This is a genomic window from Vulcanococcus sp. CPBay_Sum15L08_68 (assembly GCF_017855895.1).
Lineage (GTDB): Bacteria > Cyanobacteriota > Cyanobacteriia > PCC-6307 > Cyanobiaceae > Vulcanococcus.
The window spans coordinates 1-43,847 of sequence record NZ_JAFMFX010000007.1 but is presented as its reverse complement, the minus strand read 5'-3'; the positions used below and the strand labels follow the sequence as shown (position 1 = coordinate 43,847).

The 43,847-nt window shown below is 66.0% G+C and carries 51 protein-coding genes, 1 tRNA gene and 1 pseudogene; 23 read left to right on the top strand and 30 right to left on the bottom strand.

Translation table 11 applies throughout. From position 1 onward, the window contains the following. Positions 1-149 (top strand): annotated as a pseudogene (locus tag QZ189_RS02490) (tyrosine--tRNA ligase); the annotation flags it as partial. Here the strand turns inward: QZ189_RS02490 and QZ189_RS02485 are convergent. Both QZ189_RS02485 and QZ189_RS02480 read right to left on the bottom strand, forming a co-directional pair. Then, on the bottom strand, positions 146-874 hold the full coding sequence (locus QZ189_RS02485) for a carbonic anhydrase (RefSeq protein ID WP_296420788.1): 729 nt from the start codon (positions 872-874) through the stop codon (positions 146-148). The pseudogene QZ189_RS02490 and the gene QZ189_RS02485 overlap by 4 nt on opposite strands. A gap of 72 nt (positions 875-946) precedes the next feature. Beyond that, positions 947-1,360: a cupin domain-containing protein gene (locus QZ189_RS02480; RefSeq protein WP_247477198.1), complete on the bottom strand. Its 414-nt coding sequence runs from the start codon at positions 1,358-1,360 to the stop codon at positions 947-949. Between the two features lie 95 nt (positions 1,361-1,455). Here QZ189_RS02480 and pyrF point away from each other — a divergent pair, with 95 nt between their 5' ends. Beyond that, positions 1,456-2,172 carry an orotidine-5'-phosphate decarboxylase gene (gene pyrF, locus QZ189_RS02475; RefSeq protein ID WP_296415759.1) on the top strand — a complete coding sequence of 239 codons (717 nt, stop codon included), beginning with the start codon at positions 1,456-1,458 and terminating at the stop codon, positions 2,170-2,172. On the opposite strand, the gene QZ189_RS02470 is transcribed toward pyrF, so the two are convergent. Genes QZ189_RS02470 through raiA form a run of 5 tightly spaced genes read right to left on the bottom strand, consistent with a single transcriptional unit; the run spans position 2,169 to position 6,768 of the window. Further along, on the bottom strand, positions 2,169-3,311 hold the full coding sequence (locus QZ189_RS02470; protein WP_247477200.1) for a glycosyltransferase family 4 protein: 1,143 nt from the start codon (positions 3,309-3,311) through the stop codon (positions 2,169-2,171). The genes pyrF and QZ189_RS02470 overlap by 4 nt on opposite strands. Positions 3,312-3,339: 28 nt before the next feature. Next, a complete protein-coding gene (locus QZ189_RS02465) occupies positions 3,340-4,689 on the bottom strand; it encodes an MFS transporter (RefSeq protein WP_247479886.1) in 1,350 nt (449 codons plus the stop codon). Positions 4,690-4,694: 5 nt separating this feature from the next. Next, positions 4,695-5,504, bottom strand: a complete 810-nt coding sequence (gene recO, locus QZ189_RS02460; protein WP_296415760.1) for a DNA repair protein RecO — start codon at positions 5,502-5,504, stop codon at positions 4,695-4,697. Beyond that, the gene (gene deoC, locus QZ189_RS02455) at positions 5,501-6,172 is read right to left on the bottom strand and encodes a deoxyribose-phosphate aldolase (RefSeq protein WP_296415762.1); all 672 of its coding nucleotides are present in this window, start codon (positions 6,170-6,172) and stop codon (positions 5,501-5,503) included. Before deoC ends, recO begins: the two co-directional genes overlap by 4 nt. Before the next feature lie 8 nt (positions 6,173-6,180). Then, positions 6,181-6,768, bottom strand: a complete 588-nt coding sequence (raiA, locus tag QZ189_RS02450; RefSeq protein WP_010315472.1) for a ribosome-associated translation inhibitor RaiA — start codon at positions 6,766-6,768, stop codon at positions 6,181-6,183. Between the two features lie 83 nt (positions 6,769-6,851). Here raiA and lipB point away from each other — a divergent pair, with 83 nt between their 5' ends. The 5 genes from lipB (at position 6,852) to queA (ending at position 12,462) form a co-directional block, all read left to right on the top strand. Then, complete coding sequence (lipB, locus tag QZ189_RS02445) at positions 6,852-7,511, top strand: lipoyl(octanoyl) transferase LipB (protein ID WP_247479888.1); 660 nt, start codon at positions 6,852-6,854, stop codon at positions 7,509-7,511. 28 nt (positions 7,512-7,539) lie between these two features. Beyond that, positions 7,540-9,456, top strand: a complete 1,917-nt coding sequence (locus QZ189_RS02440) for an AMP-binding protein (RefSeq protein ID WP_296415767.1) — start codon at positions 7,540-7,542, stop codon at positions 9,454-9,456. A 77-nt stretch (positions 9,457-9,533) separates the two neighbouring features. Further along, complete coding sequence (locus QZ189_RS02435; RefSeq protein ID WP_247477206.1) at positions 9,534-9,977, top strand: YlqD family protein; 444 nt, start codon at positions 9,534-9,536, stop codon at positions 9,975-9,977. A gap of 68 nt (positions 9,978-10,045) precedes the next feature. Beyond that, entirely contained in the window at positions 10,046-11,371 is a 1,326-nt protein-coding gene (locus QZ189_RS02430) for a dihydrolipoamide acetyltransferase family protein (protein ID WP_296415768.1), read from the top strand. Next, complete coding sequence (gene queA / locus QZ189_RS02425; protein WP_296418668.1) at positions 11,371-12,462, top strand: tRNA preQ1(34) S-adenosylmethionine ribosyltransferase-isomerase QueA; 1,092 nt, start codon at positions 11,371-11,373, stop codon at positions 12,460-12,462. The genes QZ189_RS02430 and queA overlap by 1 nt, the downstream gene beginning before the upstream one ends. A 44-nt stretch (positions 12,463-12,506) precedes the next feature. On the opposite strand, the gene QZ189_RS02420 is transcribed toward queA, so the two are convergent. The 3 genes from QZ189_RS02420 to QZ189_RS02410 all read right to left on the bottom strand — a co-directional run bounded on the left by QZ189_RS02420 (position 12,507) and on the right by QZ189_RS02410 (position 14,227). Beyond that, positions 12,507-13,106 (bottom strand): superoxide dismutase, encoded by a 600-nt coding sequence (locus tag QZ189_RS02420; RefSeq protein WP_010315495.1) that lies wholly within the window; start codon positions 13,104-13,106, stop codon positions 12,507-12,509. A gap of 123 nt (positions 13,107-13,229) precedes the next feature. Then, complete coding sequence (locus QZ189_RS02415; protein WP_010315497.1) at positions 13,230-13,838, bottom strand: FKBP-type peptidyl-prolyl cis-trans isomerase; 609 nt, start codon at positions 13,836-13,838, stop codon at positions 13,230-13,232. A 47-nt stretch (positions 13,839-13,885) separates the two neighbouring features. Next, a complete protein-coding gene (locus QZ189_RS02410; RefSeq protein ID WP_010315499.1) occupies positions 13,886-14,227 on the bottom strand; it encodes a hypothetical protein in 342 nt (113 codons plus the stop codon). 393 nt (positions 14,228-14,620) lie between these two features. On the opposite strand from QZ189_RS02410, the gene QZ189_RS02405 reads away from it, so the two are divergent. Then, the gene (locus tag QZ189_RS02405; protein WP_296415769.1) at positions 14,621-15,403 is read left to right on the top strand and encodes a sterol desaturase family protein; all 783 of its coding nucleotides are present in this window, start codon (positions 14,621-14,623) and stop codon (positions 15,401-15,403) included. 91 nt (positions 15,404-15,494) lie between these two features. Here the strand turns inward: QZ189_RS02405 and psbA are convergent, their stop codons facing one another. Next, positions 15,495-16,559, bottom strand: a complete 1,065-nt coding sequence (psbA, locus tag QZ189_RS02400; protein ID WP_296415770.1) for a photosystem II q(b) protein — start codon at positions 16,557-16,559, stop codon at positions 15,495-15,497. A gap of 311 nt (positions 16,560-16,870) precedes the next feature. Between psbA and QZ189_RS02395 the strand changes: the two genes are divergently transcribed. The 5 genes from QZ189_RS02395 to QZ189_RS02375 all read left to right on the top strand — a co-directional run bounded on the left by QZ189_RS02395 (position 16,871) and on the right by QZ189_RS02375 (position 20,488). Beyond that, entirely contained in the window at positions 16,871-17,149 is a 279-nt protein-coding gene (locus QZ189_RS02395; RefSeq protein WP_247477213.1) for a hypothetical protein, read from the top strand. Positions 17,150-17,314: 165 nt separating this feature from the next. Further along, the gene (locus QZ189_RS02390; protein ID WP_296420785.1) at positions 17,315-18,775 is read left to right on the top strand and encodes an apolipoprotein N-acyltransferase; all 1,461 of its coding nucleotides are present in this window, start codon (positions 17,315-17,317) and stop codon (positions 18,773-18,775) included. 97 nt (positions 18,776-18,872) lie between these two features. Then, the gene (locus QZ189_RS02385; protein ID WP_296415774.1) at positions 18,873-19,325 is read left to right on the top strand and encodes a hypothetical protein; all 453 of its coding nucleotides are present in this window, start codon (positions 18,873-18,875) and stop codon (positions 19,323-19,325) included. Positions 19,326-19,506: 181 nt separating this feature from the next. Beyond that, positions 19,507-19,680 (top strand): hypothetical protein, encoded by a 174-nt coding sequence (locus QZ189_RS02380; protein WP_156797832.1) that lies wholly within the window; start codon positions 19,507-19,509, stop codon positions 19,678-19,680. A gap of 310 nt (positions 19,681-19,990) precedes the next feature. Continuing rightward, positions 19,991-20,488 carry a hypothetical protein gene (locus QZ189_RS02375; RefSeq protein ID WP_296415776.1) on the top strand — a complete coding sequence of 166 codons (498 nt, stop codon included), beginning with the start codon at positions 19,991-19,993 and terminating at the stop codon, positions 20,486-20,488. Here QZ189_RS02375 and QZ189_RS02370 read toward each other — a convergent pair. The 5 genes from QZ189_RS02370 to ftsH form a co-directional block, all read right to left on the bottom strand. Then, on the bottom strand, positions 20,485-22,152 hold the full coding sequence (locus QZ189_RS02370) for a protein adenylyltransferase SelO family protein (RefSeq protein WP_296420783.1): 1,668 nt from the start codon (positions 22,150-22,152) through the stop codon (positions 20,485-20,487). The genes QZ189_RS02375 and QZ189_RS02370 overlap by 4 nt on opposite strands. A 48-nt stretch (positions 22,153-22,200) precedes the next feature. Beyond that, positions 22,201-22,273, bottom strand: a tRNA-Ala gene (locus QZ189_RS02365). A 90-nt stretch (positions 22,274-22,363) separates the two neighbouring features. Then, on the bottom strand, positions 22,364-22,990 hold the full coding sequence (lexA, locus tag QZ189_RS02360; RefSeq protein WP_010315515.1) for a transcriptional repressor LexA: 627 nt from the start codon (positions 22,988-22,990) through the stop codon (positions 22,364-22,366). Between the two features lie 56 nt (positions 22,991-23,046). Continuing rightward, positions 23,047-23,991, bottom strand: coding sequence for an ornithine carbamoyltransferase (gene argF, locus QZ189_RS02355; RefSeq protein WP_296415778.1), 945 nt, complete (start codon positions 23,989-23,991; stop codon positions 23,047-23,049). A gap of 61 nt (positions 23,992-24,052) precedes the next feature. After that, on the bottom strand, positions 24,053-25,933 hold the full coding sequence (ftsH, locus tag QZ189_RS02350; protein WP_029626161.1) for an ATP-dependent zinc metalloprotease FtsH: 1,881 nt from the start codon (positions 25,931-25,933) through the stop codon (positions 24,053-24,055). 83 nt (positions 25,934-26,016) lie between these two features. On the opposite strand from ftsH, the gene QZ189_RS02345 reads away from it, so the two are divergent. Both QZ189_RS02345 and QZ189_RS02340 read left to right on the top strand, forming a co-directional pair. After that, positions 26,017-26,664 carry an SOS response-associated peptidase gene (locus QZ189_RS02345; protein ID WP_296420781.1) on the top strand — a complete coding sequence of 216 codons (648 nt, stop codon included), beginning with the start codon at positions 26,017-26,019 and terminating at the stop codon, positions 26,662-26,664. A gap of 15 nt (positions 26,665-26,679) precedes the next feature. Continuing rightward, the gene (locus QZ189_RS02340; protein WP_296415783.1) at positions 26,680-27,426 is read left to right on the top strand and encodes a potassium channel family protein; all 747 of its coding nucleotides are present in this window, start codon (positions 26,680-26,682) and stop codon (positions 27,424-27,426) included. Here QZ189_RS02340 and ribD read toward each other — a convergent pair. From ribD to QZ189_RS02320, 4 genes are read right to left on the bottom strand one after another with little or no spacing between them, the layout of a single operon-like run. Continuing rightward, positions 27,423-28,505 carry a bifunctional diaminohydroxyphosphoribosylaminopyrimidine deaminase/5-amino-6-(5-phosphoribosylamino)uracil reductase RibD gene (gene ribD, locus QZ189_RS02335; RefSeq protein ID WP_296420779.1) on the bottom strand — a complete coding sequence of 361 codons (1,083 nt, stop codon included), beginning with the start codon at positions 28,503-28,505 and terminating at the stop codon, positions 27,423-27,425. The genes QZ189_RS02340 and ribD overlap by 4 nt on opposite strands. Next, positions 28,502-28,999 carry a DUF3122 domain-containing protein gene (locus QZ189_RS02330; protein WP_296420777.1) on the bottom strand — a complete coding sequence of 166 codons (498 nt, stop codon included), beginning with the start codon at positions 28,997-28,999 and terminating at the stop codon, positions 28,502-28,504. Before QZ189_RS02330 ends, ribD begins: the two co-directional genes overlap by 4 nt. Positions 29,000-29,047: 48 nt before the next feature. Continuing rightward, entirely contained in the window at positions 29,048-31,561 is a 2,514-nt protein-coding gene (locus tag QZ189_RS02325) for a GH116 family glycosyl hydrolase (protein WP_296420775.1), read from the bottom strand. A 27-nt stretch (positions 31,562-31,588) separates the two neighbouring features. Continuing rightward, positions 31,589-31,840: a hypothetical protein gene (locus QZ189_RS02320; RefSeq protein WP_247477238.1), complete on the bottom strand. Its 252-nt coding sequence runs from the start codon at positions 31,838-31,840 to the stop codon at positions 31,589-31,591. A gap of 22 nt (positions 31,841-31,862) precedes the next feature. On the opposite strand from QZ189_RS02320, the gene cbiE reads away from it, so the two are divergent. Continuing rightward, positions 31,863-33,101, top strand: coding sequence for a precorrin-6y C5,15-methyltransferase (decarboxylating) subunit CbiE (cbiE, locus tag QZ189_RS02315; RefSeq protein WP_296420773.1), 1,239 nt, complete (start codon positions 31,863-31,865; stop codon positions 33,099-33,101). On the opposite strand, the gene QZ189_RS02310 is transcribed toward cbiE, so the two are convergent. From QZ189_RS02310 to pheS, 4 genes are read right to left on the bottom strand one after another with little or no spacing between them, the layout of a single operon-like run. After that, a complete protein-coding gene (locus QZ189_RS02310; protein ID WP_296420770.1) occupies positions 33,058-33,495 on the bottom strand; it encodes a DUF192 domain-containing protein in 438 nt (145 codons plus the stop codon). The two genes, cbiE and QZ189_RS02310, sit on opposite strands and share 44 nt — an antisense overlap. 4 nt (positions 33,496-33,499) lie before the next feature. After that, positions 33,500-34,168 (bottom strand): response regulator transcription factor, encoded by a 669-nt coding sequence (locus tag QZ189_RS02305; RefSeq protein ID WP_296420769.1) that lies wholly within the window; start codon positions 34,166-34,168, stop codon positions 33,500-33,502. Then, entirely contained in the window at positions 34,168-35,073 is a 906-nt protein-coding gene (locus tag QZ189_RS02300) for an NAD(+) kinase (protein ID WP_010315538.1), read from the bottom strand. The genes QZ189_RS02305 and QZ189_RS02300 overlap by 1 nt, the downstream gene beginning before the upstream one ends. 36 nt (positions 35,074-35,109) lie before the next feature. After that, complete coding sequence (gene pheS / locus QZ189_RS02295; protein ID WP_247477244.1) at positions 35,110-36,117, bottom strand: phenylalanine--tRNA ligase subunit alpha; 1,008 nt, start codon at positions 36,115-36,117, stop codon at positions 35,110-35,112. 79 nt (positions 36,118-36,196) lie between these two features. On the opposite strand from pheS, the gene surE reads away from it, so the two are divergent. Further along, the gene (surE, locus tag QZ189_RS02290; RefSeq protein WP_296416632.1) at positions 36,197-36,985 is read left to right on the top strand and encodes a 5'/3'-nucleotidase SurE; all 789 of its coding nucleotides are present in this window, start codon (positions 36,197-36,199) and stop codon (positions 36,983-36,985) included. Here the strand turns inward: surE and QZ189_RS02285 are convergent. Next, entirely contained in the window at positions 36,970-37,545 is a 576-nt protein-coding gene (locus QZ189_RS02285) for a DUF3611 family protein (RefSeq protein WP_247477249.1), read from the bottom strand. The two genes, surE and QZ189_RS02285, sit on opposite strands and share 16 nt — an antisense overlap. A gap of 36 nt (positions 37,546-37,581) precedes the next feature. On the opposite strand from QZ189_RS02285, the gene QZ189_RS02280 reads away from it, so the two are divergent. From QZ189_RS02280 to QZ189_RS02255, 6 genes are all read left to right on the top strand, one after another. Next, the gene (locus QZ189_RS02280) at positions 37,582-38,553 is read left to right on the top strand and encodes a bifunctional riboflavin kinase/FAD synthetase (protein WP_296416631.1); all 972 of its coding nucleotides are present in this window, start codon (positions 37,582-37,584) and stop codon (positions 38,551-38,553) included. 150 nt (positions 38,554-38,703) lie between these two features. Then, positions 38,704-39,771, top strand: a complete 1,068-nt coding sequence (locus QZ189_RS02275) for a thiamine phosphate synthase (protein WP_296420766.1) — start codon at positions 38,704-38,706, stop codon at positions 39,769-39,771. Continuing rightward, positions 39,768-39,974: a sulfur carrier protein ThiS gene (gene thiS / locus QZ189_RS02270; RefSeq protein ID WP_247477254.1), complete on the top strand. Its 207-nt coding sequence runs from the start codon at positions 39,768-39,770 to the stop codon at positions 39,972-39,974. Before QZ189_RS02275 ends, thiS begins: the two co-directional genes overlap by 4 nt. A gap of 75 nt (positions 39,975-40,049) precedes the next feature. Beyond that, a complete protein-coding gene (locus QZ189_RS02265; RefSeq protein ID WP_296416637.1) occupies positions 40,050-40,949 on the top strand; it encodes a DUF1517 domain-containing protein in 900 nt (299 codons plus the stop codon). Positions 40,950-41,072: 123 nt separating this feature from the next. Next, a complete protein-coding gene (locus QZ189_RS02260; protein ID WP_010315575.1) occupies positions 41,073-41,237 on the top strand; it encodes a hypothetical protein in 165 nt (54 codons plus the stop codon). A gap of 115 nt (positions 41,238-41,352) precedes the next feature. Next, positions 41,353-41,511, top strand: coding sequence for a hypothetical protein (locus tag QZ189_RS02255; protein ID WP_198001908.1), 159 nt, complete (start codon positions 41,353-41,355; stop codon positions 41,509-41,511). On the opposite strand, the gene larB is transcribed toward QZ189_RS02255, so the two are convergent. From larB to QZ189_RS02230, 5 genes are read right to left on the bottom strand one after another with little or no spacing between them, the layout of a single operon-like run. After that, positions 41,483-42,163 carry a nickel pincer cofactor biosynthesis protein LarB gene (gene larB / locus QZ189_RS02250; protein ID WP_296420764.1) on the bottom strand — a complete coding sequence of 227 codons (681 nt, stop codon included), beginning with the start codon at positions 42,161-42,163 and terminating at the stop codon, positions 41,483-41,485. The genes QZ189_RS02255 and larB overlap by 29 nt on opposite strands. Then, complete coding sequence (locus tag QZ189_RS02245; RefSeq protein WP_296420762.1) at positions 42,160-42,591, bottom strand: TIGR03792 family protein; 432 nt, start codon at positions 42,589-42,591, stop codon at positions 42,160-42,162. Before QZ189_RS02245 ends, larB begins: the two co-directional genes overlap by 4 nt. Further along, the gene (gene ispF / locus QZ189_RS02240; RefSeq protein WP_296420761.1) at positions 42,588-43,073 is read right to left on the bottom strand and encodes a 2-C-methyl-D-erythritol 2,4-cyclodiphosphate synthase; all 486 of its coding nucleotides are present in this window, start codon (positions 43,071-43,073) and stop codon (positions 42,588-42,590) included. Before ispF ends, QZ189_RS02245 begins: the two co-directional genes overlap by 4 nt. 52 nt (positions 43,074-43,125) lie before the next feature. Then, a complete protein-coding gene (locus QZ189_RS02235) occupies positions 43,126-43,515 on the bottom strand; it encodes a type II toxin-antitoxin system VapC family toxin (protein WP_296416626.1) in 390 nt (129 codons plus the stop codon). Beyond that, positions 43,502-43,738: an AbrB/MazE/SpoVT family DNA-binding domain-containing protein gene (locus QZ189_RS02230; protein WP_296420759.1), complete on the bottom strand. Its 237-nt coding sequence runs from the start codon at positions 43,736-43,738 to the stop codon at positions 43,502-43,504. Before QZ189_RS02230 ends, QZ189_RS02235 begins: the two co-directional genes overlap by 14 nt. Positions 43,739-43,847 lie beyond the last annotated feature (109 nt).

Below are 43,847 nucleotides of genomic sequence, written 5' to 3'. Positions count from 1 at the left end.
AGGCACGCCGCCAAATCCAAGGCGGTGGGGTCAAGCTCGATGGCGAGAAGCTGGCAGATCCCAACCAGGAATTTGCAGGGCCCGATCAGTTGGCCGGCAAGGTGTTGCAGCTGGGCAAGAAGACCTTCCGGCGCCTGGTGGCGGGTTAAACCGCGCTGACCCGGCCCGATTGGATGTCAAAGAAGGCTGGCTGGATCTTGACCTTGCCGCTGGCCTGGGCGTCCGCCAGGACCTGGCTGCGCTTCACCAGCTGCCCGGCGGCGTAGCGGGCGTTGCCCTGAATCGCTTGGGTGAGGTCGTCGTTGGGTTGCAGTGAGGCGCGGATCGGCTGCACCAGGTCCTCCAGCAGCGGTGTGAGCGGTTCCGAGCCCATGGCGGCGGCGACGGCACCGCAGCCGCTGTGGCCCATGACGACGATCAAGGGCACCTCAAGGGCGGCCACGGCAAATTCCAGGCTGGCGATGCCGTCGTTGAAGGCGCTGTTGCCGGCCACCCGCACCTGGAAGAGCTCGCCTGAGCCGGCGCCAAACAACCACTCCGGTGCCACCCGTGCATCGGCGCAGCTCAGTAGCGCCGCCCAGGGCCGCTGGCCTTGGGCCAAGGCCTGGGGATTGATGTGGCAGCTGGCATCAAAGATGGCCTGCTTGATCTGAATCCGCTCCTGGGGATTGCTGGCTTGGATACTGCGTTGCCAGGCCTTGCTGAACACCTTGTTGCGCTCGAGCATCCAGGTGAAGGTGTCGCCACTGGGGCTGCAGACCTCGAGCTCCTGGCGCAGCTGCTGGGCTTCTTTGCTCCAGCCCTTACCGATGGCGGTGCTGCCGGCGGCGGCGAGACCCAGGGCCTGCAGGGCATGGCGACGGCTGAGGGGCATTCGAGCGCGGGCGTCTGCCCACAACCTGTGGAGCCCGGGCCCCCTTGGCTTGATTTGGTTGGCTTTTGTGACCTAGAGGCTGCGCAGCACAGCCAGATCTTCCGCATCCAACGGCGTCGGGATCCCGTGCTCCAGCAGGTCAGCGAAGCCACCATCGCGGCTGAGCACTGTGATCAGGTAAACCCTGCCTGGGCCTGGGTTCTCCAGGTCGTGGATCGCATCGCCGGGGACGCTGACAAAGTCCCCGCCACTGGCGGTGATGCTGGACTCACCGACGTGGAACACCACGTTCCCCCGCAGAACGAAGAACAGCTCGGCGGCCTGGTGATGGCTGTGGGCGGGGACCCGATCGCAGGGGTCATGCACCTCTAGGAACTGCGTGCAGCCGCCGGCTTCCGGCTTGCTGAGCAGGGCCAGCCGGCAGTGGTCATTGCTGCCCAGCCGAAACCCCTGGAGTTGCTCGGGATGCAGGATCCGCGGACCCATGGGCGAGGCAAGGTGCTGATCCCATGCTGGGTCGCTCCTGGAGAACGCGCCAGGACAATTCGTAGCCTGAGATCTTCATCGAGAGCTGCCTCCCCGTGACCAGGCCTGCCGCTGAGCGGATCATCGTTGCCCTCGATGGCATGGCCCCGGATCAGGCCCTGGCCTTCAGCCGCGGGGTCGAGGGCCTGCGCTGGGTCAAGGTCGGCCTGGAGCTCTTTGTTCAGGCGGGCCCTGAGGTGGTGGCCCAGTTGCGGGAGCAGGGCCTGCGGGTCTTCCTCGACCTGAAGTTCCACGACATCCCCGCCACCATGGCCGGTGCCTGCCGGCGGGCGGCTGGCCTGGGTGCGGAGCTGATCACGGTCCATGCCTGCGCCGGTAGTGAAGCCCTGCAGGCGGCCCAGGCCGCCGCTGCTGAGGGCGCCCAAGTCGCTGGACTGGCCGCTCCGACCCTGCTGGCGGTGACGGTGCTGACCAGTTGGGAGGAGCAGCGGCTGCAGCGGGAACTGGCCATCCGTCAGGACATCGCTGAACGGGTTCCGGCCTTGGCGGCCCTGGCCGCAGGGGCGGGAATTGGCGGTTGCGTCTGTTCTCCGCTGGAGGCCGCCAGCCTGCGGGCCCAGCACCCAGAACCCTTCGCGCTGGTGACCCCGGGGATTCGCCCGAAGGGCAGCGCCGCGGGCGATCAGGCCCGGGTGCTGGGTCCCGCTGAGGCCATCGCCGCTGGAGCCTCCCAGCTGGTGATCGGCCGCCCGATCACCAAGGCTGAGGACCCCACCCTGGCTTTTGCCGCCTGCTGCGCCGAGCTGGCCTAGGCCACTGCCTGCGCCGCCGGGCTGAGCTCGCCGTAGAGCCGCTCCAGCTGGTCGATGTTGCGGGTGAGGGTGTAGCGCTCCAGCGCCCGCTGGCGGGCACGCCGGCCCAGTTCTGCACTAAGGACGGGCTGGTCCCGCAGCACCGGCAGCAGGGTGCGCAGTTGGGTGGTGACCCCCTGGGTGCTGATGACGATGCCGGCCCCGCCCTCGAGCACCTCCCCATCGGCCCCGGCATCGGTGGCGACACAGGCGGTGCCACTGGCCATGGCCTCCAGCAGTGCCAGGGAGAGCCCCTCCACCAGGGAGGGAAGGAGAAAGACCTCCGCCAGCTGCAGGAGCGCCAGCCGCACGGCCTGCTCCGGTTCATGGCCCCACCAGAGGATGCCGGCGTCCTCGCCGTAGTTCTGCATCAGCGATTGGCGCATCGGACCATCGCCCACCACCACGAGCTTGCAGCCGCTGGGCTGGACCAACTTCCAGGCCCGCAGCAGCGCTTCGACGTTCTTCTCCGTGGCGATTCGCCCCATGTAGAGAAAGACCCGCTGGCCACTGAAGCGTTGGCGCAGCTCCTGCAGCCGTTCGGAGGGTGCGGTTGGGTTGCTGGGACTCCAGCGCTGGGGGTCGACCCCGTTGGGGATCACCGCCAGGCGATCCCTGGGGACCCCGAGTCGCATCAACACATCCGCCTGCAGCTCCGAGAAGACCACCACCCGGTCGTACTTGGCCAGGGATGGGGCGTAGAGCTGATAGGTCAGCTGCTGGGTGCCGGCGCTCAGGTTGCGCAGGCTGGCGTCAAAGGGGGGGTGGAAGGTCGCCACCAGCGGCAGGCCCAGCTGCTGGCAGAGATCCGGCAGCCGGAAATCCAGGGGGGAGAGGGTCAAGCTGGCGTGCACCAGATCCGGTTTCAGCCGCTCCAGCGACTCCCGCAGTTCCCGCTGAGCTCCTGGGGAGGGAATCGTGTAAACCTGCGACTTGACCAGATAGGGCAGGGCCACGTCCGGGCTCGCCGTTCCTGGGCTGTCGAAGTGGATAAAGCTGATCTCGTGGCCCCGATCCCGTAGGGCCTCGGTGGTGGTCAGGCCGTAGGTGACGTTGCCGCAGAAGGGTGACTTCTTGCCCAACCAGGCGATGTGGGCCACGCAGCGGCTACTCGACCAAGTGCCGAAACTAGCAGCGTTTCCACGGCTGCTCGAGCAGCGCAGCGGCCACCGCCAGCCCCGCCAAGACCCAGAGGACCGGCAGTAGCCCGTAGCGGCTGACGATTGCGCCGGCGAGCACCAGCGGCAGGCTCAAGGCGATGTTGATCAGGTTGTTCTGCAGGCCAAAGACCTTGCCCCGCATCGATTCCGGGGTGTCCTCTTGGATGGTGGTTTGGGCGGGGATGGCCAGCAGGGCGGCCCCCACACCGAGCACCGTGCAGAGGGCGAGGGTGAAGCCGAGGCTGCCGCGCAGTTGGCCGAGCAGCACCAGGCTCCAGGCGATCGTTCCCAGGCCCGCGGAGGCCAGACGGCGGCGGTTGAAGCGATGGCCGATCTGGGCGACAGCGACGGCGCCCAGGGCGAGGCCGATGCCACTCATGGCCAGCAGGGTTCCGAATTGGGTGGGTCCCAGCTGACGGATGGCGGAGGCCAGGCTGATCGCCAAGACATAGAGCGCCGCCAGAAGGCTGTAGAGCAGCACCAGCTGGAGCATCGCGCTGCGGACGGTTGGACGCTGCTTGAGCACCTCCAGGCCTTCGGAGATCTCGCGCCAGATGTTCTCGTCGTGGCTGCGCTGCGGCGTTTCCTCGACGCGAATCCAAGCGATCGAGAGGGCAGCCAGGCCGTAGCAAAGGGGCAATAGGGCGAATTCGCCGTTGGCGATGCCCAGGGCCCCCAGGCCATATTTCAGACCCCGCAGGATCGGATCACCCAGGGCAAAGCCCACGATGGTGGCGGCCATGCTCGTGGCCTGATACAGCGAGTTGGCCGCCAGCAGCTGGCGCGTGGGCACCAGCATCGGGATCGCAGCTTGCTCCGCCGGTGCAAAAAACTGGGTCAGCACCGATTCCAAAAAGGTGATGACCAGCAGGGCCCAGTAGCCCCAGCTCAGCCCCAGCCAATGGGGGCCATCCAGCAGGCAGAGGGGAGTGAGCAGGGCCAGGCCCGCACGGATGCCATTGCTGGCCACCATCACTTCGCGCTTGCGCCAGCGATCGGCCCAGACCCCAGCCACCAAACCCAGGACCATCGCTGGGATGGTGTTGGCCACATAGATCCCCGTGGCCAGCAGGGTGATCCACTGGGCCCGGCCCTCGATGCTGAGGTTGAACGCCCCGGCGGCCTCCACCAGCGCACCGCCCTCGGGTGGTGTTGCCCCCGCCCAGTACTGGGCGATGAGGAACACCATCAACACGATGTAGAACTTGTCCGCCAGCTGGCTGAAGATCTGCCCAAGCCAGAGCTTGCGGAATTCGGGCAGGGCCAAAACCCCCTGGAGCCCTGTGTTGTCACCTGGAGACCGCGGGTCTTCGCTCACGTTCTTCAGGACCTCCCGGCTACCGATGATGCCCCATCGTCGAAGCACTGCCTCAGCATTCGCCAGGACCGGGCGCTGCGGTTGAGGTGTTCTCGGCACCAGAGCTCCAGCAGTTGCAGCAACCGGAGCCAGACCGACTCCGGTCCCATCAGCGTTCCATCGCGCTTGCGCGGCAACGCCGGCCGCAGCAGCCGCTGCAACAGGGCCAGCTCGGAGGCGTTCAGCACCATCTGGGCGCCGGGCACGGCGCCGATCACGAAGCCCTCACTGGGCAGCAGGCTGCAGCGCCAGTCCCAATTCCCCAGGGGCGGATCCAGGGGCTCCCCGCTGCGGCAGCACTCCGCCAGGGGCAGGGCGTAGCCCCCCAGGGCCAACAGGTGGGTGAGGCCCTGAACACTGATGGCCAGGGCTTCCAGGCTGTCTTGCTTCTCCTTGACCACCAACTCCAGGCGGGCGAGCTGCACCAGCAGGTCCTCTAGTAGACCCTCGATCGCATCGCCACTGGGCACCAGCAGCAGAGCCACCTCGGCCAATCCCTGGGCGGCGGCCAGGGTCTCCAGCCGCTCCGCCAGGTGGGAGAAGTTGCGCAGCACCCGCAGTTGGCGCACACGCTTCAGGCCGCTTCGGCCCCCCACCTGCAGGCTGAGGACCGCCAGGGGCACAGCGGCGGCCAGGGAACTCTTGGGCTTGCGGGCGCCGGGGGCCGCCAGTCGGATCAGGCCCTCCTCATTGCTGAGGACCGTGATCAGACGGTCGCTTTCCCCCAGGGGACTGCTGCGCAGCACCAGCCCCTCAAGCCGTTGCTCTGGGCTCACGCTGCTTTGGCCCGCAGGGCCTCCATCAGGGCCACCCCCCGGCTGGTCCCCAGCCGGCTGGCCCCGGCTTCGACGAGGCCGTAGGCCTGCTCGAGTCCGCTGATGCCACCGGAGGCTTTGATCGCGGCCCGGCCACGGGCCAGTTGCCGCAGCTGTTTGACCTGCTCAAGGCTGGCCGCCGGGCCAAAGCCGCTGCCGGTCTTGAGCATGCTGGCGCCGACATCGATGCTGGCCTCGACGGCCCACTCCAGAACCTCGGGCGACAGCCGTCCCACCTCCAGGATCACCTTGAAGGGCAGCCCCAATTCGGCGATCGGGGCAAGGTCCTCGCAGAACTGACTGCTGTTGCCGTCGGCCAGGGCCCCGAAGTCCGGCACCACATCGAGTTCATCGGCACCGGCGGCCGCGGCCCATTCGGCCTCTTGGCGCTTGATCTCGGCGGGGATCGCGCCGAAGGGGAAGCCGATCACACTGATCAGCTTCGGGCCCCGCCCGCCGCTTGGACCGAGCCGCTCCCGGGCGAGATCCAGCCAGCGGGAGGCCAGGCAGACCCCAGCAAAGCCGAAGTGTTTGGCCTCATCGCAGCAGCGGAGGATGGCCTCCTGGCCCTGGTGGGGATCCAACAGGGCGTGATCGATCAGGGGAGCGAGATCGGGCAGGTCGCGCACAGTTGCGTTCAGTCCTTGGCCTGGATGACGCCAAATCCTCCATGGTTGCGGCGGTAGACCACCTGCAGCTCATCACTGCCGGCGTCGCGGAAGAGATAGAAGTCGTGGTCGATCAACTCCAGTTGATGCAGGGCCTCCTCGAGGCTCATCGCCGGCATCGAGAAGTACTTGCGGCGCACCCCGCGGCTGGGCAGACCGGCTTCCTTGCCGTCCAGCAGAGATCCGCTGACGCTGTCATCGCCGGCCATCTCCACCACGCTGGGGGTCTCGCTGGCGTGGTGGCCATGGCTGTGGTGGTGGTCGCCGTGGCGGTCCTTGTAGCGGCGCAGCTGCCGCGTCAATTTCCCGGCCACCAGATCGATGCTGGCGTAGAGGTTTTCGCTGCGTTCCTGGGCGCGGATGACGGTGCCGTTGGCGAAGACCGTCACCTCGGCGGTCTGTTGCGGAACCCGGGGATTGCGGGCCACCGAGAGATGCACGTCCGCCTCTTTCACCATCCCGTCGAAATGACTGGTCGCGCGCTTGAGCTTCTCTTCGGTGTACTCGCGGATGGCTGGAGTGACCTCCAGATTGCGGCCATGAATCACGAGCTTCATCCCTTGCCTCCTCGGCGGTGGACCCGCTTAAACGCTAGGAACGGTCAGTGAGTTCAACCACGGCCTCGCCCACCCGCGACGCAATCTGTTTCGAGCCCACCGGCTGCGTTCCCTTCGCGCTGGCCTGGGATTGGCAGCAGCAGTTGCAACGGCGTCTGCTGGAGGACCCCGATGGGCCGGAGGCAGTGCTGCTGCTGGAGCATGAGCCCTGTTACACCCTCGGTCGCGGGGCCGACCCGGGGTTTCTGGGCTTTGATCCAGCCGATCCCCCCGCGCCGCTGTTTCGGATCGACCGCGGCGGTGAGGTGACCCACCACTGCCCAGGGCAGTTGGTGCTGTATCCCGTGCTCAACCTGCAGCGCCATGGCGCTGATCTGCACCTCTATCTGCGGGAGTTGGAGGGGGTGGTGATCGATCTGTTGGCGGAGCTGGGCTTGGAGGCCGGCCGCCTGGAGGGGCTCACGGGGGTTTGGCTGGAGGGCCGCAAGCTGGCCGCCATTGGGGTCGGTGCCCGCCGCTGGATCAGCCAGCACGGCTTGGCCTTGAACGTGGAGGCGGACCTCGCCGGTTTTGCCGAAGTCGTGCCCTGCGGGATTGCGAACCGGGAGGTCGGGCGGCTGGTGGATTGGCGGCCGGAGCTCTCGGCGGCGGCGCTGCGGCCACGGCTGCTGGAGACCTTCGCGCGTCGCTTTGGTTTGCAGTTGCGAGCCCCAACCCTGCAGGAGCAGCTCCAGGGGTGGTAAGACCGGGGCCAACTGACTGATATCCCCCATGCCGCTCGCCGAGATCAGCTGGACTGGCAGCCGCCAAGATCAGCGCGCCTTGGCCGAGAGGCACGACTGGAGTGCACTCCGCGGCCTTGAGCAGCTCTGGGGGCAGCTGGCTGAACGCCACGGCGATGCGCCTGCCCTGGAGGCTCCCCATGCCAAGCCACCGGAGCAGCTGAGCTTCCGCGCCCTGCATCAACAGATCGAGCAGGCTGCGGCAGGGTTTGCGGCTCTCGGGGTCCGGCCGGGGGAGGTGGTGGGGTTGTTCTCGGAAAACTGCCCCCGCTGGCTGGTGGCGGACCAGGGTCTGATGCGTCTGGGGGCTGCGGATGCGGTTCGCGGCAGCGCGGCCCCCGTGGATGAGCTGCGCTACATCGCGGGCGACTGCGGCGCGGTGGCGCTGGTGCTGGAGTCCGCAGAGCTGCTGCAGCGTTTGAAGCTCAGCAGTGAGCTCCTCGGGCAGCTGCGCTTTGTGGTGCTGCTGCAGGGGGACCGCGGTTCGGTGGTGCCGGTGGTTCCCTGCTTCACCTGGGATGAGCTGATGGCCAAGGGGGCGAGCAGCCCCGCTCCTGCCTGGCCTGAAGGCGGAGAGGAGCGCCTGGCCACCGTGCTCTACACCTCGGGCACCACGGGCCGGCCGAAGGGCGTTCCCCTGAGCCACGCCAACTTGCTGCAGCAGTTGCGCAGCCTCGGTGTGGCGGTGGCGCCGCGCCCGGGCGATCGGGTCCTGAGCGTTCTGCCGATCTGGCACGCCTATGAGCGCAGCGCGGAGTACTTCCTGCTCTCCTGCGGCTGCCAGCAGACCTACACGACGCTCAAGCAACTGCGTCCGGATCTGCAGCGGGTTCGCCCCCACTATCTGATCAGTGTTCCCCGGCTCTGGGAAGCCCTGCTGAGCGGCTTTGAAGATGCCCTCAGCGCCATGCCGGCGAGCCGCGCCAAGCTGCTGCGCTCGGCCCTGAAGGTCAGCCGCTTCCACTGCCTCTCGAGGCGGGTGGCCGCGGATCGCACCTTGATCCCTGAGCGCAAGCGCCGCCGTCTGGCCGCCGCCGCCGGGGCGCTGCTGAGTTGGCCCCTGCATGGGGTGGCCGAGCAGTTGTTCTGGCCGAAGGTCCGCGCTCAGCTGATCGGAGGGCGCCTGCGCACGGCCATCAGCGGTGGCGGTGCCTTGGCGATCCACGTCGATGGTTTCTTTGAGGCCATCGGTATTGAGCTGCTGGTGGGCTACGGCCTGACCGAAACCAGTCCGGTCTTGACCTGCCGGCGCCGCTGGAACAACCGCCGCGGCAGCTCCGGCCAACCGCTTGCGGGCACCTCCATCAAGATCACCGATCCCGAGACCGGGGCGGTGCTGGCCATCGGCGAGCGGGGCAAGGTCTTGGCCAAGGGCGCCCAGGTGATGGGCGGCTACCTGGGCAAGCCAGAGGCCACCGCCAAGGTGCTCGATGCCGAGGGCTGGTTTGACACCGGGGACCTCGGCCACCTGCTTGCCGACGGCACCTTGGTGCTGACCGGCCGCGCCAAGGACACGATCGTCCTGAGCAGCGGCGAGAACATCGAGCCGGGCCCCCTGGAGGAGTGCCTGGTGGCCTGCTCCCTGGTGGAGCAGGTGATGCTGGTGGGGCAGGACCGCAAGGCCCTGGGCGCCTTGGTGGTGCCGAAGCTGGAGAACCTGGAGGCCTTCGCGGCCGAGCAGGGGATGTCGGCCGCCGATCCGGCGCTGCTCAAGGCCCTGACCAGCCGCCTGAATCGCCGCCTGCAGTCCCGGGTGGGCGCCCGCCCGGATGAACGGCTGGCGGGGGTGGCCCTGGTGGAGGCCTTCAGCATCGACAACGGCTTGCTGACCCAAACCCTCAAGCAAAAGCGCGATCGCATCGCCGATCGCGATGCCCAAGCGATTGAGGCGATCTACGGGCGCTAGGGCCGGGAACCCGCCCGAGCCGGGCGTTGTCGGCCTCGCTCGCCCCTGACAGGCTGGGCGCCGCGAAACCCCCTTCCATGGCCGACGGTTCCCTCTCCGTGAAGCGCTCCATCACCGTTCGCGCGGTGGTGACCCCCCGTTGGAAGGAGGACGCCGAGCGCGAGATCAGCGCGGCCATCGCCAATAGCGACGCCCAGCTGGGGCAGCTCGAGCAGGAAGGGCAGCAGCTGGTGGACGCGATCCGCAGCCAGAGCGCCAACCCCCTCGATCCCCGCGTCCAGGAGCAGGTGGGTTCTGTGCAGGAGCAGGTGGCGGCCAAGCGCGCCGAGCTTGAGGAGCAGAAGCGTCAGCTGCTCGAGCAGCAGCGCCAGGTCCGCGACCTGGAGATGGAGCAGATCGTTGAGCAGGGCCAGCTCGACAGCTTCACCGACGTCAAGGTGGGCGACAACCTCGTGGAGAAGCTCCAGGTGGCTGTGGTTGTGCGCGATGGGGTGATCGAGTCGATCGAGGGAGCCCTCTAAGTCGCCACTCCGGAGGTCCCTGCCGCTGAGCCGCGTAAAATCCGCCTCAATTGAGCGGCAGACCTCCGTTGGCCACCCACGAAATCTTCATGCCCGCCCTCTCCTCCACCATGACGGAGGGCAAGATCGTGGAATGGCTGAAGAAGCCAGGTGACAAGGTCGGCCGCGGTGAGTCCGTCCTGGTCGTCGAGTCGGACAAGGCCGACATGGACGTGGAGTCCTTCAACGAGGGCTACCTCGCAGCGGTGTTGATGCCCGCAGGCAGCACGGCCCCCGTTGGTGAAACCATCGGCCTCGTGGTGGAGACCGAGGCTGAGATCGCCGAGGCCCAGGCCAAGGCCCCCAGCGCACCAGCCGCCGCTGCCGCCCCCGCCCCGGCCGCTGCTCCGGCACCTACTCCTGCAGCGGCTCCTGCCCCCGCACCCGTTGCTGCAGCCCCGGCTCCCGTTGCCGCTGCCCCCGCTCCTGTGACCAATGGCCGCGTGGTGGCCAGCCCCCGGGCCAAGAAACTGGCCAGCCAGCACGGCGTCGCCCTGGAGACCCTGCGCGGCAGCGGCCCCCACGGCCGAATCCAGGCCGAGGACGTTGAGCGGGCCCTGGGTCTGACCGTGGCTGTTCCCCGCGTGGCCGAGGGCTCAGCTCCTGCTGCCAGCGGCAGCGGAAATGGTGCCGCTGCTCCTGCGGCTGCACCGGCGGGCAATGCCTTTGGTCGTCCCGGCGAGAGCGTGGCCTTCAACACCCTGCAGGGTGCGGTCAACCGCAACATGGTGGCGAGCCTGGCGGTGCCGACCTTCCGCGTCGGCTACACGATCACCACCACCAAGCTGGACGCCTTCTACAAGCAGGTGAAGAGCAAGGGCGTCACCATGACCGCCCTGCTGGCCAAGGCCGTGGGTGTGGTGCTGGCCCGTCACCCCCAGGTGAATGCCGCCACCAGCGCCGATGGCAGCGCCATGGTTTACCCCGCTGCGGTGAACGTGGCTGTGGCCGTCGCGATGGAAGACGGTGGCTTGATCACCCCCGTGCTGGCCAACGCCGACAAGACCGATATCCACTCCCTGGCCCGCAACTGGGCGGATCTGGTGAGCCGGGCCCGCAGCAAGCAGCTGCAGCCTGAGGAGTACAGCACCGGCACCTTCACCCTTTCCAACCTGGGGATGTTCGGTGTGGATCGCTTCGACGCGATCCTGCCCCCGGGCACCGGCGCGATCCTGGCGGTGGCCGCCTCCCGTCCCACCGTCGTGGGCGGCAAGGACGGCTCGATCCGCGTGGCGAACCAGATGCAGGTGAACCTGACCTGTGATCACCGCGTGATCTACGGCGCCGATGCGGCGGCCTTCCTGAAGGATCTGGCCCAGCTGATCGAGACCAACCCCGAGAGCCTGGCCTTCTGATCAGCGACGATCAGCTGCTTTCGAGCTACGTCTTCGATCTCCCGGAGACGTTCATCGCCCAGCGCCCCGTGGAGCCCCGCCACGCGGCTCGGTTGCTGGCGCTGGAAGGCCCTGAGGGCTGCAGCCACCAAACGGTCTGGGAGCTGCAGCAGCTGCTGAAACCGGGCGACTTGCTGGTGGTCAACAACACCCGGGTGCTGAAGGCGCGCCTTCAGGCCCGCCGGGCCAGCGGCGGCGCGGTGGAGCTCCTGGTGCTGGAGCCTGTGGAAGGCAGTGATTGGCTCTGTTTGGCCAAGCCAGCCAAGCGCCTGAAGCCGGGCGAGATCCTGCAGATGGAGCATCCCGGTCAACCCCCCCAGCCCCTGGAGATCGTGGCCATCGACGCCGAGACCGGCGGCCGGGTCGTGCGCTTTCCGGCGGAGTGCACCACCCCAGAAGCGATCGAGGCGCTGCTGGCGCGCTATGGCGAAATCCCCCTGCCGCCCTACATCCACCAGCACTCCAGCGAGGACGACAGCCGCTACCAGACCCGCTATGCCTCGCGGCCCGGGGCGGTGGCTGCTCCGACGGCGGGCCTGCACCTCAGTGATGCGCTGCTCGAAGCCCTGGAGGCGCGAGGTGTGCAGCGCACCACCGTGACCCTGCATGTGGGCCTGGGCACCTTTCGGCCGGTGGAGACCGAGGACCTGACCCAGCTGGAGCTCCACAGCGAGTGGGTTGAGGTGTCGGCGGCCGCTGTGGAGGCCGTGGCCCAGTGCCGCGCCCGTGGCGGCCGGGTGATTGCGGTTGGAACCACCTCCGTTCGCAGCCTGGAGGCTGTGGCCCAGCTCCATGGGGGCGAGCTCCAGCCCCATGCAGGGCCGGTGAATCTGGTGATTCAGCCCGGCTATCGCTTTGCGGTGGTGCAGGGACTGCTGACGAATTTCCACCTGCCCAAGAGCTCGCTGCTGCTGCTGGTCAGTGCCCTGGTCGGTCGCCGCCGCCTGCTGGATCTCTATGAGGAGGCCAAGGCCGAGGGCTATCGCTTCTTCTCCTATGGCGATGCGATGTGGATCGCACCGGAATCGGTTCTCGAGAGCGCCCGACCATAAAAAAAGCCCCCGCTTGTGCGGGGGCTTGGCTTGGATCGCTCGAATCAGGCGGCGGCCAGGTTGGCGGCCACGAAGTCCCAGTTGACCAGCTTGTCGAGGTAGGTGCTGATGTAGTCGGGGCGGCGGTTCTGGTAGTCCAGGTAGTAGGCGTGCTCCCAGACGTCCATGGTCAGCAGGGCCTTCTGGCCGTGGGCCAGGGGCAGATCGGCGTTGCCGGTCTTGGTGACCTTCAGGGTGCCGTTGTCGAGCACGAGCCAGGCCCAGCCGCTACCGAACTGGGTGGCGCCGGCTGCCTTGAAGGCCTCAACGAACTTCTCGAAGCTGCCGAAGTCAGCGTTGATCTTGTCGAGCAGCGCGCCGCTGGGGGTGCCGCCACCGTTGGGCTTGATGCACTGCCAGTAGAAGCTGTGGTTCCAGACCTGGGCGGCGTTGTTGAACACACCAGCCTTGCCGGCATCACCGGCCACGGCAACGATGGTGTCTTCGAGGCTCTTGCCTTCCAGATCGGTGCCAGCCACCAGGTTGTTGAGGTTGGTCACGTAAGCGTTGTGGTGCTTGCCGTGGTGGAACTCAAGGGTTTGGCGGGAGATATGGGGCTCGAGGGCGTCGAGGCCGTAGGGCAGCGCGGGCAGCGTATGAGCCATGAACGGAAGGATCGTGCTTTTCAATGCCCGGCCAAATGCCGGACGGCGGCGGCATCCTAACGATCGTTTGAAGTTTCGACAGTCGCGGGAACCGCACCGCTGGCGCGGCTCCCATGGAACGGATCAGCCCTTGATCTCGAGCAGTTCCACCTCAAAGATCAAGGTGGCGTTCGGGGGGATCACACCGCCGGCACCGCGCTCGCCGTAGGCCAGATCGGGGGGGATCACGAGCTTGCGCTTGCCGCCCACCTGCATGCCGGCGACGCCCTCATCCCAGCCCTTGATCACGCGACCGGCGCCGAGGGGGAAGCTGAAGGGACCGCGGCCGTAGCTGCTGTCGAACTCTTTGCCGTTCTCAAGGGTGCCGCGGTAGTTCACAACCACGAGCTGACCGGAGCTGGCCTCAGGGCCATCACCGATCACCAGGTCGGTGATGCGCAGACCGCTGGGGGTCATCCGTTCTTTGGCCGCAACCATTTCTCCTCCGAGGGCAGATGCCCCACTGTCGGCGATGACGTCGCTGGCCATGGTGAAGAGGCTGGGGTTGGGGTCCTCCGGATCGAGCTCGATCTGGCCGCTGAAGCTGGCCTGGACTGGGGCACTGGCCACGGCCTGTTGCACGGCCGGCTGGCTGGGGGCGGCGTTCACGGTGGAGGGCGCCACGATCTGGCTCACCAGTGCCAGCAAGAGGCAGCCGACGCAAACGGCGGAGCTGATCAGGATGTCCCGCATGGCTGGATCAAAGAGGCATCAAGGGCCGATTCTCGCCTAGTCGCCTCTCAGTCCGGGATCTCGAGTTGGGATTGCTTCTGCCGGAGCTGCTGCTCCAGGCGATCGATGCGGCCCCGCAGTTCATCCACCTCCCGCTGGCGGGCCAGGCCCAGGTCCTGCAGCAGGTGGTCCAGGTTGCGCTCGACCTGCCGTTCGGTCTGTTTCTCCAGCTCGGGGTTCTCGCCGCGAAGGCTGGCGAGAACGTCATCCACCAAGGCGCTGGCCTGGCTTGGATCCAGGCGCCCACTGCTGACCCAGGCCTGGGTCACGCTCCGCAGGCGATCGGCCACCAGTGAAGTGGTGCCAAGGCCGCGGAAGAGAAGTTGTTGCAGGGTCCGGCTGGGATCCATATCACTTCTTTGGTGGTAAGCGAGCTGAGCTGATCAGAGAGGGTTGGCGCCAGCTCTGCCTTTTGCTGGTCTAGCTGGCCCAGAGGTCAGGCGCCTATGAACAGTGCGCCTGACCCAAGCACACCAACAGTTTTGAGCATGGCCAGGCTTGTGGCCTATCTGATCGCGTGAGTCATGCTTTTTGCCTGCTGAGTTGATGCTCTGCTGGAGCACGGCGTGCTCTTTATGGACCCAGTTTCTTATGCATTGTTCGAATCATTAAGGATCAGGATTGAGAGGCTTCCTTGATTCTCGCGATTGGCAGTCAATGCAGAAGATCTGCTGCGTATTTGAGACTTGATCCCTTGGGCTGCTGAAGGTTAATAGCTTGGTCTAGATGGAGTTGGATTCACGGTGACGGTGCCAGGGCCTTTCGCTTCGGTCGTTGTCTTGCTTGATCGAGTAAGTCTCTTTTTGATGGGCTTTGTTGTGATTTTTCTGATCATCAGTGCTCGCTCTGTTCTGATCGCTCTTGTCTCGGGGCTCTTGCTTCGAGATGGTCCCAGCTGTTTTGGCCGAGCGAATGCCAACGATCTTCGACTCAGCTTTTCCTCTTCATTGGTCTTCGCTTGTGTTGGCTCAGTTTCGCTGATCCTGCATGGATCTGGGTACGTACAGCTTTACCATCACGAGTCTGAATGGCAGCTTCCTTTTCAGTTGACAGGATTTCTTGGTGTTTTGGCTGTACAGGATGCCGTCTTCTACTTTGTTCATCGCCTTCTGCATCATCCTGCCCTCTACAGGATTGCGCACCTAGGGCATCATCGGTCAAGGCATTATTCAGCCTGGACTTCATTTGCTTTTGACCCAATCGAGTCACTCTTCCACTCTGTTTTTATTGTGGTTGTTGCGATGACCGTTCCGCTTCACTTCGTCACACTGTTTGCCCTTCTTGTGACGATGTCTGTTTGGGCTGCTTTGAACCACATGCCGCCGGCTGGATTGCCGGAGGCATTTCCTCATCACTGGTTGGGGCGTTGGTTGATTGGCCCTGTTCATCATTCCATTCATCATCAAAAACAGGGCTCTAACTTTGGACTTTATTTCACGTTCTGGGATCTTCTATTCGGAACGCAGGATCAGGGCTACGCTCGAAGTGTCTCGCGCGTTGTTAGAAAAGATTCACTGTTGCGTTGAATGGCTCAAAAAAAGGACTGGTGAAATTCTCGCCAGTCCTCCTTCTCTTGATTGCCTCAGTCAGGGCTTTTGTCTGTTGGATCCGCCATTTTTACTTCATGGCTATTTGGAGTGTGCTTGAGACCGCAAGATCAAGTGGGAAATTGTGAGCATTTCTTTCGTGCATGGCTTCGATGCCAAGATCTGTCCGGTTTAGTACATCAGCCCAGCTGTGAACGACACGACCTTGAGGATCAAGGATCGATTGATTGAAATTTAGACCATTCAGTCCAAAGGAAAAGCTGGCGATTGCAAGGGACGAGAACCAAATCCCGAGTACTGGCCATGCAAAGAGAATGGCATGGATGCTTCGGCTGTTATTCAATGCTGCATAGGGGAAGACGAGCCGACCGAAGTAGGCGTGAGCTGAGACGATGTTGTAAGTCACCTCCTTCTGGCCAAAGCGATATCCACGATTAATCGACTCCTGTTCTGTGGTTTCTCGAACCAGGTTGCTTGAGACGAGTGATCCATGAACTGCCGCGAGGAGTGCCCCCCCAAATGTTCCGGCTACGGCAAGCATGTGAAATGGATGCATTAATACATTGTGTTCAGCTTGGAGGACAAGCATGAAGTTGAATGTGCCCGATATTCCAAGAGGCATTCCCTCTGAAAACGAGCCCTGGCCCATTGGGTAAACCAGAAGTACAGCCATTGCTGCTGACCAAGGTGCTGAAAAGGCAATGGCAATCCACGGCCGCATTCCTAGGCGATAGCTCAATTCCCACTGCCGCCCCATGTAGGCCGTGATGGCGATCAGAAAGTGAAAGACAATTAATTGGTACGGTCCGCCGTTGTAAAGCCACTCATCCAGACTTCCCGCTTCCCAGATCGGATAAAAATGGAGTCCGATGGCATTTGAGCTGGGCACGACTGCGGCGGTAATGATGTTGTTCCCACTGAGGAGTGATCCTGTGATGGGTTGCCTGACGCCGTCCAGGTCGACACCCGGAGCGCTGAGGAAGGCAATCACAAACGCCGCAGTGGCAGCGAGGGTCGTTGGAATCATCAAGACCCCAAACCAGCCGATGTAAAGCCTTTGGTTGGTCGAAGTGATCCAGTCTCCAAATGCAGACCAGGTCTGCAGTCCATTGCGGTTGGACAAGAATGTTGTCATGAAAAGTCCTTTGAGGTTCAGTCCCGCTGCCAGACTTGTGGCACTCAAATGGCCCGGCTATTTCGGGAGCTGGTGAACGAAGAAAGTGCATTTCAAGGGTCTTGATTCCTCAGTGATCTCTGCACCTTCTCCGATAGACCCTGATGCCTTCCCTCTGGGCCTTTGGGTTTCGCTGTATCTTTGCTTCACTTTGGCTTCAAGCCAATGTCGATCGATCTAAATCTTCTTTTTCTAGATGCAGAACGGCTGCATTTCCTCCTTGGATCTGCAGGTGTTGGCTTTTCCTTAGCCAGTTGATTCAAAATCCTGAGGTGGATTCACTTCGTCGCCGCAGCATCAGCGAGCTCAGTCTTCGTGACTATTGCCTTTATCGGGCTATTTGCTCAGAGCTCGAGGTTCTCGAGGACTCCATTCAGATTGATGGTCAATCAGGCGGTCATCTTCTAGAGCTGGCGGTGGCCATGCGTGATCGACGTCTTCTTGTCGAATGGTTGCGTGAATTGGGCTATCCCCCAAGCTCTGATCTCAGCTACAGCGGTATCACTCCAGAGTTGGAAGAGCAGCTGATCACCCATGGATCTGATTGGTAGCTCTTTCGTTTAATCCGCCGCAACTTCTCTGCGCCACTGAACACGTGTCCGTGTAATCACTGAGAGACTGCCCCAAAGCTGATGGCAGCTCTCTTTGCGCTGGGCTGTTGTCTTTCACTGCTTCCAGCCCTGCAGCAGCCAGGACCCTCTATAGGGTCAGTGGCCATGGCAGAGAACCGGCGACTGGTCTGGAGCGGAGCCCTGGCGGCTGGTCTGCTGGCCGGTGTGGCGCTGCCCCCCCTGGGATCCCCGCCCCTGCTCTGGCTGGCTCTGGTGCCGCTCTGGGCCTTTGGTCCTGGGCCGGCGGCCCTCTGGGCTGCTGCTGCGGTCTTGGTCAGCCATCGCTGGCTGCTTTGGTTGCACCCCCTCGATTGGATTGGGGTGCCCCTGCCCTTGAGCCTGCCGCTTTGTCTGCTGCTCTGGTTGGCCCTGGGACTACTGGGGGCGGGGTTGGTGGCGCTCTGGCGCGCCCTGGTGGGGCGGTTCGGCGCTGGCCGTTGGTCTGTGGCGCTTCTGGCCTCGGCCCTTTGGGGCTTGGGTGAGGTCTGGATGGCCAAGGGGCCTCTGTTTTGGCTGGGGCTGGGGGCGGCCGTTCTGCCGGGTGATCGCGCCCTGGCGGGGCTGGCCCAGTGGATTGGGGCCGGTGGCTTGGCGGCGCTGCAGTTACTGCTGGCCTGGGGGCTCTGGCGTTTGCTCCTCGGCTGGTGGGAGGGGCGACGCGGGCTTTGGCGTGGCTGGCTGTCCTGGTTGCTGGTGCTCGCCCTGCTCCATGGTCTGGGTTGGCAGCAGCTGCAGCGCAGCGCCCTAGAGGACCCGGGTGCTCCCTGGCTGTCGGTGCTGGTGCTGCAGCCCGATATCCCCACCCGCGAGAAGTTCAGCTGGGTTCAGCAGCGGTCTCTGGAGCGGCAGCTGCGCCAGGCCCAGGCCGATGCGGAGGCCCAGGGCGCTGACCTGTTGGTGCTGCCCGAGGGGGCCTTGGCTCTGGGGCAGGGGCTGCCCACTGCAGCGGGAGTGGAGGTTCTCAGCGGTGGCTTCCGTCAGGAGGAGACCCAGCTGCGCAGCAGTGTTCTGCGCTTTCCCCCTCAGGCACTGCAGGCGGAGGGGGGGATCGATAAGCACCGCTTGGTGCCGCTGGGGGAATGGGTCCCCGGTGGAGCTCTTCTGCGTTGGGCTGGGTTGTCTGCGGTCGGTGGGGTCGAGCCGGGAGCGGCCTCGCGTCTGCTGCAGCGCCCCCAGGGGGATCTCGCCGTGGCCATTTGCTACGAGATCGCCGATGGGGCCGGATTGATCGCTGCCTCCCAGGCGGGGGCTGGCTGGATCCTGGCCAGCGCCAACCTCGACCCCTATCCCCTGCAGTTGCAGCGGCAGTTCCAGGCCCTGTCCCAGTTGCGGGCGATTGAGGCCAGTCGCTGGCTGGTCAGTGCCGCCAATAGCGGCCCGAGTCTTGTGGTGCAGCCCGATGGGCGGCTGGGGGCCTCCTTGGCTCCGATGGAGCCAGGAACCCTGTTGGTGCGGCTGCAGGCTCGGGCGAATCAGACCGTCTACGGGCAACTGGGGGAATGGCCGCTGTTGCTGGCGGCAGGCGCCGGACTCGTCGCAAGTCGGTCTCGCATGAGACAATCTTGAGACTTGCTTAAGGCGCCTTTTGGTTTCCTTCCGCTCTGGTCTGTTGGGTCTGGGCTTGGCGGCCGCATCGGCGCTGCTGACTCTGCCTGCCAGGGCTATGGATCCGGCTGATGCGGCGCTGGAGGCGGCCTCTGCCCTGGGGGTCGTGGTGATCCAGGGGGCGGACTGCGGCGGGCCGCGTCAGCTCGCCACCTACAACATGGGCGCGAACGTCCTCTGCCTCTCCAAGGCCCTTGACCTTGATCCGCAGAAGCGGGCCAGGGTGATCCAGCACGAGTTGGTCCATGTGGTGCAGGACTGCCTTGATGGTTTGGGTACGCCCACCTCGCTGACCCTGGCGGAGGGATTGCGCTCCAGCGGTCAGCTCAGTGGAGAACAGGTCAACGGCTTTTTTCTGCAGCATCTGCGCAAGCAGGGCAATTTGAATCACGTCGTGGCTTCAACGGCGCAGTTGCCATTGGAAAGTCGTCAACGTGAGTTCGAGGCCTACGCCCTGCAGGCGGATCCGGCGATGGTGGCGCACCTATTGAAGTCCACCTGCACGCTCTAAATCGTCGGCTAATCGCGGATTGGAGTTGACTTTCAGGCCGCGCAGACAGCGCGGTTAATGGATGCGTCTGTCTAGGTATTCAGCACCAGGTTATTGTGCCTAAATCACCAAAAGTATGGCATTTATACCTGGAAGAAATGCCCTGACCAGGGTTAGGACATCAGGAGTTGCCGCCTTTGCTGTGACCGCTTATCCCTGCTGCGCTGCCTGTAAGAACTTCATCATCGCTGGCGGCATGGGGGTCTGCCGCTGTTGGCGGATGACGATGAGCTTGAAGGACGCTGAGGCTCAGGTGCGCTGCCCCTATTGGCTTCGCGCGGAGGCGGTTGAAGATCCCTTTGAGACCTTTGATTGAGTCAGAACTCGATTCAGTGAAGAGCACGTTGGTGTCCTGCGTCACCTTCTGAGGTCTTGGGTTTGCTCTTGATGGGGCGGCTGGCCGCCCAGAGTTAAGACGCTCTGGACGCAGCTGTGATGCCCGACGTGCTGTCCCTGACGGCGATCCTCCTGTATCTGACGGCTAAGGGGGTTCATGCCTTTTGGCTCGCTGACTCGCCGCCTGCGCCTGGCTCGGGTCGGGGTTGAAAACCGGAGAGATTCGGCGCGAACAACCTCCCACCTTCTCGAAGCGGGTCCACTGAGACCAGGGTTGAGAGGGATGGGGTTTGCGGTTCTCCAGGCCCATTCGCTTTGCGGTCCTCTTGGCCGCGCTGCTCGGGTTTGGATTGCAGGCCTCCCCGGCTCGAGCGGAGCGTCTCAAGTCCATCGCGTTGCTCGCCGGGCTGCTGCGCCGGGCCGGCACCGAGACCTTGGTGGCCCGGGATTGCCCCAAGCAGTTGATGGGTGCTTTTGTCTTCGCCCGCAATGCCGTGGTCTTGTGTGCCAACAACCTCAAGGACGATCCCGAGCGGGTCTGGGAGACCTTGGCCCATGAGTCAGCCCATGTGATGCAGCACTGCCGGCGTCAGCCGATCTTTGAGCGGGATCGTCTGGGCTTGGATTTCTTGCTGGCAAGCCATCAGTCACCGGAGCTGTTCAAGGCCGTTGGCCAGTACCACCCCAGTCAGCACCGCACGGAAATCGAGGCGCGGATTGTTCAGGGTTTGCCGGCTGAGGAGGTGATGAATCTCTTCCGCCGCTCCTGCGCGGATCGCCTGCTCTAGGACGAGCAGCTGTAGTGCGACAGCCCGCCGGCATTGAAGAACTCGCGGGGTTTGAGCCTGTCGTAGGTCGCCGCAAGCTCTGCTGGAGGGGTGGCGTAGGGATCGCGGAAGACCGTCTGGAGTTCTTGGATCAAGCTCAGATCGCCTTCAGCAGCACGCTCGTAGGCCGGGGCGATGAGCCACTCCCGCCAGGTGATCTGGGGATTGGCCTGGCGCATGGCGGCCCTGGCGGCCTCGGGGTCGCTCAGCTGTTCGCGCCAGCGCTGCAGCCAGGTCGTCCAGCGCTGCTCGAGTTCAGCGTCGATTGGCAGATAGAAGCTGGGTTTGAGCGCCTCCACCTGCTCCGGGAGTTCAGAGAGCTGGCGGAAAGCCAAGGTGTAATCGGCCCTGGAGCTGGCCAGCAGTTGCAGCAGATCCTTCAGGAGGTCGTCGTCGTAGCTGGCCAGTCCCAGCTTGCGGGTCCACATCGCCTCGAGTTCGCCGCGCATCGCTTCTGAGAAGCCCTCGCGCAGCCCATCGAGCTCAGCCAGCGCCCCTGCGTCGTCCTCCAGCAGTGGCCGCAGGGCAGACCAGAACATCTGGTAGTTGGCCTCTGCGGCTGCCGGTTGGTTGAAGAAACAGAAGTGCTCGCCGCCGCCGGTCCAGGGCTGGAAGCGGGGATCAAATAGTTCGCAGAAGCCGAAGGGCCCGTAGTCGAGGGTGTAACCGCCGGCGGCGCAGTTGTCGCTATTGAAGTTGCCCTGGCAGTAGCCCACGCGAATCCAGTTCGCCACCAGGGCCGTCAGCCGTCCGCGGAAGAGCCGGGCCAGCTCCAGCACCTGCTGAGGGAAGGGCAGAGCCGCGTTGATCTCGGTGCGGTAGTTGCGTTCGATCAGGTGGGCGGTGATCTGCTGCAGTTCCCGCCGGGCCCCGGGGTGGGCGTTGCTGCGGACCCGGCGGGCAAAGAGCTCGAGCTGGCCGACTCGCAGGAAGGACGGCGCCACCCGGGTCGTGATCGCGGCCGGGTTGTCGACCATCACGTCCGGCTCGAAGGAGCGCGATTGTGGGGAGTACCAGGGACGCCGCACGCCCTCGGCGCGGGACATGTAAAGGCTGAGGGAGCGGGTGGTGGGGACCCCCAGGGCATGCATGAACTCCTGGGCGAGGAACTCGCGAACGCTGGAGCGCAGGACGGCCCGGCCATCGGCGCCGCGGCAGTAGGGGGTGGGGCCCCCGCCCTTGAGCTGCATCTCCCAGCGCTGGCCCTGAAAGAGGCCTTCGAAGATTGAGATCGCCCGCCCGTCGCCGTAGCCATTGCCAGTGCCGAAGGGGCACTGCTGGATGTACTCCGTGCCGTAGATCGAGAGGGCATAGCCCGTGGCCCAGCCATAGGGCCGCATGGCTCCTCGCGCCACCCGGCTGTCACCGGAGAAGAGCCGGCGGAAGTCCTCGTCATGGGCCAGGCCTTCGCCTAGCCCCAGCTCCGCGAACAGGCTGGCGCTGTGGGCCACGTACTCCGGGGCCGGTAGTGGCTTGGGGGTGACGGGGACGTAGTGCCCTGAACGGACCTGCCGCGGCAGGTGATCATCCCCATCGCTGCTGGACTCCGGGTCGGCCTGGAGGGACTCCAGCAGGGAGTAGTCCACCTGCGCCGCAAAGGCCTCAAAGCTGTCGGTGGTGGTCATGGGTGTTGGGCACAAAAAAGCCCAGGACAGGCCTGGGCTTTTGGAAAGTGGAGCCAAGGAGACTCGAACTCCTGACCCCCTGCATGCCATGCAGGTGCTCTACCAGCTGAGCTATGGCCCCTTTTGATACCGATGAGCTCACCTGACGCTGGTCGTCAGGGATGGCCCGGAGGCCGTGCTTTCGATGCGAAGAGCTTACACCGCAGAGGGTCTAAACCTGGCGCCAGACAGCGACGAGCTTCCCTTGGATCGCCACCTGATCGGCATCGATCAGGATCGGTTCGTAGGCGGGATTGGCGGCCTCTAGGCGCACCTGGCGTCCATCGCGGTGGAAGTGCTTCAGGGTTGTGCCACTGCCGGGCACCAGGGCGCTGACGATCGTGCCTTCTCGCAGGCGGCTCGGTTCGCTGACGGGTTCCATCAGGACGACGTCACCGTCGGCGATGTGGGCGTCCACCATCGAGTCCCCGTTGACGGTCAGGGCGAAGAGCCCGCGGGTGGCCAGCACCGGCTCGAGCTCGAGTCGTTCCTCGACGTCGTCAAAGGTTTCGACCAGGCCGCCGGCGGCCACGGCCCCGAGCACTGGAATGCCGCCGCCGAGGGCGTCGCCCAGGAGCTGCAGGGTTCGGGCCTGGCCCTCTTTCCAGGTGATCCAGCCCTTCTGTTGCAGGTGGCGCAGGCGACTCTGAATGGGAGCCGGTGAGCGCAGCCCCATGGCCTCCATCATCTGGCGGATGGAGGGGCTATGGCGATGTTCGCCGATGTACTGGGAGAGCCAGTCGTAGAGCTCTTGCTGGGCAGTGGTCAGGGGCTCAGGCGATCCAGCGGGCACCGGCAATGCATTTGTTCGTCAATACATTTGTACCGCTGGTGCTTGGCTTTGGCAACCGGCTGTTACGAGAGCAGGGCTGCCAGCAGGGCCTGCTGCGCGTGCAGGCGGTTCTCCGCTTGATCGAAGATCCGGCTGCTGCTGCCCTCCATCGCACCGGCGCTGATCTCCAGGCCCCGGTAGGCCGGCAGGCAGTGCAGGACGATGGCCTTGGGGTCGGCCTCGGCCACGAGCTCCTCATTGAGGCACCAGCCGTTAAAGGCCTGTTCCCGTTCTCCCTTCTCCTCTTCCTGGCCCATGGAGGCCCAGACGTCGGTGTAGAGGGCATGGGCGCCGCGCACGGCGGCCACCGGTTCTTGAATGACCTCGATGCTGCAGCGACCGCCGGCCAGAGCCCGGGACTGCTCGAGGACCGCAGCGCTTGGCTCATAGCCCTTGGGGCAGCCCACGCGGATGTTCACCCCCAGCAGGGCGCCACAGAGCATCAGGGAGTGGGCGACGTTGTTGCCGTCCCCCACGTAGGAGAGGGTCAGCCCCTCGATTGAACCGAAGGCCTCCTGCAGGGTCAGGAAATCGGCCAGGGCCTGGCAGGGGTGCTCCAGGTCGGTCAGGGCATTGATCACCGGAACCGAGGCCCAGTGCGCATACTCCGCCAGCTCCTCCTGGGCGAAGGTGCGGATCGAGAGGGCGTCGACGTAGCGGCTCAGCACCCGGGCGGTGTCGGCCACGGGTTCACCGCGCCCCACCTGGGAGACCTGGGGGTTGAGGTCGATGGTCTGGCCGCCCAGGCGGGCCATGGCCACCGTGAAGCTCACCCGGGTGCGGGTGGAGGCCTTGCTGAAGATCAGTCCCAGCACCTTCCCGCCCAGATCGACGCGGGTGCGGCCGGCCTTGAGGTCCGCGGCCAGGTCAAGCAGGGCTCTGGTTTGTTCCGCGCTGATGTCAGCTGACGAGAGGAAGTCGCGTCCGCTGAGTTCGGAGAGGGAGGAATAGCCGCTCAGTGCAGCCATGGGCCCGTCTTCAAAGAACCCTTATCCGAGATGACGGGCCCCCGCGTCAACCCCTTGGAGCTCAAGCGATGGCTTGAGCGTCCTCGGGCATGACGCTGCTGGCGAGCAGATCCTTGAGGTCATCGCCTTCGATCACCTCTTTTTCGAGGATCTGCTGGGAGATGCTCTCCATCAGCTCACGGTTGTGGCGAAGGATCGAGAGCGCCCGGTCATGGGCGCGGTCCACCAGGGTGCGCACCTCCTTGTCGATCGCCTGGGCCGTGGCGTCACTGACGACCCGGCGAGGGTTGTTGGCGCCGCCGAGGAAGCGGCTGCCGCCCTGCTTGTCGTAGGCCAGGGGGCCAAGGATGTCGCTCATCCCATAGGTGCCGACCATCTGCTCTGCGATGTCGGTGGCCCGCTGCAGGTCGTTGGCCGCACCGGTCGTGACCTCACCAAAGACGATCTCTTCGGCGCTGCGGCCGCCGAGGAGGGTGGCGATCTGACCCTCGAGGTCTTCCTTGGAGTTCAGGAAGCGCTCTTCGGTGGGCAGCTGCAGGGTGTAGCCCAGGGCCGCCATGCCGCGGGGAACGATCGAGATCTTGGCGACCTTGCTGCCGCCGGGCATCAGGTGGCCGACGATGGCGTGGCCGACCTCGTGATACGCCACGACCTTTTTCTCGTCGGGCTGGAGGACGCGGCTCTTCTTCTCAAGGCCAGCGACCACGCGCTCGATCGCCTCGTTGAGGTCACCTTGTTCAACGGAGGTCCGCATGGCGCGGGCGGCCAGCAGGGCGCCTTCGTTCACCAGGTTGGCCAGGTCCGCACCGGCAAAGCCGCTGGTGGCCTGGGCGATCTTGTCGAGATCAACCCCTGGGGCGAGCTTCACCTTGCGGGCATAGATGTCGAGGATGGTCTTGCGGCCCGAGAGGTCCGGGCGATCCACCAGCACCTGCCGGTCGAAGCGGCCGGGGCGCAGCAGGGCGGCGTCCAGGGTTTCGGGTTGGTTGGTGGCGGCCAGGACGATGACGGGCTTGTCCTTGGCGGCGAAGCCATCCATCTCGGTGAGCAGCTGGTTGAGGGTCTGCTCGCGCTCGTCATTGCCTCCGACGACGCCCATCGAGCCTGCGCGGCTCTTGCCGATGGCGTCGAGTTCGTCGATAAAGATGATGCAGGGCGCTTTTTTCTTCGCCTCTTCAAAGAGGTCCCGCACGCGGGCGGCGCCGGCACCAACGAAGAGTTCGACGAACTCCGAGCCGCTGATGATGAAGAAGGGAACGCCCGCTTCACCGGCGACGGCCTTGGACAGCAGGGTCTTACCGGTTCCCGGGGGGCCCACCAGCAGGACGCCCTTGGGGATGCGTGCGCCGATCGCCGTGTAGCGCTCCGACGACTTCAGGAAGTCGACGATCTCGGTCAGCTCTTGCTTGGCCTCATCGACACCCGCCACATCGGCAAAGGTGACTCTGGATTCTTCATCCGGGACGTAGACCTTGGCTTTGCTCTTGGTGAAGCTCAGGGCACCCTGGGCGCCGCCCATGGAGCGGCGGGCGAAGAACTGCAGCACCAAGATGAAGATCAGGGGCGGCACGATCCAGCTCAGGGCCGTGGTGATGAAGCTGGGCTTCTGGGGCGGAGCGGCGGCGAACTCAACACCGTGCTCCTCCAGCCGCTTCGGCAGATCCATGTCGAAGATCGGCGTGGTGGCGAGCACCGAGGGGGCGTCCTCCTCCGGAGGGGCCTTGAGCTCGTAGCGGATCTGTTCTTGGGTGATGTAGGCGCGGCGGACGTTGCCGTCGTCCACCTGACTGACGAAGAGGGAGTAGGGAACCCGAGGCACCTGCTGCATGCCCTGGTTGGGCAGGAAGCTGCTCACCAGCAGCAGCACGCCAAAGCCAATCAGCAGCAGATTGACGATGCCGAAGCGCCGGTTCGGGGGCGTGTCGTCCTTGCGGATAGGCATGCGACGGGTGCGCGTTTGCCCCAAACTAGGGTTGCTGCAAGGCCCCAGTGGGGGGTGAGAACCGAACGGGGGCCGGTCAGACCATGTGCGGTCGTTACTCCCTGACCTCCCGTCTGGACCAGCTGCTGCCCAGGCTGGGAGGGGGCTTGCCGGACGGTTTGCTGGCGCACTACGCGCCGCGGCCCTTGATTCGCCCGGGGGAGCCGGTGTTGGCCCTACGCCAGGAGCACGGTCAGATCAGTCCGGCCTTAATGCTCTGGGGGCTGCTGCCGGAGTGGAGCAAGGACCCCTTGAACGGGCCCCGGCCCTTCAATGCTCGATCGGAGACCGTGGCGGAGAAGGCCAGCTTTCGCGGCGCCTGGCGCCATCGGCGCTGCCTGCTGCCGGCCGATGGGTTTTACGAGAAGGGGCATCGGCTGGCCCCAAGTGATGGCGGGATCTTTTGGTTGGCGGGTCTCTGGGATCGCTGGATCGGACCGGATGGCAGTGAGGTGGAGACCTGCTGCGTGCTGACCACCGCGCCCAATGCCTTGGTGGCTCCGCTGCATGACCGGATGCCGGTGATCGTTCCTGAGGGGTTGGAGGAGGCCTGGATGGAGCCCCTGGATGGGCCGGGCCTGCGGGCCCTGGAGCCCTTGATGCAGGGCTGGTCGCCGGAGGGTTGGGCGGCTGAGGGGCCGGTCAAACCCAAAGCCAAAGCCAGCTCGGACCAGTTGCCCCTGTTTGGTTGATCGCCAGACTGGGCCATGGCCCGCAAGAACCAACGCCACCTCGGCTATCGCCTGCTGCTGGCGAACTGTCTGACGGTGATCGCTTGCTTGATGCTTCCGCTGGGCATGCGGCAGCTGTCGGCCTTGGGTTATCTGTCTTTGCCGTGGGTGCTGAGCTTCAGCTTGGGGGCACCCCTGGAGTCAGGCCGATGGTCGCTGCAACGCTCCCGGGTCTATCGCCTGCTGGCGCTGCTGACCTTTGCGTCCTCGATGGGTTGGTACTTCACCGGTGCCAATGCCAACCAGGCGGGCTTCCCGCTGCTGTTTGTCTGGACGCTGCTGGTGGCCTGGAGCTGTGAGCGCCTGATTCGCAACCTCGCGCAGGAGCGACTGATTAGCCGGGATGTGTTGATGGGGGCCCTGGCGGGCTACCTGCTGGTGGGTCTGGCGGCGGGGCTGCTGTTTGCCGTACTGGAGTCGCTTGCTCCAGGGAGCTTCTTGAACTCCGTGGCCAAGGATGTCTCCCTGCTGCATGGTTCAGCGGGGCAGGCGGCCCGGATTTTCTCCCTGGATTTTGTCGAGCTCAACTACTACGCCTTCATCACCCTGACCACAACGGGGTACGGCGACATCAGTCCGGTGACGCCCCAAAGCCAGATGTTGAGCGTGATGGTGGCGGTCTCCGGGACGATTTACTTGGCCCTGGTGATGGGTCTGCTGATCAGCCGCTTCACCGTTCAGGACGTCGAGGAAGAGATCGCCGAAGAGCAAAGGAACGACTAGTGCTGCAGTTCCAATAGCCAGTCGTTGCCGAGGCGCCGGAGCCGTTGCTGCGGCCATAGCTCCGCCTGGTTGACATCGATCAGCCCCAGCTCGCCAAGGGGGGTGCGAGCGGCCAGGCCGCCCAGCAGTTTCGGGGCGATCACGCCTGCCAGTTGCTGCACGCAACCCTCGCGCAGCGCTGCGGCGGCCAGTTCCGCTCCGCATTCCCAGAGGACCTGATTGCAGCCCCGCTGGGCCAGGAGCTCCAGGGCTGCCCGGGGCTGGCACTCCGGCAGGGCCAGGTGCTCCACCCCGAGTCGATCGAGCTGCTGCTGTTGCTCGGCTGGGGCCTCATTGCCGTGGAGGACCAGGGTCTGGGCCAGGCTTTGATCCCAGAGCTGGGCGTCCTGCGGGAGATCCAGGCTGCGGCTGAGGACCACCCGCAGCGGCTCCGGGCTGCGCTGGCCGCGGCTGGTCAGCAGGGGGTTGTCGGCTCGGACGGTGCCGCCCCCGACGAGAACCGCGTCGCATTGGGCCCGTAGCTGATGCACCCAGGCGCGGGCTGGGGGACCGGAGATCCACTGGCTGGCGCCATTGGGCAGGGCGGTGCGCCCGTCGAGGCTCATGGCCCACTTGAGGATTCCCCAGGGGCGCCCGGTTTGCACCCGCTGGATGAAGCTGCGGTTGAGGGCCTGGGCTTCGGCTTCGCAGACCCCGCTGATGACCTCGATGCCGGCGGCCTGCAGTTGGGCGATGCCGCCGCCAGCCACGCGGGGATCGGGATCGCGCATGGCCACGACGACGCGGCGGACCCCAGCGGCGATCAGGGCTTCACTGCAGGGGGGCGTGCGGCCGTGGTGGCAGCAGGGCTCCAGGCTGACGACGGCGGTGCCGCCTTGGGCGCGCTCGCCGGCCTGGCGCAGGGCATGGACTTCGGCGTGGGGCGTGCCGGCTTGGCGGTGGAAGCCCTCACCCACCAGTGCCCCCTGGCGATCGAGGACGACGCAACCCACTAGAGGGTTGGGGCTGGTGCGTCCGGCGCCGAGGGCGGCCAGCTGCAGGGCCCGCTGCATCCAGGGCCGCCAGGCGCTGCTGCTCATCCGGCGTCGCGCCAGCTCGGCAGGCTGCGCCATTCACCGACCACAAAGGGAGGAACCGGCAGCTCCACAAACACCCCGGGCAGCTCCAGGCGTAGGGGGCGGTTCTGGTGCAGCTCGGCCAGCAGTGGATTGAGGTCAAATTCGGCCGCGGCATCCCGGCCATCGGCGGCCAGCTTGGGGTTGGCGGTGGTGATGTCCTCGAGCTCCCAACTGCCCCGGCCGGAGTGCACGATCAAGGAGGTGGGGTGATCCAGGCGGACGCGGCCGGGATAGCCGACGATCCGCAGGGTGACGGGCCCGCCCGGGGGACCGGTGCGGTAGGCCACGGCCTGCCAGCTCTGGTAGTCCAGATCCCGCAGGCTCTCGAGGCTGCGCACGATCTCTGTGCCGTTCTCATCGGGGTGCAGGTGCACCTGGGCGTTGGCGGGTTGGCCCAATCCCAAGGCGATTACCCCGCCGATCAGCAGGGAGAGGGCAACACGAAGTAGTGCCATAACACCATTGCTCTGAGGCCAGCGTATGGAACCGAGTTGTGGTTCCGCTTAGCCCCGCTCCGCCCCCGGGATCCGCTGCCAGTCGGTGTGGGTGGCCCAGACCCCCCAGATGGCCATGGCCCGCAGGTAGTGGCAGGCGCGGAAGGTGTTCACGGCCGTGATCGCCTCGGGGGTGCGGAACTGCAGGCCGCCGGAATACACCTGGTTGACCACCGCTGAGGTGATCGCCAGGGCGGTCTCGGTCTCGCCCATCAGCCGGAAGTAACTGGCGATGCCGAAGTTGATCCCGGTCCAGACCTCCAGCGGGTGGGTGCCGTTGGGATCCAGGGGGGTGCCATCGCGGCGTAGGCCATTGGCAACGCCCAGGCTGCCGCCCTCGAACTTCTCGAAGCAGGAGTCCTTGACGGCATTGAGGGTGCTGCGGCTGTTGGCCTCGCTCACCACCGGCTCCAGGCCCAGCAGGCGGGCATAGAAATCGCCGCAGAGCTGATCGGCCATCACCACCGGCGTGCCGCTCTCGGCATCGATGTCGTAGTACTCGCCGTTCCAGAGGAGCCTGTCGAAGTTCCCCCGCGCCTGCGCCAGCCAACCACTGAATTCCTGTTGCTCGGCCGAGGTGTCTAGGCCTGTGCTGAGTTGCAGCTGCTGGGCGATCGCCAGGGCGGCCTCGAGCGCCGCAATCCAGAGGGCGCCGCAGTAGGCACTGACGCCCTTGAGCGGCCAGTCATCAAAGGTCTGATCCGGAGCGCCGCCGTTGTCGGGTAGGCCGTCGTTGTTGATGTCGAAGGTCTTGAGATAACGCAGGGCTTCCACCGCGGCCGGCCAGCAGTCCGCCAGGAAGCGCAGGTCCTCGCCGTTGGGGGCGAGCTTGAAGGTGCGCCAGACCTGCAGCACGTAGTCGCTGGCGAGGTCCTTCCAGAGGTTGCAGTCCTGGTAGGCCGTGTAGTTCGTGGCATCCCAGGGCTTTTCGTTCGGCGCCCCCAGGTCATGGGGTGTGGCGCCTTTGACCTTGCGGGCGGCTTCCACGCGCCCCTTGCCCTGGGTGAAATACCAGCCGATCGGCCGTGGCGTGGCATCGGCCGCGGGGATGGCCCGGGCAAAGCTGCGCAGCACCGCCTTGTCGAGCTCCGGCCAGAGCTGCAGCAGCGCCAGGGAGCCATAGAGCCGCACGTCCAGGCTCTCGTACCAGGCGTAGTCCAGGCACTCCAGCACCCCGAATCGGCCGACGGGATCTTCGCGGCTGGCGGCACTCCAGAGGCTGCCGCCGCTGCAGAGGTCGTAGAGCTCGTTGAAGAGCGCCATCCGCAGCGGCTCGGGCAGATCACTGCGCTCCAGCACCGGTTGTTGCCAGGCCTCGATCTGTTGGCGCCAGCTGCGCCAGTCCCGCAGACCTTCGGCGGCGATGGCGGCGGCGTTCTTGCCGCTGGCGCCAAAGAAGTCGGTGTAGCGCCGCAGGGCACTGGTGCCGGTGGCGAAGGCCGTGACCGGCAGGTCCCAGCTGATCACCACCGGGATCTCGATGCTCTGGCCGGGCTCCAGGCGGCAGCGCACCGCCAGGGCCGCGCTGACGGGCTCGGCTGCTCCACTGCGGCGGTTGTTATTGCTCTCGGGGATCGAGCCATCGCGGCTGAAGCTGCCCCAGAGATCCGAGCCGTCGCCCTGGGGATTCCAGCGGCTGCAGCGTTGGATGCTCACGCCGGCTTGCTCCTGCGTCGCGATGCACCACTGCCCTTCCCCTTCGGCGACCGGAGAGGAGACATCACCCCCTAGGACGACTCCCTTGAGCGAGCCGTCGTCGATCCAATCGTTGCGATGGCCCTCGCTCTTGCCGATGGCCGGGGCGTAGTTGTGCTCGGGGCTGCCGTCATCGCGGAAGTGCACCTCTGCCGATGAATCGGTGTTGGTGAACCAGCCGCAGGTGTTGCGCCAGCTCAGCATCAGCGAGAGGTCCAGGGCCTGGCGCGTGGGGTTGCGCAGGGTCCAGACGAACGTCGCCAGCGGGTAGCTGGTCTGCTGATAGTTGCCGGGGAGGATCGGGCTGAAGGCCTCGCAGCTGACCTCGGCCTCGAAGACCCCTTGGTAGTGGCTCCAGCTCAGCGGATAGCGCGCGGCGTAGGTGCCGGTTTGGCGTTGCTCACTGCTGGCGGGATACCAGCTCCAGCTGGAGAGGGGGTCTGCGGCTTCGGGGCGTGAGTCATCCCGGTTGGGCTTCACCGCCAGGGCGTGGGCCCGTTGCTCTGTCCCGTTGCTTTCAAAGAGCGAGAACTGGCAGTCGGGCAGCACGCCGAACCAGTGCTCGCCGCCATCGAGGTGCCAGAGGTTGAAGGAGCCATCAGGGGCGCGGCCGATGCAGCCGGCGCCAAAGCCGCCGAGGGGCATCCCATGGTTCGGGCCGTCGTCCAGGTTGCTGGCGTAGCGAACGGTGTAGGGCGACGCCCAGCCCTGACCGAAGGCTCGGCTCCAGCTTGCGGCCGGGGGCTGCCAGGTGGAGGGGCGTGAGGCGCGACTGAGGCCGGTGCGGCGCAGCAGGGACTTCAGGGCGGAGAGGCCGAGGCGCGCCATGGGGCAGCTAATAGTGCCGCCAGCTTGTCAGAGTTGAGAGGGGTTGGCCCGTTCGTTGGCCTCCTGTTCCACCAGGGCATCCAGGGTGGCGGCGGAGCGCACCAAGGCCTGGTAACGCTGCACCACCCGGCGGTTGCGCTCCAGCCAGCCAGCGGGGTTGCCTTGGGCCACGGCCAGGCTGCCGCTGTTGTCGTCATCCAGCAGGTCCAGGTCGCCCTGTTGCGCGATCAGGGCGACGACCAAGTCATGCAGGCGTTGACGGCGATCGGAGGGGTTCATCGCTCAGCAGCAGAATGCACCCATGATTGAGGTGATTGGCACCGACGCGGGCGCTCCGGCATCGCTGCCCCTCGACAAGCAGCAGTTGTTGCGCCAGGCCCCCTTGGTGGCGGCGCCCCTGCGTCTGCATGACGCCCTGACGGCCTGGGACGGCTGGAGTGGTGCGCGGCTGATTGCCAGTGACCAGCCCAGCGCCCTACTCGATCAGCTTCAGGGGCAGGGGCAGGCCGTGGTGCTGGCCAGTGGAGACCCCCTCTGGTTTGGCATCGGCCGGCTGCTGATTCAGGGCCTTGGCGCCGAGCGCTTGCGGTTTCATCCGGCTCCCTGCTCCCTGCAGCTGGCCTTCTCGCGCCTGGCGCGCCCCTGGCAGAACGCCGCTTGGATCAGCCTGCACGGCCGTGATCCCGGCGCCTTGGCTGCGCGCCTGCAGCAGCGGCCAGAGGCCCTGGCGGTGCTGACCGACCCCAGCCGCGGTGGGGTCAAAGAAGTGCGTGAGCTGCTGCGCGCCTCGGGTCTGGAGCAGGCCTATGGCCTCTGGCTCTGTGAGCGGCTTGGGCATCCGGGGGAGCGGGTCCAGCGGCTGGCCCCCTCGGCTGCGCTGCCCGCTGATCTCGACCCGCTGCATCTGGTGGTGTTGCTGGCGGAGGTGCCGGCCCCTGCGCCGCCGGAATCCCTGCCCCTACTCGGCATTGCCGATGGCGCCTACCTGCAGCACCCCGATCGGCCGGGGCTGATGACCAAGCGGGAGGTGCGTGTTCAGCTCTTGGCCGAGTTGGAGCTGCCGGCCGCTGGCGTTCTTTGGGATCTCGGCGCTGGAGTGGGCTCCATTGGTCTGGAGGCCTTGCGGCTGCGGCCGGGCCTGCAGCTGTGGGCGCTGGAGCAGCGGGGCGGCTCGGCGGAGTTGATCCGCGCCAATGCCCAGCGACTGGGGGTGGTTCCCGCGGGTGTGATCGAAGGCCGGGCGCCCGAGGCCCTCTCCGAGTTACCGGACCCCGACCGCGTCTTGATCGGCGGCGGCGGCCGTGATCGGGCGGCGCTGCTGCGGGCCGTTCTGGATCGGCTGAAGCCCGCTGGCATCGTCGTGATCCCCCTGGCCACCGTTGAAGCCCTGGCGGAGTTGCGACCCGTTCTCGAGGGTGCTGGCCTCACGGTGAGCATCAGTCAGCACCAGGCCTGGCGCGGTGCGGCCCTGGCCGATGGCACGCGGCTGGCGCCCCTTAATCCGGTGTTGATCCTGCGGGGACAGAAGAAATCGGGGTAATCACCACGGGCATCCCCACCCGCAGGCCCAGGCGTTTGGCTTCTCCTGCCCCGAGTTCCACGACCCCATCCCCTGGCTCCACGGGGCCATAGCTGCGGCAGGGCAGGTGCGGGCAGGGAGTCGTCTCGGGCTCAATGGCGATCACCCGGTTGCCGTTGAGAAAGACCATGTCGAGGGAGGCCGGGGTCTTGTGCATCCAAAAGCGCAGGGGTTGCGGCTTGGGGAAGGGGAACCACATGCCCCGCAGCGGAGCCAAGGGCGGGCGGCCCTGAAGCCCTCGCCGCTGTTGCTCTTGGCTGCGGGCCACCTCGAGGGCAATGCAGGGCTGCTTCTCCTCAAGGCACCACTGGGCCTCGATCGGTAGTTGCTGGGGCGGCAGAGCGGGAGTTGGCATCGCCCTAGCCCAGTTGGGGAGGGCCGTCGCTGAGGCAGTAGCCCCGGCCGCGCACGGTGTGGATCAGGCGCTTGCCGCCGCCGGTCTCGAGTTTTTGCCGCAGGTAGCGCACGTAGACCTCGATCACGTTGCTGGCGGCGCCCTGCTGATCCCGCCAGACCGTCGCCAGGATCCGTTCGCGGCTGACCACCTCGCGGGCATGCCGCATCAGCAGCTCCAGCAGGGCGTACTCCCGCGCGGTTAGGGCGATGGTTTGGCCATTGCGGCGCACCTCATGGCGGCTGGGGACGATCGAGAGGTCCCCCAGTTGCAGCAGATCCCGCGGCGGCCGTTGCTTGTCCTGCAATTTCAGATGCACCCGCAGCCGGGTCAGCAGGTCACTGGCGCCCGCGGAGGACAGCCAGAAGTCATCGCCCCCCTCGATCAGCACCTGGGAGCGGGCGGGAACACTGTCCTCGACGATGTCCAGCAGCATCGGAAGCGCCCCGAGGTGGGAGCGCAACTCCTGAATCCGCGCTCCCCACTCGGCCGAGAGCACCACCAGCTCACACCCGCCCTGGCTGGCTTGTTGCAGGCCGCTTTCGCCGATCAGTGGGCTGTACCCCGAGGCGCTCAGACGCTCGGCGAGGGCCTCGGACGTTTCCCCCAGCAGCAGGACGCAGATGTCGCCCATCAAGCGCCGGGCTTGGCCACGTGCGGCAGGCCCCAGCCGAGCTTGTTGCGCAGCACCTGGAAAAACTCATGGTCCGCCAGGCGCACAAAGCGGACTGGGTGCTCACTGCGGCGGATCAGCACCCGATCCTCCGGCCAGACGTAGCAACCGGCGCTGCCGTCCACCACCATCATCAGCCGCTCCGGGGTGGCGGGGAAGACCGTCACCGGCTCCTGATCGCTGAAGACCAGTGCCCGTGACGCCAGGGAGTGGGGCGCAATCGGGGTGAGTTGCAGCACCGGGCAGTCGGGGCTGATCACCGGTCCGCCGGCGCTCAGCGCATAGGCGGTGGAGCCCGTCGGGGTGGAGAGGATCACGCCATCGGCGGCGATGTCCACCGGGGCATGGCGTCCCACGGCGATCTCGAAATGGCACATCGAGGTGATCGGCTCGCGGTGCAGGGCCATCTCGTTCAGGCAGAGCAGTTCCCAGCGGCGCTGGTCCCCGCGCATCACGGTCACCACCAAGGTGGTGCGTTCCTCCACCGTCCATTGACCGGCGATCACCTGCTCGAGGGCCTCCTCGAGCTTGGGCAGGTAGGTCTCAGCCAGGAAGCCCAGGTGGCCGGTGTTGATCGTCAGGATCGGCACGTCGATCGGTGCCGTCATTCGGGTGGCCGAGAGCACCGTGCCATCGCCCCCCAGCACCATGGCCATGTCCATCCCGGCTTCGAAGTGGGGCGGGACGCAGGCAACGTGGCCCTTGCTGCGCAGGTGTTGCTCAGGATTGGCGAAACCCACCATTCCGGCGGCACTGCTGGCGCGCAGCACGTCGTAGCCCGCCTGCTTCAGGCGGGCCTCAATCGTGTCGGCGGTGGACAGGGCCAGGTCCTTGCCGTCGTTAATGATCAGTCCGACGCAGGGCAAGGAGCAGCTCAGGTGGTCCCCCAGAGTTTATGGGGATCAGAACTGTTCGAGGAAGCGCAGATCGCTCGTAAACAAGCGGCGGATGTCATCAATGCCGTGGCGCACCATGCAGAAGCGCTCCACCCCCAGGCCGGCGGCGAAGCCGCTGTAGCGCTCGGGGTCGATGCCCATGCCCTGGAGCACGGCGGGGTCGACCATGCCGCAGCCCATCACCTCGAGCCAGCGGCCGCGCCACTGCACATCCACCTCGGCTGAGGGTTCGGTGAAGGGGAAGTAGCTGGCGCGGAAGCGCACCGGCAGATCGCCGAAGAACTGCTGCAGGAAGGACGTCACCGTGCCGCGCAGATGGCTGAAGTCCAGTCCCTCATCGATGGCCAGTACCTCCACCTGGTGGAAGACCGGCGAGTGGGTGGCATCTACGGCATCCCGGCGATAGACGCGCCCCGGGGCAATGATGCGGATCGGCGGGGCGTTGTTCTCCAGGTGGCGGATCTGCACCGGAGAGGTGTGGGTGCGCAGCAGCTGGTGATCGCCCAGATAAAAGGTGTCTTGCATGTCCCGGGCCGGGTGGTGCTCGGGGATGTTCAGGGCGGTGAAGTTGTAGAAGTCGCTCTCGATCTCAGGTCCTTCTTCCACCTGGTAGCCGAGGCCCGAGAAGATATCGACGATTTCTTCGATCGTGCTGATCAGGGGGTGGCGGTGCCCCACCGGCGTGAAGCTCGCCGGCATGGTCACGTCCAGGGTCTCGCTGGCGATGCGCTCGGCCATCGCGGCGCTCTTCACCGCCTGCAGGCGATCGCTCAGCAGGCTCTGCACCTGCTCCTTGAGCACGTTGGCCCGCTGACCGACCACCGGCCGCTCATCGCCGGGCAGCTTGCCCATCGCTCCGAGCACCCCGGAGAGCCGACCCTTCTTGCCCAGCAGGCCCACCCGCAGCTCCTCGAGGGCTGCGGCATCCGCGGCGGCGGCGATCTCTTGGGCAGCCTGGGCCTCCAGCTGATCGAGTTGATCGGTGAGCTGCTGCAGGCTGACGGTGGCGCTCAAGGATCGACTTCAACGAGCGCCGACTTTAGGTAGACGCCTGTTTCAGGCCCCTTAGCCTCAGGCCAGGCGTGAGGGCACTGTGCGGATCCTGATCAGTAATGACGATGGCGTCTTCGCTGATGGCATCCGTGCCCTGGCGGCTGAGGCCCTGCGGCGCGGTCATCAGGTCACGGTGGTCTGCCCCGATCAGGAGCGCTCCGCTACGGGCCATGGCCTGACCCTGCAAACCCCCCTGCGGGCCGAGCGGGCCGACGAGCTCTTTGCGGAGGGTGTCACCGCCTGGGCCTGCAGCGGCACCCCCAGCGATTGCGTCAAGTTGGGCCTCTTTGCCCTGCTTGAGGAGTGGCCTGACATGGTCCTCTCGGGCATCAACCACGGCCCCAACCTGGGCACCGACACCCTGTATTCCGGCACGGTCAGTGCGGCGATGGAGGGAACCATCGAAGGCCTGCCCGCCCTGGCGGTGAGCTGCGCCGATTACAAGTGGCGCGACTTTGGGGCGTCGGCGCGCATTGCTCTGGATGTGGCCGAGCAGAGCCGCCGCGAGGACTGGGACAAGGGCATGCTCCTCAACCTGAATGTCCCGGCCCTGCCGCTGGAGTCCATCGGGCAACTGCGCTGGTGCAGAAAGGCCGTTCGCCGCTACACCGACCAATTCGTCAAGCGCGCTGACCCCCGCGGCCGCACCTACTTCTGGTTGGCCGGTGAGGTCGCCAATGACCTCGAGGCCGAAGTCGCCGGTCCCAAGGAGTGGCCCATCGATGTGGCCCATGTGGCCGCAGGCGGTGTCTCGCTGACCCCACTGCAGCCGGAGTTGTTCTGGCGCGGAGACCTCTCAGCCCTCAAGCCGCCTCACTTCGAGCGGTAGATCCGCTGCAGGAACCAGAGCGAGAAGATCAGACCGATGGTGTGGGCGAAGAGCACCTGGGTGTTGCTCAGCACCGAGAGCATCTCAATGGAGGTGATCGGATAGCCCACCAGGCTGCGGGCGCTGGTGCCCCCCACCGGAGAGCCAAAAAAGCCGGGGGCCTGCAGCGAGGCCTGGACAAACAGGCTGCCGGCCAGGGACTGATAGCCCACGGAGGCAAAGACCAGCCCGAGCACATCCGCCAGCAGGCCGCGTTTGATCAGCTTTCCGGCTTCGCTGCGGCTGGGCTTCGCGCCGCTGCCTAAGGCCCGCCCGAGCCGCACGATCAACCAGCCCTGCCAGAGGCTGTAGAGCAACACAAAGAAGGACAGGGTCGTCAGGGAGAGGCCCGGTCCTAGACCCAGGGCCCGCTCGGAATTGCGGGCCAGGCTGCCGCCGATGTTGTTGAAGAGCAGCACCCCCACGACCACGATCCCCAGGGCGGTTTGCGTCCAGAAGCGGATCCAGGCCATCCGCCTCAGCCCTAGGGAGAGCAGCTGAAAGTCGAGGCGATCGGCCATGGGACGTGGGGGGATGCCCAAACCTGCCATGGGAGAATGCCTCTGGCGAGGCCTCGAGCGCTTTTGGTTGTGATTGCAGCGCTCGAGCCAGGGCAGGCGAAGGGGCCGACGGCGGTGGCCCTCGGCAGCTTTGACGGTCTGCACCCGGGGCATCGCAGCGTGATCGCGGCCGTCACCGAACGCGCCGCCCAACGGCATCTGGTGCCGACGGTGGTGAGCTTCTGGCCGCACCCCCGGGAGGTGCTCTTCGCCGAGGCGCGGCTGCGGCTGGATTTGCCCAGCGAGAAATTGGCCCTGCTGGAGCCCCTGGGGATCGAGCAGTTGGTGCTCGTGCCCTTCACCCGCGAGCTGGCGGCTCTCTCCCCCGAGGCTTTCGTGCAGCAGGTGCTGCACGAGCAGCTCCAGGCCGGCCTGGTGGTGGTGGGCGCCAACTTCCGCTTTGGCGCAGGCCGCAGCGGCACTACCACAACCCTTCAGCAGCTCGGCGCTGAACGGGGCATCGAGGTTCAGATCCAACCCCTGCTGGCCGAGGGGGAGGAGCAATTCAGCAGCAGTCGCATCCGCCGTGCCCTGGCGGCGGGAGATCTGCTGGAGGCCACCCGGCTGCTGGGCCGCCCCTATCGCTTTGGCGGCAGCGTGGTCAGCGGCCGCGGCCTAGGACGTCAGCTGGGTTGGCCCACGGCCAACCTGCAGGTGGATGGCCGCAAGTTTTTGCCCCTCGAGGGGGTCTATGCCGCTTGGGCCTGGCTCGGTGAGGAACGGCTGGCGGCGGTGATGAACCTGGGCCCGCAGCCCACGGTGGATCCCACGGCCCCATCGGCCGTTGAGGTTCATCTGCTCGGCCGGACTCTGGATCTCAACGGCAGGGAGCTGCTGGTGGAGCCGGTGCAGCTGCTGCGCAGCCAGCAGCGCTTCGAGAACCTCGAGGCCCTGGTGCAGCAGATCCAGCGCGATGCCGAGAGTGCCGCGGCGCTGTTGGAGTCAGCTGCCGGGGTAGGCGTTGGTTAGGCCCCAGCCGATGAAGGCGGCGATCGCCCCCAGCAGCAGAATCCCTGAGATCAGCACCACCATTGGGCTGTCGGATTCGCCCTGGGCCATCGCCATTCCTTTTGGTTTGCGCCACAAACCTAAGCAGAGAGTCCTGCCCGTGCAGACGCCATGACCACACCTGAACAGCCGGCTGCGGTGTTGCGGTTGCTGGACGCCAACCTGGACCGCGCCCGTGAAGGGCTGCGGGTGATCGAGGACTGGTGTCGCTTTGGCCTGGATCGGGCGGATCTGGTGGCCCGCAGCAAGGACATGCGCCAACGCCTGGGCCGCTTGCATGACGAGCGCTACAAGCGGGCCCGCGACGCCGCGGGTGATGTGGCGACGGGCATGGCGCATCCCGCCCAGCGGGAGCGGGAGCAACCCCAGGCAGTGGTGGCGGCGAACTGCGGCCGGGTGCAGGAAGCCCTGCGGGTCCTGGAGGAATTCGGCCGTGGCGTGGATGATCGCCTGGCTGAGGAGGCCGCGGCGGTTCGCTATGCCCTCTATGACCTGGAGGTGGATGTGATGCGAGCCAGTGCCGGCGGGCAGGAGCGGCGGGAGCGGCTGCGGGCGGCGCGGCTCTACCTGGTGACCAGTCCCTCGCCTCGGCTGGAGGCCGTGGTGGAGGCGGCCCTGGAGGGCGGCGTTCGCCTGGTCCAGTACCGCGCCAAGGACGGAAGCCTGGGTCCCGATGGCCAGCCGATCACCGATGCCGTGCGCCTGCAGCAGGCCCAGGCGCTGCGGCAGCTCTGCAGTCGCCACGGGGCCCTGTTCCTGGTGAACGACCGCATCGACATCGCCCTGGCGGTGGATGCCGATGGCGTGCATCTGGGCCAGGGGGATCTGCCGCCGGCCCTGGCGCGGCAGCTGCTGGGGCCGGAGAAGTTGATTGGCCGCAGCACCCATGCCCTGGCGCAGCTGCAGCAGGCCATGCGCGATGGCTGTGATTACGTCGGCGTTGGACCAGTGAACGCCACGCCGACCAAGCCCGGCCGTCAGCCGGTGGGATTGGATTACGTCCGCCAGGCCGCTGCGGAGAGCGCCATTCCCTTCTTTGCGATCGGCGGCATTGAGAAGGAAAACCTGCCTTCAGTGCTGGCCACCGGTGCCACCCAGGTGGCCGTCGTGCGGGCGATCACTGAGGCGGCCGATCCCGCCCAGGCCGCCCGCGAGCTGTTGGAGGTCCTGGGGGAATGATTGAGATTCGGGTCAACGGCGAAACCACCAGCTGCCCGGAGGGCTTGAACCTGGTGCAGATGCTGGAGCACCTCGGCTACCGCCCCCAACTGGTGGTGGTGGAGTTCAACGGCGAGATCCTGCCTCGCGCCCGCTGGGCTGAGCAGCCGGTTCGGGAAGCCGATGGTCTGGAGGTGGTCACCATCGTCGGCGGGGGTTCTTAGATTCCATCGAGCTAGAGCTCTGCCGTGGCCGCTTCACGTCCCTCCTCGCTCGTGAGACGGCTGCTCAGCGGCTTGATGGTTCCAGCCCTGGTGCTCACACTCCTGCTGGCGATGCCTCAGGCCAGCCAGGCGGCCAGTGGCGGTCGCATCGGCGGCGGCAGCTTCCGCTCCGCTCCCATGCCACGGAGTTATGGCGGGGGCGGCGGTTATCGCGGTGGCGGCTACCAGCGCGGCTATGGCGGCGGCTTCGGCTTCCCCTTCGTAGTGCCCTTCTTCTTTGGTGGCGGCGGCCTGTTTGGCTTCCTGATCCTGATGGCCGTGGTCGGTCTGCTGGTGAACGCAGTGCGCGGCGGCGGTGGCGGCGGCTCCCTGCCGGCGGGCATGCAGGGCGGTGCCATCGATCGCGCGCCAAGCGATGGCCCGGTTTCGATCGCCCAACTGCAGGTGGGTCTGTTGGCTTCGGCGCGGGAGCTGCAGCAGGACCTGAGACAGCTCGCCGGCAGTGCCGACACCAGCACCAGCAGCGGCCTGCAGCGGGTCCTGCAGGACAGCACCTTGGCCTTGCTGCGCCAGCCGGATCTCTGGGTCTATGCCAACGCTGAGGTGGGGCAGGTTCCCTTCCAGGCTGCGGAATCCACCTTCAATCGCCTCTCGATGACCGAGCGCAGCAAGCTGCGCAGCGAGGTCACCAGCAACGTCTCGGGAACGGTGAGCGCCAATAGCGGTGGACCGGCCGGTGATGCCGATGCCGTCAGCGACTACATCGCCGTCACCCTGCTGGTGGCCAGCCGCAGCCGCCTGACCCTCAAGCCGGTGAATGGCTCCGAGGATTTGCGCGAGACCCTGCGCATCCTGGGTTCGGTTCCGTCCAGTCAACTGCTGGCTTTGGAAGTGATCTGGCAGCCGGAAGGGGCGGGTGATGTGCTGAGTGCTGATGAGCTGATTACGGCTTATCCGCAGCTGAAGCACCTCTGATTGGGCTCTTCGGATTTCCTCAAGAATTGAGGAACTAAAGAATCTCTTCGGCTCTTGATCGCCAAAACCCGTTGTTAAGCAATGGGTTCAATTTGTAGGGTCTGAAGACTTCAATTTCAGACCGTGTCCACCCCGCGCCACACCGCCGAGACCTCCGCCATGAAGTGGCAGGCCAACGGTGAATTGGCCGGCGTGGATCTGCAGGCCCTGCTCAGCCGCCTGAACAAGGTGGAGAGCGAAGAGCGGGCCCGCGAGCTGGAGTGGCTGAGCCGCCACGAGGCGGTCTGAGGGTTAGCGCGGCGTTGCGCCGGGGCCAATCCTGAAGGCCAGCCGCAGATTCGGCCTGGGCTAGTTGCACCCCCTGGGGGTGCTCAGCACACTGCGGTGCACCGGCGTTGCGTGAATGGCTCGGCGATCGATGCAGTGGGTGAACACCCCCGTGTTGATGGAGGCCTTGGATCGCTACGAACAGGGGCGACTGCCCCGCTCGATGCGTCTCTGGGTGGAGGCGGTGCTGGAGATCGAGCGCCCGCTCAGTGCTCCGCTGCGGCCCCACTGCTGAGCAGGATCCGCAGGGCGGCCATGGCCGCGCCATAGCCGTTGTCGATGTTCACCACGCTCAGGCCCGGAGCGCAGCTGGCCAGCATTCCGTGCAGGGCCGCCTGGCCGCCGGCACTGACGCCGTAGCCAACGCTGACCGGCACTCCGATCACCGGTTGGGGCAGTAGGCCCGCCAAGACTGTGGGTAGGGCGCCTTCCATGCCGGCGCAGGCGATCAACACCCGGGCCTGGCGCAGCCGCTCGAGTTGATCCAGCAGCCGGTGCAGGCCCGCCACGCCCACATCCAGCACCAGTGCGCAGCTGATGCCATGCCATTGCAGGGCGAGCTGCGCCTCGGCGGCGACCGGTAGATCGCTGGTGCCGCCGCTGAGGATCAGGACCTCGCCGAGCGCCGGCCGGGCCGCCGCCGCAGCGCCAAGGCTGAGGCAGCGGGCATCGCTGTGGAACTGCAGCTGCGGGTCATGGGCGAGCAGCGCGGCGACGGCCTGGGCTTTGGCGGGATCGACCCGGGTGGCCAGGGCCAGCTCGCCGCTGTCCTGTTGCCGCTGCAGGATCGCGGCAATCTGTTCGGCGGTTTTGTGCTCCCCCCAGATCGCCTCGGCCATGCCCAGGCGTTGGCGGCGTTGCAGATCCAGGCGGGCCTGCTCGCTCATGCCGCGGGGATCAGTTCCCCTTCAAAGACCAAGGGAAAGGGATTGCCCTGGCCTTGGCCCGTGGCTTCGCGAGCGAGTTGCTCAAAGCGCTCCTGCACCGCCTCCACCTCCGTCTCGGGGATGGCCTTCCACTGCTCCCGGCTGGCCCAACGGATCAGCAGGGTGCCCTCTTCCCGCTCGCTGTCCCAGAGCAGGTCACGGCCGAGGTACCCGTCCTGCTGCTTGAGCCAGGGCTCCCAGCTGCCCTGCTCGGCCTGCAGCCAGGCGGCGCGGCCGTCGGCCGGCACCTTGATGCGCAGGTGCTCCACGACGACGACCTCCAGCTGACCGCCCGGCTTCGCGTTGGTGGCGATCGCCACGTCGGGATGGCCGGCCAGCAGCATCGCCAGGCAGAGCACAAGTGCCGCGACCCTAGCGAGCAGCCTCATGGCTGTTGCAGCAGCGCCACGGCCTGGCAGGAGATCCCCTCCTCGCGGCCCTCGGCACCGAGCTTTTCATTGGTGGTGGCTTTGACGCCCACCTGATCCGGCTCCAGTCCCATGCGGCTGGCGATGGCGCTGCGCATGGCGTCGATGTGGGGCTTGAGCTTGGGGCGCTCGGCGATCACGACCGAATCCACGTTGACCACGCGCCAACCCCGCTCGGTCACCAGGGCCACGACCTGCTCCAGCAGCACCAGGCTGTCGGCTCCTTTCCACTTGGGATCGTCGGGGGGAAAGTACTTGCCGATGTCCCCCAGGGAGAGGGCCCCCAACAGGGCATCCATGATCGCGTGCACCAGCACGTCGGCGTCGCTGTGGCCATCGAGCCCCAATCCGTCTGGATGCTCCAGCTGCTGCCCGCCCAGGATCAGCGGCCGACCGGGCACCAGGCGGTGGATGTCGTAGCCGTTGCCGATCCGCAGCTGCATGGGGCACAAGGGAGATCCGGACGCCGACCCTATCGCCGCCTTTGATCAGAGCTCAGCCCAGCATCTCCACCCCGTCATGGCAGGCAAAGCGTTGATCGAAGCTGAGCACCGGTAGGGCGCCATGGCTGCTCGCTCGGGCCAGCAGCAGGTGATCCGCGAAGTCGCCTCCCTGCAGGAATCGGGCGAGGGCATCGATGACTCCGTCGACATCGACGACGGCAACGCCACGGGTGCGGACCAGGCGATGCAGCAGGGCATGGCGCTGGCTTCGCTCGAGGCCATAGCCACGCAGGACCCAGCCCACCTCGGCAAGCACGACATCGGGAATGAAGGCGCCGCCCGCTGCAATGGCATCGAGAAACGCTTGTTCGGCCAGAGGGGTCTGAACGGGGTCATCCCCGATCAAGATCCGCACCACAACGTTGGTATCAAGCGTCCGCACGGCCGGCAGCAGCGGCGATGGCGCGATCCATGTCCTCGAGGGTCATGGATCGCTGGACCGTTGGTCGATCGCGAAAGAGGTCCTCTGGTTCGTAGAGCGAGGGCACCAGGATCAGGCGTCCGTTTGGATCAACACTCACCATCAGGCGTGTTCCAGGGGTTAAGCCCAAGGATTCCCGCAGCTGCCGCGGAATGGTCAGCTGGCCCTTTGAGCTGAGAGTCACGCTGGTCATCCATCCAAAGTAAGGCGGCTGGCCTTACTTGGGTGATTGCTGCTGCTCCGGCAGCACCTGCAGGTTGGTGCCGTCGCGCCCCATCACCAGGACCTGGCTG

Excerpts from the sequence above, each read along its gene's own strand:
- QZ189_RS02410 (WP_010315499.1), bottom strand. The coding sequence starts at position 14,227 with ATGGATCCCAGCCGGACCCTGCAACAACTTCTCTTCCGCGGCCTTGGC.
- QZ189_RS02390 (WP_296420785.1), top strand. The coding sequence starts at position 17,315 with ATGGCAGAGAACCGGCGACTGGTCTGGAGCGGAGCCCTGGCGGCTGGT.
- thiS (WP_247477254.1), top strand. The coding sequence starts at position 39,768 with ATGATTGAGATTCGGGTCAACGGCGAAACCACCAGCTGCCCGGAGGGC.
- QZ189_RS02485 (WP_296420788.1), bottom strand. The coding sequence starts at position 874 with ATGCCCCTCAGCCGTCGCCATGCCCTGCAGGCCCTGGGTCTCGCCGCC.
- psbA (WP_296415770.1), bottom strand. The coding sequence starts at position 16,559 with ATGACAACATTCTTGTCCAACCGCAATGGACTGCAGACCTGGTCTGCA.
- cbiE (WP_296420773.1), top strand. The coding sequence starts at position 31,863 with ATGATTGAGGTGATTGGCACCGACGCGGGCGCTCCGGCATCGCTGCCC.
- QZ189_RS02480 (WP_247477198.1), bottom strand. The coding sequence starts at position 1,360 with ATGGGTCCGCGGATCCTGCATCCCGAGCAACTCCAGGGGTTTCGGCTG.
- QZ189_RS02415 (WP_010315497.1), bottom strand. The coding sequence starts at position 13,838 with ATGCGGGACATCCTGATCAGCTCCGCCGTTTGCGTCGGCTGCCTCTTG.
- raiA (WP_010315472.1), bottom strand. The coding sequence starts at position 6,768 with ATGAAGCTCGTGATTCATGGCCGCAATCTGGAGGTCACTCCAGCCATC.
- QZ189_RS02320 (WP_247477238.1), bottom strand. The coding sequence starts at position 31,840 with ATGAACCCCTCCGATCGCCGTCAACGCCTGCATGACTTGGTCGTCGCC.
- ftsH (WP_029626161.1), bottom strand. The coding sequence starts at position 25,933 with ATGCCTATCCGCAAGGACGACACGCCCCCGAACCGGCGCTTCGGCATC.
- larB (WP_296420764.1), bottom strand. The coding sequence starts at position 42,163 with ATGAGCGAGCAGGCCCGCCTGGATCTGCAACGCCGCCAACGCCTGGGC.
- QZ189_RS02280 (WP_296416631.1), top strand. The coding sequence starts at position 37,582 with ATGCCTCTGGCGAGGCCTCGAGCGCTTTTGGTTGTGATTGCAGCGCTC.
- QZ189_RS02325 (WP_296420775.1), bottom strand. The coding sequence starts at position 31,561 with ATGGCGCGCCTCGGCCTCTCCGCCCTGAAGTCCCTGCTGCGCCGCACC.
- argF (WP_296415778.1), bottom strand. The coding sequence starts at position 23,991 with ATGGCTGCACTGAGCGGCTATTCCTCCCTCTCCGAACTCAGCGGACGC.
- QZ189_RS02330 (WP_296420777.1), bottom strand. The coding sequence starts at position 28,999 with ATGGCACTACTTCGTGTTGCCCTCTCCCTGCTGATCGGCGGGGTAATC.
- QZ189_RS02310 (WP_296420770.1), bottom strand. The coding sequence starts at position 33,495 with ATGCCAACTCCCGCTCTGCCGCCCCAGCAACTACCGATCGAGGCCCAG.
- QZ189_RS02245 (WP_296420762.1), bottom strand. The coding sequence starts at position 42,591 with ATGAGGCTGCTCGCTAGGGTCGCGGCACTTGTGCTCTGCCTGGCGATG.
- QZ189_RS02340 (WP_296415783.1), top strand. The coding sequence starts at position 26,680 with ATGGCCCGCAAGAACCAACGCCACCTCGGCTATCGCCTGCTGCTGGCG.
- QZ189_RS02285 (WP_247477249.1), bottom strand. The coding sequence starts at position 37,545 with ATGGCCGATCGCCTCGACTTTCAGCTGCTCTCCCTAGGGCTGAGGCGG.
- QZ189_RS02345 (WP_296420781.1), top strand. The coding sequence starts at position 26,017 with ATGTGCGGTCGTTACTCCCTGACCTCCCGTCTGGACCAGCTGCTGCCC.
- QZ189_RS02255 (WP_198001908.1), top strand. The coding sequence starts at position 41,353 with ATGGCTCGGCGATCGATGCAGTGGGTGAACACCCCCGTGTTGATGGAG.
- ispF (WP_296420761.1), bottom strand. The coding sequence starts at position 43,073 with ATGCAGCTGCGGATCGGCAACGGCTACGACATCCACCGCCTGGTGCCC.
- QZ189_RS02440 (WP_296415767.1), top strand. The coding sequence starts at position 7,540 with ATGCCGCTCGCCGAGATCAGCTGGACTGGCAGCCGCCAAGATCAGCGC.
- QZ189_RS02420 (WP_010315495.1), bottom strand. The coding sequence starts at position 13,106 with ATGGCTCATACGCTGCCCGCGCTGCCCTACGGCCTCGACGCCCTCGAG.
- QZ189_RS02385 (WP_296415774.1), top strand. The coding sequence starts at position 18,873 with ATGGATCCGGCTGATGCGGCGCTGGAGGCGGCCTCTGCCCTGGGGGTC.
- ribD (WP_296420779.1), bottom strand. The coding sequence starts at position 28,505 with ATGAGCAGCAGCGCCTGGCGGCCCTGGATGCAGCGGGCCCTGCAGCTG.
- QZ189_RS02275 (WP_296420766.1), top strand. The coding sequence starts at position 38,704 with ATGACCACACCTGAACAGCCGGCTGCGGTGTTGCGGTTGCTGGACGCC.
- QZ189_RS02435 (WP_247477206.1), top strand. The coding sequence starts at position 9,534 with ATGGCCGACGGTTCCCTCTCCGTGAAGCGCTCCATCACCGTTCGCGCG.
- QZ189_RS02370 (WP_296420783.1), bottom strand. The coding sequence starts at position 22,152 with ATGACCACCACCGACAGCTTTGAGGCCTTTGCGGCGCAGGTGGACTAC.
- QZ189_RS02265 (WP_296416637.1), top strand. The coding sequence starts at position 40,050 with ATGGTTCCAGCCCTGGTGCTCACACTCCTGCTGGCGATGCCTCAGGCC.
- QZ189_RS02305 (WP_296420769.1), bottom strand. The coding sequence starts at position 34,168 with ATGGGCGACATCTGCGTCCTGCTGCTGGGGGAAACGTCCGAGGCCCTC.